Below are 50,977 nucleotides of genomic sequence, written 5' to 3'. Positions count from 1 at the left end.
GCGGCAGCGGCTCGCTGCTGGTGACCAGGTCCCGCAGCGGGTACCGGCCCAGCACCGCGTCCACCTCGGGCGTCAGCGCCGCCGCCAGCCGTGACGCCGGAGGCAGCGTGTCGTCGCGCAGGGTCCGTGCCGCGTCCAGCAGCACGGCGCGGCCGGCATCCTTCGGCACGCCGGCCGCCGCCCGCTCGTGGAGGTCGGCACCCTCCTCCAGGACCAGGCCCGGGTCGATGCCCGCCGGGACCTTTATGCCCGCCGCGTGGCGCCAGGTGGCCACCGGATCGCTCCATGCCTCCACTCGGTACGTCCAGCGGCCCTCGGTCCGCGCGGTGACCTCGGCGCCCCAGCGGTCGCTGCCGGGGGCGAGCTCCCGCATCCGGGTCCACGGGCCGGGGCGGCCCTCGGGGTCCTTCAGGACGACGTTGGCGGCGACGGCGTCGTGCCCCTCCCGGAACACGGTGGCGGTGACCTCGAACGTCTCGCCCACGACCGCCTTGGCCGGCCGGTTGCCGTTGTCCACCGCAGGCCGGACGTCCCGTACCGGGATACGGCCGATGGGCCGGGTCTTGCTCATGGTCCTCACCTCCACCGTGCTCGTGAGCCGGGCCGGGGGCCCGGTCGGGGGACAGTCGTGCGGGAAGGGCGTTACCTTCCCGCGGGGGATCGGCGTTCGGCCGCAGGCGCGCGGCGGTCGACGGCCGGTGCTCTTCGTCCGACGGCGGCCGGACGGGGCCGCTCGACGTCCGGTTCCTTCAGACGGGCGACCTGGTTCGCGCGCAGATACCGTTCGGCCGCGTCCGCCGCCTCGCGCGCACAGCGTTTGCCCATCAGCACGCAGAGGGTGTAGCCGGAGTCCTCGAAGGTGGCCCGCACGGTGCGGTCGTCCGGTGCCGCGAGCATCACGCGTTCCCAGGCCCGGTAACGCCGCAACTGCCGGGCGACTTCGGCTTTGGCGGGTAGCAGCATGGCGCCGATCACCTTTCGGGCTCGAGGGGCACGGTCTCCCGACGGTCGGACGGCGTGCCGTGCGCTCAGCGACACGGACCCGTAACGGCGATCGAGTTCTTCACACATGGTGCACGTGTGACGACACAGCGTCTTGTTGGACGTTCAACCAATGGCGGTTCGGCTGCGCCGTTCGGACCACCGCGACCCGCTCACATGTGTGCACTGCCGCCTCAAAGGTGCGCTCGTGTTGCACGAACGGGCTAGCACCCTCAGGCTGAGGGTGACTCAGAAGCGATACGTGCTCACGTTCCGTGTTCGGGGCTCGTCCCGCAGGACCGCGGGAACGAGGAGGAGCTGAGCTTCGCGGTGAGGAGCCGACCGATGAAGACCGCAGTGCCCTGCTACTACCACCTCGACGTGGAAGTCAGCCCGGACCGGGTGGGACAGGTCAGCCGCATTCTGGCCGCTCACCTGAGGTTCTGGGACCTGGACAACCTGGTCCAGCCCGTCTGCGGCGGTGTCGAGATGCTGCTCAAGGCCATCGACGAACACGCCAAGGACAAGAAGACGTCGATCGAGATGTGGTGGAACGGGCAGCACCTGATCACCGCCATCGGGGACAACGACCGGGCGGTGCGCCCGGACCAGGAGCTGCGCGGGTGCCTGGAGCACCTCGCGGCCGTGAGCGACGGCTGGGGCTGCTGCGCCACCGAGACCGGCAGCAAGGTCATCTGGTTCTCGCAGCGCGCCCGCGCCGGCGAGCGCGTCCCGCTGGTGCCGACCGCGCCCGCCCCGCAGGAGAGCGAAGGCCTCGAAGTGCCCCGAGAAGTGCGCGTGACACAGCTGGCCGGCCCGGCCGTCCTCCCGGACGAGCTCCTGGAGGAGGCCCGGTGACCCGGCGGCAGACACGGAAAGGGGTGTCCGCGTGGAGCGGGCGCCCCTACCCGCTGGGTGCGGCCTACGACGGGGAGGGCACCAACTTCGCGCTCTTCAGCGAGGTCGCCGAACGGGTGGAACTGGTCCTCGTCGACGACGACGGCACCCACACCCCGGTACCGCTGAACGAGGTCGACGGCTTCGTCTGGCACGGCTACCTCCCCGGCGTCGGCCCCGGCCAGCGCTACGGCTACCGCGTACACGGGCCGTGGGCCCCGGCCGCGGGTCACCGCTGCAACCCGGCCAAGCTGCTGCTGGACCCGTACGCCCGGGCGGTGGACGGGCAGATCGACAACCACCCCTCGCTCTACGAGCGGAACCCGGACGGGCCCGACCCGGCCGACAGCGCCGGGCACACCATGCTCGGCGTGGTGACCGACCCCGCCTTCGACTGGGGCGACGACACCCGGCCCTGCCGGGCGTACGCCGACACCGTGATCTACGAGGCACACGTCAAGGGCCTGACCCGCACCCACCCCGAGGTGCCCGAGGCCCTGCGCGGCACCTACGCCGGGCTGGCCCACCCCGCCGTGGTCGACCACCTCACCTCGCTGGGCGTCACGTCGGTGGAGCTGATGCCGGTCCACCAGTTCGTCCACGACGGCGTGCTGCACGACCGGGGCCTGTCGAACTACTGGGGCTACAACACCATCGGCTTCTTCGCGCCGCACAACGGCTACGCCGCCCACGGCACCCGCGGCCGGCAGGTCGCCGAGTTCAAGCAGATGGTGAAGACCCTGCACGAGGCCGGGCTCGAGGTGATCCTCGACGTGGTCTACAACCACACCGCCGAGGGCAACCACATGGGCCCCACCCTGTCCTTCCGCGGCATCGACAACTCCTCGTACTACCGCCTGGTCGACGGCGACTGGGAGCACTACTACGACACCACCGGCACCGGCAACAGCCTGCTGATGCGTCACCCCTACGTCCTGCAGCTGATCATGGACTCGCTGCGGTACTGGGTCACCGAGATGCACGTCGACGGCTTCCGCTTCGACCTCGCGGCGACCCTGGCCCGGCAGTTCCACGAGGTGGACCGGCTGTCGGCGTTCTTCGACCTCATCCAGCAGGACCCGGTGATCAGCCGCGTCAAGCTGATCGCCGAGCCGTGGGACGTCGGCGAGGGCGGCTACCAGGTGGGCAACTTCCCGCCGCTGTGGTCGGAGTGGAACGGCATGTACCGCGACGCGGTGCGGGACTTCTGGCGCGGCGAGGACCACACCCTCGGCGAGTTCGCCTCCCGGCTGACCGGCTCCTCCGACCTGTACCAGCACAGCCGCCGCCGCCCCCGGGCCAGCGTCAACTTCGTCACCGCGCACGACGGCTTCACGCTGCGTGACCTCGTCTCGTACAACGACAAGCACAACGAGGACAACGGCGAGGACAACCAGGACGGCGAGAGCACCAACCGGTCCTGGAACTGCGGCGCCGAGGGCCCCACCCGCGACCCGGCGGTCCTCGAACTGCGCGGCCGCCAGCAGCGCAACTTCCTCGCCACACTGCTGCTGTCCCAGGGCATCCCGATGCTCTGCCACGGCGACGAACTCGGGCGCACCCAGCGCGGCAACAACAACGCCTACTGCCAGGACAGCGAGATCTCCTGGATCGACTGGCGGCTCACCGAGGAGCAGCGCGCCCTGCTGGAGTTCACCCGGTACGTCATCCGGCTGCGCACCGGCCACCCCGTGCTGCGCCGGCGCCGCTTCTTCCTCGGCGAGACCCTGACCCGCGCCGACCAGCCGCTGCCCGACCTGGTGTGGCTGGCGCCCGACGCCTCCGAGATGACCGACGACGACTGGCAGCGCGGCGACGCGCACTCCGTCGGCGTCTTCCTCAACGGCGACGCCATCGCCGAACCCGACGCGCGCGGCCGCCCCGTGGTCGACGACTCCTTCCTGCTGCTGCTCAACAGCCACTGGGAGCCGGTCGACTTCCGCCTCCCGGACGCCGCCTACGGCGAACGCTGGACGGCCCTGATCGACACCGCCGACCCGGAGGGCATGCCCGACGAGGCGGAGCACAAGGCGGGCACGGGCCTGACCGTCGGGGCCCGCAGCCTGGTCCTGCTGTCCCGGCCGTCCCGCGCCACGGGCGGCACGGACCGCTGACCCGGCGGACGGAGGAAGGCCCCGCGGACCGGAGGGTCCGCGGGGCCTTCGTCCGTGCCGTCAGCGGTCGCGGCGTACCGTCACCGTGAACTGGGCGCCGTCGTGGTCGCGCAGCACCGCCTCGTCACGGCCCTTGGACAGCACGCTGCCGCCGTGCAGTTCCGCGGCCCGGGCGCAGGCCTCCACGTCGTCGACCGTGAAGTGGACCTGCCAGTGCGGCCGGATCGTGGGATCGGGGGCCGCCTCCAGCGCGCCCGACTCGATCCGCGCCACCACGTCACCGCGGCTGCGCAGCACGACCTCGCCGCCCTCGTAGTGGACCTCGCAGCAGCCGGGACGCCCCGAGGCCCAGTCGAGGACCTCGCCGTAGAAGATCGCCGCGTCGAAGGCGTCCCGGGTGTGCAGCGTGATGAAGGCCGGCTGCGCGTTGCGCCAGGTCTCCCAGTCGGTGAACAGGTCGCCCTCCCAGATCCCGAAGGTGGCCCCGTCCCGGTCGGCGAGCAGGGCCGCCCGCCCGGGCGGCAGCGAGATCGGGCCGACGGCGGTCGTGCCCATGCGCTCCTGCACCCGCGCCACCGCCTCGTCCGCGCTGCGCACGGCGAAGTAGGGCGTCCACGCCACCGCCATCTGCCACATCGTCGCCACCCCGGCGATCCCGGCCACCGGCGAGCCGTCCGCCAGCGCGATCCGGAACCGGTCGCCGAGCTTGGCGGGCCGCCACTGCCAGCCCAGGACGGCCCCGTAGAACTCCTCGGTCGCTTTGACGTCGCGGCTGGTCAGGCTCACCCAGCAGGGTGCCCCGAACACGGAGTGCGAGGAGAGCACGTCCTTCGTGCCGGAGGAGGTGGGCATGTCGTGGTTCATGGCAGTCGCGTCCTGATCTCGTCGGCCCGGCAGCCACCGGAGGGATGACACCAGTGTCCGACCGGAACCGTTGCGGGCGCCTGCCGAGTACCCCGGCGGCGCTGCCGAAACGGTGCCCGGAACCGGCTGCTCCGCCCCGGTGGCACCGGGCGGGCCGAGTGACGACCATGGAAGGGTCGGACACTGCGTCAAGGCACTCAAGCACTCTGTGAGGCCATCGGGACAGCGGCGCACCGGACCCGGAGGTGACCATGCCCACGGACGGGGGCTCGGAGCGGATCCTCGCACTGCAGGAGGAGGTCCAGCAGCTGAAGGAGGCCGTGGTCTCCCACGCCGTCGTGGACCAGGCGATAGGAATGGTCGTGGCGCTCGGCCGGGTCTCGCCCGACCAGGGGTGGGAGGTGCTGAAGGAGGTCTCCCAGCACACCAACATCAAGCTGCGCAACGTCGCCGAGCTGATCCTCGTGTGGGGCCGTACCGGCCTGATGCCCGAGGAGATACGGGCCGCGCTGGAGGACGCGCTGGACCGCGCCGGGCCGACCCAGATTCCCGGAGCGCCGCCGGAGGGGTGACCCGTCCGGCGGCACGGCAACGGCTGCGCGCCCCGCCGCTCACCGGTTCTCGGCGAGCAGCTCCTCACGCAGATGGGCGAAGCAACTGCTGAGCAGCCGGGAGACGTGCATCTGCGAGATCCCGAGCTGCTCGGCGATGCGGCTCTGCGTCATACCCTTGAAGAACCGCAGGTAGAGGATGACCCGCTCGCGCTCCGGCAGCGCCTGCAGGCAGGGCTTGACGGCCACGCGGTTGACGACGGTGTCGAAGGCCGGGTCGGGCCCGCCGATCGCGTCGCCGAGGGCGTAGCCGTCGGTGCCGGGCATCTCCGCCTCCAGCGACAGCGCGGAGAAGCACTCCAGCGCCTCCATGCCGGTGCGCACCTCGCCCTCGGTGAGCTGGGCGTACTCGGCGATCTCGGCGACGGTGGGGGAGCGGCCGGAAGTGGTCTGCGACAGTTCCTTGACGGCGTGCCGCACCCGGTTGCGCAGGTCCTGGACCCGGCGCGGGACGTGCAGCGTCCACATGTGGTCACGGAAGTGGCGTTTGATCTCGCCGGTGACCGTCGGCACGGCGTAGGCCTCGAAGGCGTTGCCGCGTGCCGGGTCGTAGTGGTCGACGGCCTTGACGAGCCCGAGGGCGGCCACCTGGTACAGGTCCTCCAGGGCCTCACCGCGGCCCCGGAAGCGGACGGCGATCCGTTCCGCCATCGGCAGCCAGGCCTCGACCAGTTCGTCGCGCAGTGCCTTGCGCTCGGGCCCCTCGGGCATCCGCACGAGGCGGGCGAACGCCTCGGCGGTGTCGGGGGCGTCGTCATGGGGGTGCGTTCGGGTGCCGCCGGCGATACGCATGGTGCGCACCTCCCTGAGCAGGTGCGGAAGGGACGGTCACCATGGGAGGCGCGGACCGGACCTCACGGGGCACCCGGGGCCAGGGGGCCGGCTCCCACGGACGTGCCTCCTGTCCGAAGCACTTCACTGCCCATGCCCGGGCAGCGACATAAAGAAACAATTCCGACAATACGGCATTCGGAGTTCTTTGGCGCCGTCGCGGCAGGCGCGACCATTCCGTGACCCGTCTTGACCGCTCGTCGGAGTCCAGCGGTGGTGCGGCGGGGCCTGCGGCGGGAGGGCCGGCGATCTCGGACTCGCGGCCGGCCCGGTGTCGACCCTGGCCCGCTCCAGGCGGTCGGCAGGCGGACGCCCCGGGGCCCGCTGGGCCGGCCGGCCCAGTGATCTTCACTCCTGGAAGTGATGTGCGGCACGCCCGGGCAAGCGCTTTCTCGACTTCTTCCCGGATAACCGCTGGGCACGGCTTGATCACCGATCAAATGGGATGAACTGCCTGGCCACAGCGCATTCTGCTCATTTGACAGTGCGCTGAGACCACAGATAGGAAGCAGCTTCCAGAGGTCGAGAGGTGCAGCGTGTACGAGCCGAACGTGGTCGGGGACTGGCAGGAGTACGACGAGCACGCCGGTCTGCGCGTCCGCGTCCACCGTCTGGAAGCGGCCGAGCCGCCCCGCGGCCGCGACGACGCCGCCGACGGCCTGACGTACTTCTGCCTGCGCGTGACCGTCGAGAACCGGGGCAGCCGGCACCTCGGCATCCACCTGGAGGACGGTCAGATCGACGTCCGCGTGGGTCCCGACGGCGAGAGCGCCTTCCTCGACTGGCGCAACTCCCAGTTCATCGAGGGCTTCGACGTCTATCCGCTGCGCCGGGTCACCGCCGTGCTGTACGCGGCGGGACCCGAGGCGTCGCTGGGGCTGGTGGACGTCCAGGTGCAGTTGCGGGTCGACGAGGAGTGGACGGACCGCCGGCTCTGGTCGGGGTCCATCGGCGCGCCCGGGGGGACCGCGGAGGCTCAGCAGGGCGCGGTGCGGGACAGCCTGGCGCACCAGGTGAGCGCGTTCCTGAGAGATCAGGCGGAGGAAGGCACCGCCTGATCCGGGCCGGCGTCCGGGTGCCGCGGGGGTCAGTGCGGGATGCCGTCGATGATCTCGCGGGCGCCCTGGCGCAGCAGGGCCACGGCGACCGAGGTGCCGAGCGTGGCCGGATCGAGCCGTCCCGCCCACTCGTGGGCGTTCAGCCGCGTCTTGCCGTCCGGGGTGAACACACAGGCCCGCAGGGACAGTTCACCGCTGCGGTCCACCCGTGCGAACCCGGCGATCGGGCTGTTGCAGTGCCCCTGCAGCACGTGCAGGAACATGCGCTCGGCCGTGGTCTCCCGGTAGGTGTCCGGATCGCCCAGGCCGCTGACCGCGTCGATCAGGTCGGCGTCGTCCTCACGGCACTGGAGCGCCAGGACGCCCGCGCCGATGGGCGGCATCATCGTCTCGGTCGAGAGGATCTCGCTGATCACGTCCGTCCGGCCGATGCGCTCCAGCCCGGAGACGGCGAGCAGCAGGGCGTCGGCCTCGCCGGCCGCCAGCTTCGCCAGGCGCCGGTTGGCGTTGCCCCGGAACGGCACGCACTGCAGATGCGGGTGCGTGGCGGCCAGTTGGGCGACCCGGCGCACCGAGGAGGTGCCGATCCGGGTTCCGGCCGGCAGCTCGTCCAGGGTGAGCCCGCCCGGGTGGATCAGGGCGTCGCGGATGTCGTCCCGCTTGAGGAACGCGGCGAACACCGTGCCCGCCGGGAGCGGCCGGTCGGCGGGCACGTCCTTCACGCAGTGCACGGCGAGATCCGCCTCGCCGGCCAGCAGTGCCGCGTCGACCTCCTTGGTGAACGCGCCCTTGCCCTCCACCTGGGACAGATCGCCCATCCACTTGTCGCCGGTGGTCTTCACCGGGACGACCTCGGTGCGCACCCCCGGGTGGGCGGTGGCCAGCTCGGTCCGGACGCGCTCCACCTGGGCGAGGGCCATGGGGGAGTCGCGGGAGACGATGCGGATCAGTTCGGGGACGGACATGCCGCCACGATAGACCCTCTGCGGGGCGCGCCTGTGCCGTACCGCCCCCCGATCGCCCGGCGGCGCACGTCAGTTCGGGTTGAGCGGCTCGCTCAGCTCGACCGCCCGCAGGGCCGCGGCCAGGGCCCGCTCGTCGCCGACGTCGAGGGCGGTGTCGGTGAGCTTGATGACGTGCTCGTCGCCGTGGGCGAGGGCCCGGTCCAGCACCTCCTGCGCCGTGCGGCCGGGCGCGGGAACGGGGGCGGCCTCCGCCGGGGTGTACATGGCGGTGACCGCCGCGGAGGCGGTCCACGCGGCGCGCAGACTCGGCGCCCACAGCGAACGCGGCAGGGAAGCAAGGGCGCGCAGCACGGCGTTGGGCGCCGTAGCCGCGTGCACGAGCATGGTCTCCTCGCCGTGGCCGTGGGTGGCGTACCGGTGGGTGGCGGCCCGGACCAGCTCGGTCGGGCGGGCCCGGGCCGTGTCCGGGTCGGTGAGTCGCCCGCCCACCGCGGCAGCCGCCGGACGGCCGTCAGCCGGTCGGGGAAGCCGCCCCGGAGGTCGCTGATCGGGGGGGCGTCCAGCGACCGCGCGGCGTCCGGCGGTGCGGGCAGGGGCGCGATGCGGGACACGGGGCGGTGCCGGGCCGCCCAGTAGCCCAGGCCGTGGGCGAGTTCGGCGAGCCGCGGCCCGTTCTCCCCGGCTTCCAGGGCCCGTACGGCGTGGCCGACGCGGATGGGTCAGGGCGGTGGCTACGGCTACCCGCAGCCCGGCACGACCCAGGCCCCGCCCGGACCCGGCGGCCGGGGTGCGTGGAGCCGCCGTAGAGGCCGGGCAGCAGGCGCGGCCACCAGACGGCGAGGACGTCCCGCCAGGGCTGTTCGGCCAGTGCGCGGCGGAAAAGGGCGATCCAGTCCGCGGCCCGGCGCGGATCGCCCAGTGCCTCGCGCCAGTCGGCGTCCGTGACGGGAGCGAAGGGCCGGGGGAGGTCCTCCAGTTTGGGCCGGTACTGGTCCAGCCAGCGGTGCACGGCGTCCACCCGGCCGTGCGCGGCGAGCGCCTCCACGACCATGGGGGCGTGGTTGGTGAGCCTGCCGAGCCGCTCCGGGCCCGAGGCGTGGAGGCGTTCGAGGGCCTCTTCGAGCGTCCCCGTCGTGTCGTACGTGTCCATGACGGGACGGTACGCGGCCGTACGGACGTGGGGGATCGGACGCGGGGCGGAGAACCGGTCCGGCCGGGGACCTGGGCCCCCGGCCGGGCCGGCCGGCGTCACGCGTACGGGTCGAAGGCGATGCCCGACGGCTTGGCCGAGGCCAGGTGGCCGGCGAAACTCGCGTCCTTCAGCCCGAAGTTGGCGCTGCCGAAGTTGTACGACGTGAGCTTGTCGCGCACCCCGGCCGGGTAGCCGTTCCAGCCGACCAGCGGCGGGTACTGCCAGGTGCCCTTGTGGTTCTCCGGCGGCTCGTCGTTGGAGTTGGCCAGCCGGAAGCAGTGCGTGCTGATGCCGTCCTTGTGGTAGACGATCTTCGGGTGCGTGCCGTCGAAGCGGACCGAGGACGCCGCGTGCACGGTGAACGAGCCGTGGTTGGACGTCGAGACGTACTTGACCTGGTTGTCCTGCACCCACACGGCGACGTGCTCGAAGTCGTGCCGGTGGCCGCCGATGCTGCTGCCCGCCAGCGCCTGGTCCTTCTCGAAGTACAGGGCGTACAGGATCGCGCACCAGCCGTTGTTGCACTTGTAGCGCGAGTAGCCGTTGGTGTTGTCGAGGTCGGAGGCGTCCCGGCAGTTGCCGTTCAGGGCGCCGGTCGGGTTCAGTCCGCCGTTGACGGCGCCGTCCGGACCGATCGCGGGCGAGGAGTAACAGCCGTCGGTGTCGTAGTCGTAGGCCGGCTGGTACGTCCGCTCCAGTGCCTCCGCGTGGGCGGGCAGGGCCGGCGGCGGGGCGGCGAAGGCCGTGGCGGGGAAGGCGAGGACCAGGACGGCGGCACCGGCTGCCCCGGTGAGCCAATTTCTGCGCGATGCGAACGGGCGTGACGACACTGCGTCCTCCTCTTGGGCGCAGCCCAACGGCTGTGGGGGAAAGGGAGGTTCAGCTTCCAGGCTGAACGCGTCCATGCCAAGAGGGGTGGGAGGTCCCAACGGTGAATCACAGCCCAATAGTTGGCGCTCCCAGGGCCGATTCAGGCCAGGTCGTCCGGGATGTCGGCCGCCGCCTCCTCGGGTGCGAGGTCCGGCCGCAGCCGCAACCAGGACGGCTGGCGCAGCAGACCCTCCCGGGTGCGGGTGCTGTAGCGGACCTCGCCGACCAGCCGGGGGACGACCCAGTGGGCGCCCGGAGCGCGCGGGGCCGGGTCGAAGGGGCAGACGTCCGTGGCGGCGGCCGCCAGCAGCCCGGCCAGTTCCGTGCGCTCGGCCTCGCTCCAGCCGGTGCCCACGCTTCCGACGTAGCGCAGCCTGCCCGCGGCGCGCTGCCCGACCAGGACCGCGCCCGGCAGTCCGGTGAGCCGCCCCTTCCCGGGCTGCCAGCCGCCGACCAGCACGTCCTCGGTGAGCATGTTGCGGATCTTGATCCAGGCGCGGGAGCGCACCCCCGGTTCGTACACCGAGTCCAGCCGCTTGCAGACCAGGCCCTCCAGGCCGTGCTCGCGGGTGGCGCGCAGCGCCTCGGCGCCGTGGCCGACGAGCGCGGCCGGGGTCGACCAGGAGGGGCCGGTCAGGCCGAGGTCCTCCAGCGCCGAGCGGCGTCGCGTGTAGGGCAGGCGCAGCAGTGACCGGCCCGCCAGGTGCATGACGTCGAACAGGACGAGATGGGCCGGCACCTCCGCCGCCCGCCGTGCGGCCCGCGCGGGGGAGTGGGCGAGGCCCATGCGGGACTGCAGCAACTGGAAGCTGGCGCGGCCCTGTGCGTCCAGGGCCAGGATCTCCCCGTCCAGCACGGCCGGGGTGGTACCGAGGGCGGTGCCCAGGGGCCGCAGCTCGGGGTAGGCGGCCGTGATCTCGTCACCCGACCGGGCCCGCAGCAGCACGCTGCCGTCGCCGGGGAGGTAGACCACCACGCGCTGGCCGTCCTGCTTGGTCTCGTAGGCCCAGCGGGTGTCCTGTGCGGCGGGCGGCAGGGAGCCGGACGTGGCGAGCATGGGCGGGATCAGCGGCAGGTCCACGGGTTGAGTTGTCGACGGGCCGGGGCGGGGTCACGCCCGGATGTCGTGTGTTTCCCCTGAACGGCGCTGACCTCGGTGGTCGTCCCGCCGCTCGTGGGATTTACTTGCGCTATGCAGCGATATGGTTGAGGTGGCGCGCATGGCCACACCATCGCTCCCCGGCGTCCCCCCGGCGGAAGTCGCCGAGATCGAGCGCGCGCTCACCCGGATCTCGTACCTGAGCACGCGCGCCCGTCAGCACGACCGGCTGACGGCCCTGGCGGGCGTGCCGCTCGACCGGGCCGCCGTCGCGCTGCTGCGGCCGACTCCGAGCCGTTGCGGCCGGGGGAGCTGGCGGCGCGGCTGGGCGTGGGGGCCTCGCACGTCACGCGCATGGTGCAGCAGTTGCAGAAGGCCGGGTACGTCACCCGCGTCCCCGACCCGGACGACCGCCGGGCCCAGCGCATCGAAACTGACCGACGCGGGCCGGCAGGCCATCACCAAGGTCCGCGAGGCGAGGCCGGGGTGCGCGGCATGCAGCTGGCTCTGTCGGACTGGTCGCCGGAGGAACTGCGGCAACTGGCCACGCTGTTCCACCGCATGGTGGACGACTTCCTGGCGCACGCGGTGGAGGAGGAACCGGAAGCGCGGTCCGCCGGAGCGGCCGGAAAGGGCTGAGGCGCGACTGTCCCGGCGGCCGGGGATCGGAGGTGTCCGGCTCGTGGTGGGCGGATATCCGTCACCGTGCCGCCGGGTCGCGAGGGTCCGTCCGCTCGGTCGCCGTCGCTCCCGGTGGGGCGGGGTCGCGCAGCCCGCACAGCAGCAGCCGTCCCAGGGCGGGCAGGGCGATCAACGGCAGCAGCGCCGTGCGCAGGGAGGTCGCGTCGGCCAGCGCCCCGATGGCGGGAGTCGCGAGACCGCCCACGCTCACCGCCAGCCCGAGCGTGACGCCGCCGGCGGTGCCCGTCCGCCGGGGCAGGAAGTCCTGGCCCAGGGTGAGGTGCAGCGAGAACGGCACGTACAGGCCCGCCGACGTCAGCGCGGCGAACAGGTACACCGCCGGCCCGGGCACCAGGACCAGCCCGGCCACGGCCAGGACCGTCAGGGTGTACGACCGGCGGACCACGGCCGTCCGACCGTACCGCTCGGCCAGCCGGCCCCCGGCCAGCGTCCCCACCGCGCCCCCGGCGTAGAGGACGAACAGCGCCGCCGTACCGGCCGCCTCCCCACCGCCGGTGCGCTGACGCGCGTACAGCGAGACGAAAGCGCCGAGGCCGACGAACACCACCGACCGGCAGACCACGGCACCCGACAGGCGAAGGAAGGACGGCCAGTCGTCCCGGCCGGCCGCGGGCCGCGCGTCCGCGCCGCCGCTGCCCGGGCCGGCCGAGCGCACGGCCACCGCGCACAGCACGGCGCCCAGCACGGCCGGGACGGCCAGCAGGGGAGAGGCGTCCAGACCGCCCACCCCCATGACGGCGAAGACCAGCAGCGGCGCCAGGGCGAAACCGGCGTTGCCGCCGAAGGAGAACCAGCTCATCCCGGTGTGACGGCCGCCCGCCACCGCCCGCGCCACCCGGGCGGCCTCCGGGTGGTAGGCGGCCACCCCCACGCCCGACACCGCGACCACCACCAGGGTTGGACCGTAGGAGCCGGTCACCCCGCTCAGCGCGACGCCCGCCCCCGCCGTCAGCGCGCTCAGCGGCAGCAGCCACGGCATCGCCCACCGGTCGGTGAGCACCCCGAACAGCGGCTGTACGAGCGACGACAGCAGGGACGCCGCCAGGACGACACCCGACGCGGCGGCGTAGGAGTAGGCGCGCTCGGCGACGAAGTACGGCACCAGGGCGGCCACGGTCCCCTGGTAGACGTCCACACAGGCGTGCCCCGTCGACATCCAGGCGACGGGTCGCCCCGGTCGCGGGCCGCGACGCCGGTTCCGGCCGTGGTTGTGCTGTGAAGTGGTCACCCGGCGATCGTCGTCCGCCGGTCCGGTGGCCCGCTTCCGATAATCTGCCGGACTGTGCCGAACATCCGCCACACCTCGACGGCGCCGACCCGGGCCCGGCGGCTCACCGCCGGCGACCGCATCGACGCGCACCGGCACGACGACCACCAGATCGTCTACGCGGGCTCCGGCGTCGTCGAGGTCACCACCGACGCGGGCACCTGGTTCGCTCCCGGCACCCGTGCCCTGTGGATCCCGGCCGGCACCGTGCACGCCCACCGCGCCCACGGCCGCCTCGACCTGCACCTGGTCGGCCTGCCCGCCGGCGACAACCCCCTCCGTCTGGACCACCCGGCCGTCCTCGCCGTCGGCCCGCTGCTGCGCGAGCTGATCCTCGCCTACACCCGCGACCCCGGCGACGACAGCCCCGAGCGGCGGCGGCTGTGTGCCGTGCTGCGCGACCAGTTGCGCCTCTCGCCCCAGCAACCGCTGCGTCTGCCCACTCCTACCGACCCCCGGCTGGCCGCCGTCTGCGCGCTCGTGCACGCCGACCCGGCCGACCCGCGCACCCTCGGCGCGCTGGGGGCCGCGACCGGGGTGGGGGAACGGACCCTCAGCCGGCTGTTCCGGACCGAGTTCGGCATGACCTTCCCGCAGTGGCGCACCCAGTCGCGGCTCTACCACGCCCTGCGGATGCTGGCCGACGGCCTGCCCGTCACCACCGTCGCCCACCGCTGTGGCTGGTCCTCCGCCAGCGCGTTCATCGACGTCTTCCGCCGCTCGTTCGGCTACACGCCCGGCACCCACCACCGGCGCTCGCGGGGCCGGGAGCACTGATCTGCCTACCGTCCAGTAATATCGCGCGGCAGGCCCCTGAGGAGGAACCGTGCCCCGGTCCGAACGCTCGCCCCTGCTGCTCGCCGGCCTGCTGGCCACCGCGGGCGTCGCCCACTTCGCCGCCCCCCGTCCCTTCGACGCGACCATCCCGAGCGGACTGCCGGGCAGGCCCCGGACCTGGACGTACGCCAGCGGGGTCGCCGAGCTGGCCCTGGCCGCCGGTCTCGCGGTGCCCCGGACCCGCAAGGCGGCCGCGCTGGCCACGGCCGCGTTCTTCGTCGGCGTGTTCCCCGCCAACGTGAAGATGGCCGCCGACTGGCGCCACCGCCCCACCCCGCAGAAGGCCGCGGCCTTCGGGCGGCTGCCCCTTCAGGTGCCCCTCGTGCTGTGGGCGCGCGGTGTCGCGCGGAACGCGCAGGGCCGGTCGTGACCGCCCGCGTGGAGACCGGGGACACGGTCGAGGACTTCGCCCTGCCCGACGAGACCGGCACCGAACGCAGCCTGTCCGGACTGCTCGCCGAGGGGCCGGTCGTGCTCTTCTTCTACCCTGCCGCCCTCACCCCCGGCTGCACCGCCCAGGCCTGTCACTTCCGTGACCTCGCCGCCGAGTTCGCCGCCGTCGGCGCGCGGCCCGTCGGCATCAGTGGCGACGCCGTCGAGCGGCAGCAGGAGTTCGCCGGGCGGCACGCCCTCGGCATGCCGCTGCTCTCCGACGCCGACGGCACGGTCCGCGAGCGGTTCGGCGTGAAGCGCGGCTTCTCCCTGGCCCCCACCAGGCGCACCACGTTCGTCATAGCGCGGGACTTCACCGTCCTGGACGTCGTCCGCAGCGAGCTGCGCATGAACGCGCACGCCGACCGGGCGCTCGCCGCGCTGCGGTCCCCGCGGGGCTGACCACGCGGGGCTGGCCCCGTCCCGCATGCGGCCACGCGGTTGATACCGGGCCGTAAAGGGATAATCCTGGACGATATGGAGGACGCCTCCGCCGCGGCGATCATCGATGCCCGCGGCATCGTGACGGGATGGAGCGACGGTGCCCGGCAGCTGACCGGCTATCCGTCGGCGGAAGCCGTGGGCCGGGCCGTACGGGAGCTGCTCGCCGAGGACGTGCCGCCCGAGGCACTGTCGGCGCGGTCGGGCACCGTCATGGTGCGCCACCGCGACGGCTACCTGGTCGGCATCCGTGTCAAGGCCTGCCCCGTGACGGGGCGGGACGGGGACCCCGGCGGCTATGTGATCACCGCGGCGCCGCCCGGCCGGGCGGAGACCTCGCTCGCGGGCCGCGCGTTCCAGCAGGCGTCCATCTCGATGTCCGTCTTCGACACCGACCAGCGCTACCTGCGGCTGAACGACGCCGCCTGTCATGTGATGGGCGTGTCCGAGGAGAACCTGCTCGGCCGGCACTTCCCGGAGACGGTGGAGGAGGCGGAGCACAGCCGCGGCTTCAACTGGCATCTGCGCCAGGTCGCCGAGACGGGCCGGCCGCTGCGCTACGAGAGCTACACCGGCGCACCGGCCCTGAACCGCGAGCACGCCTGGGTCACCGAGATGTGGCCGGTCCGGGACGCCGCCGGGGAACTCGTCGGCACCGCGCTGGCCGCGTTCGACAGCACCGAGCAGTACTGGGCGAGGCAGCGGCTGGCCCTGCTGAACGAGGCCGCGGCCGCCATCGGCACCACCCTGGACGTGGTGCGCACCGCCGAGGAACTGGTCGAGGTCGTCGTGCCCCGGTTCGCCGGCTTCGCGAGCGTCGACCTGTTCGACTGGGTCCTCGGCGCGGACGAGCCGCCGACAGTGGCCGCCGAGGAGATCTCGCTGCGCCGCGTCGCCCACGGCTCAGCCATCGACGGAACCCCGGAGGCCGCCGTCCACCTCGGAGACGTCGACGTCTACCCCTCCTTCTCGCCCATCGCCCGCGCCATGCGGGAGGGCCGGGCCGTCATCAGCCAGGCCGGGGAGCCGTCCTTCATGCGCTGGGTCGCCGAGCGCAACGCCCGCGCCCCCGGCGGACGCCCCTACCGGCTGGGCGCGCACTCGATGATGGCCGTGCCGCTGCGGGCCCGCGGCACCACCCTCGGAGTCGCCGTCGCCGTGCGCATCCACCAGCCGGACGACTACGGCGAGGACGACGCCGTCTTCGCCGAGGAGCTCGCCAGCCGGGCCGCCGTCTGCGTCGACAACGCCCGCCGCTTCGCCCGCGAACGCACCACCGCCCTGGCCCTGCAGCACAGCCTGCTCCCCAAGGGCCTGCCGGGCCAGGCCGCCGTCGAGATGGCCCACCGCTATCTGCCCTCCGGCTCGGCGGCCGGCATCGGCGGCGACTGGTTCGACGTGATCCCGCTGTCCGGCAGCCGCGTGGCGCTGGTCGTCGGCGACGTCGTCGGCCACGGCATCCCCTCCTCGGCGACCATGGGCCGGCTGGTCACGGCCGTCCGCACCCTCGCCGACGTGGACCTGCCGCCGGACGAACTCCTCACCCACCTCGACGACCTGGTCATCCATCTCGCCTCCGACGACGAGAGCGAAGAGGTGCCGGAGCTGGGCGCGACCTGCCTCTACGCCGTCTACGACCCCGTCACGCGCCGGCTGAACCTGGCCGCCGCGGGGCACCCCGCCCCCGCCCTGGTGCTGCCCGACGGCTCCGCCCGGCTGATCCCCATGAGCGCGGGGCCCCCGCTGGGCGTCGGAGGGCTGCCGTTCGAGGCGACGGAGCTCCAGCTGCCCGAGGGCTCCCTCGTCGCCCTCTACACCGACGGCCTCGTCGAGGACCGCGACCGCGACGTCGACCACGCCACCGACGAGCTGTGCCGCGCCCTGACCCTCCCCGCCGACTCGCTCGACGCCCTCTGCGACACCGTGCTGAAGTCCGTCCTGCCGGAGGTGCCAGGCGACGACGTGGCCCTGCTGCTGGCCCGCACCCGGGCGCTCGGCGCGGAACAGGTCGCCACCTGGGACGTGACACCGGATCCCGCGCAGGTGGCCGCCACCCGGCAGGCAGCGACCGAACAGCTCACCGCGTGGGGCCTGGACGAGACGGCCTTCGTCACCGAACTCGTCGTCAGCGAACTGGTCACCAACGCCATCCGCTACGGCGCCCCGCCCATCCAGCTGCGGCTGATCCGCGACCGGACCCTCATCTGCGAGGTCTCCGACGGCAGTTCGACCTCTCCGCACCTGCGGCGGGCCCACCAGGACGACGAGGGCGGACGGGGACTGCTGCTCGTCGCCCAGCTCACCCAGCGCTGGGGCAGCCGGCAGACCACGCGCGGCAAGACCATCTGGTGCGAGCAGCCCCTCACACCGCTGCTCTGACCGGGCCGCGGCCCGGCCGGGAACCTCACCGACGCGCCGCGTCCGAGGCGACCTGGCCGAGGGTGCGGCCGGACTTCGCGGAACGGGCCCGGCGCGGATCGGGGGCTCCGGGCCCGCCGGCGTCGCCGGCCCGCCTGACCAGCAGCCACGCCTCCTCGCCGTCGCCGCCCCGGCCGCCGCGGAACCGGGTCAGGGCGTACGCGCCGCGCAGCTTCGACCCGTGCAGCCGGAACGAGGCGTGCCCGTGCTCCAGCGACTCCGCGAAGTCCACGGGCCGCCCCCCGCGGTCGTGGCTGAGCGGCTCGTAGGTGCCGTGGTCCCAGACGATGACCGTGCCGCCGCCGTACTCACCGCGGGGGATCACGCCCTCGAACTGCTCGTACTCCAGCGGATGGTCCTCCGTGGGCACGGCCAGCCGTTTGTCCTTCGGGTCCGCCGGGGGGCCCTTGGGGATCGACCAGGATTTCAGCACGTCGCCGACCTGGAGCCGGAAGTCGAAGTGCGTCGTGCTCGCGTCGTGGATCTGCACCACGAACCGGGGCCGGTCCGCGCGGGAGGCCCCGCTGCCCCGGGGCTCCCCGGTCCGTTCGAAGTCACGCCTGCCGCGGTACTCCCGCAGCCGGTCCCGATCGGCCACGTGCGGCTCCCTCCTGCCCGGCCGGCCCCGGGTACCCGTCAGAACTCCTCGTGCACCTCGGGGTCACCGCCGAGTCGTCGCCGCGCCCGGTCCGCGATCGCGGTCATCTCGTCCTCGCTCAGCTCGAAGCCGAACACGTCGAGGTTGGCGCGCTGCCGTTCGGGGCTCGCCGACTTCGGGACGGGCACCGCGCCGAGCTGCGTGTGCCAGCGCAGCACCACCTGCCCGGCGCTCACCCCGTGGGCCTCGGCGATCCGCGCCACCGCCGGATCCTCCAGCAGGGGCGTGCCGCGGCCCAGCGGGCTCCAGCTCTCCGTGACGATGCCTTTGGCCACGTGGAAGGCGCGCAGTTCCTCCTGCGGCCAGAGCGGGTGCAGCTCGATCTGGTTGACCGAGGGCAGCACCCCGGTCTCCTTCTCCAGCCGTTCGATGTGCCCGGCCGTGAAGTTCGAGACGCCGATCGACCGCACCAGTCCGTCCTCGCGCAGCTTGATCATGGCCTTCCAGGAGTCGACGTACCGGTCCACGCGCGGCAGCGGCCAGTGGATCAGGTACAGGTCGACGTACTCCAGACCGAGGCGGGCCCGGGACTCCTCGAAGGACGCGAGGGTCTCCGCGTAGCCGTGGTGGCGGCCCGGGAGCTTCGTCGTCACGACGATCTCCTCGCGCGGCACCACACCGGCGGCCACGGCCCGGCCGACCCCCGTCTCGTTGCGGTAGTTCGTCGCCGTGTCGATCAGGCGGTAGCCCGCCTCCAGGGCCGAGACCACCGCCGCCTGCGCCTCGTCGTCGCCGAGCGGCCAGGTGCCCAGGCCCAGGGCGGGGAGCGCCGTGGCGTCGTTGAGCGTGTGCGTCGGGATGCTGATCACCGTCGGACCTTCCCGTTGACTGTGTCGTCCCTCCAGCGTCACGGACAGGGTGCGCAATGATCAACCGGACGGCTGGGGACGGGGGCGGCGGGACGGCATGGACGCCGCCTGGGCCGCCGACCTGGGTGGTCGTCGCCCGGTCGCCGGCGAACGGCTCGTACAGCGGGCCGTCGACGAGGACGCCCACGGTGAGCTCCTCGCCCGGAGGCACCCGGACGACGAGCGGGGCCCGGCTCACCGTCAGGTCGTACGCCGCGGGCAGGGCGGCCCGGCCCGGGGCCGTGACGAACGGCTCGGCGGCGCGCAGCCGGTCCGGTTCCGGCGCCGGGGTCACGCGCAGCGCCCCGTCGGGGTGGACACCGGGCTCGCGCTGTTCACCACGACAGGGCCGTGTTCCGGGACGTCGTGATCCGGGAGTTCACCGTGTGACGACGCGGTGCGGTGTCGCCACCGGAGGGGATCGCTGTCACGATCTCCGGGACGGACCACGCCCACGACCAGCGGAGCGCTCATGACGGACAGCCGGACGACGGACGAGGCGGTGCGGGAGGCCGGGCTGGAGGTGAAGCCGGCCGCCGGCCACATCGGGGCCGAGATCCACGGCGTCGACCTGGCCGGCGAACTCGACGACGCCGTGGTCGCCGCGATCAGGGCGGCGGTGCTGCGCTGGAAGGTCGTGTTCTTCCGGGGCCAGCGGCTGGACCACGCCGGGCACGTGGCGTTCGCGCGGCGGTTCGGGGAGCCGGTGGTGCTGCCACGGCGCGGCAAGGCGTCGCCGCCGGACTTCCCCGAGATCGAGACGACCGCCGACCGGCTGGAACTGGGCGGGCGGTACGGCATGGACCACGACGAGTGGCTGGCCCGGCGCCGCCACACCCTGCTGCGCGGCTGGCACTGCGACCACGGCGCCCGGGTCGACCCGCCCGCCGCGACGATCCTGCGCGCGGAGAACGTCCCGCCCTACGGCGGCGACACCACCTGGGCCAATCTGGCGGCGGCGTACGTCGGGCTGTCCGCGCCGCTCCGGCGGTTCGTCGACGGGCTGCGGGCCGAGCACCGGCTCGGCGTCGGCTACCAGCCCCGGCCCGGCGACGACGCCTACGTCCGCCACCTGCTGGACCGCCAGGTCGCCTCGCTGCACCCCCTGGTGCGCGTCCACCCCGAGACGGGCGAGCGGATCCTGTACGTCAACGGCTACTACGTCGAGCAGATCGCCGGCCTCTCCCGGCCCGAGAGCAGCGCGATCCTGGAGATGCTGCTGGAACAGGCGGTCCGGCCCGAGTACACGGTCCGGTTCCGCTGGGAGCCGGGCAGCGTGGCCTTCTGGGACAACCGCGCCACGATGCACCTGGCCCCCGGCGACACCGCCCACCTCGACCACCCGCGGATCATGCACCGGGTGATGCTCGCCGGGGACGTGCCGGCCGGAGTGGACGGCACGCCGTCGCAGGCGATCACCGGCAGTGAGCCCGGGCGCTGGTGACGCGTCAGGCGGCGGGCCGCCGGCCCAGGGCCGGGCCGGGCCTCGTCGCCGTTTCCGTGAGACTCTGCACGTTGTCCTCGTGCTCGAAGGTGAACGGCAGCGCGAACGCCACCTCGTCCACCTCCCGGAACGCGGCGTGCGCGTGCAGCCGCTCGGCGATCTCCGCCGAGGTGCCCGCCAGGTCCGGCGCGAACAGCAGCCGCGCCGGGCCCTGCGGCTCAGCCGTGCGCGGGGTGCGCAGGGCGGCGTACTCCTCGTACCGCTGTGCCAACCCGGCGGCAGCCCCCGCTGCTGCCGTACCCCGCCCGTCAGCGCAGCGGGATCGTCACCTCGTCCTCGACGGGCGGGTCGATCTCCTGGGCCCGGTTGCCGGTGGCCGCGTAGCAGCGCAGCCGGACCGACTCCGGTGAGACGTCCAGCCGCAGGAAGCACTTGAAGAACGGCGGGCTGTACGTCGCCGAGCTCGGCGAGAACAACGACGTGTGGATCTTCCGCACCGGCAGCCGGAACCGTCTGGCCTTGTCGGGACGGCTGCCGGTGCCCAGCAGCCCCGCGACCAGCCGGGCCCGCCGGGTGACGCGCGCCGGGGTGCCGGGTGTGCGCGCGGGCCGGACGCCGAGGCGCTCGGCGATCACGGCCGTCGCCTCCGCCTCGGTGAGCGTGAAGAAGCGGCGCAGCCGCAGCCGGCGGCCGTAGAGGCGGCTGTAGAAGGCCAGCGAGTCGCCGCGCAACGGGTAGCAGCGGAAGTCGTCCTCGGTGACGCCGGCCACGCCGACCCTGGGGATGGTGTGGGTGGCGTGCATGAACGCCCCGCCGCCGCCCGCGACGACGTACTGGAGCGTGCGCCCGTCGGCCAGCCGGACCGGGTAGCGCTGGTAGTTGTGGATGTCGCCGCCGATCGCCGCCACGTAGTGGTGGGCCGGGTCGCGGACGATGTCGTCGACGGTGCCGCCGCCCTCGATGGCGCACGGCTCGTGCCGGCCGTCCACGTACAGGGGCGAGCCGGTGACCAAAATCTTCGGACGGGGCCCTGCGGAGACCTCGCGCAGCCAGGCGCCCTGCTCGGCGTCGAGCGTGCCGAGCAGGCCGGTGTCGATGCCCACGATCCGGACCGGTCCGGCGTCGATCGCCCAGTACGGGCCCGGCTGGACGGCCTGCTGGACGGGAGCCGGCCGCAGCGCGCGGGCCTCGGCGAGGCGCCGTCCGTCGTCCGGTCGGGGCCGGTGCCACAGCAGCGACCGCAACCAGGCCCGGGTCAGCGGCCGGGGCCGGGGCTCGGGCGGCAGCGGCGGGGCGTCGCCGCAGAAGACGCGCATGAAGCCGCCGAGGTCCTCGTACCAGTCGTGGTTGCCGGGTATCGCGTAGATCGGCGCCGGGTAGTCCCGGTACGGGCGGAAGAACTTGGGGCCGTAGTCGTCCGCGCTGCCCACCGGGTAGATCACGTCACTGGCGAGGACCGCGAACCGCGTGTCCCCACCGGCCGTCAGCAGGCCGGGCACGACGGCGTACTGGGGGTCGTCACCCTCGCCGGTGTCGCCGATGACCAGGAAGGAGAACCGGTCCGGGTCGTCGCGGCGGATCACCTTGCCGGCCGGTGCCCCGGCGGCCTCGCGCTGTGCCACCCAGCGGCTCCGGGTCCGCCCGGTGGGGTCCCCGAACCAGGAGGCCAGTACGCCGTTGCGGGCCGCCCACAGCATCCGGGGATCGAGCCAGGAGATCTTCTCCGTCCTCGCCGGCAACAGTCGCTGATACGCGCCGCGTTCGGCGGGGCCCCAGCCGGCGCCTTCGGGTGTGTCACGTGAGGAGTCGGGCACCGGTGCACGGTAACAACCGGTCCTGCGGCCGCCGGTGGCGGGTGCTCACCGCCTGCGCGGAGGTGCGGCCGACCGGCGCCACGAAGGGCGCGACGGCGGTGCGGAGCCCGCTGGCGGAGCGCCCGGCCCGGGTGGGGCCGGCCGTTCGCCCAGGACCAGCAGCGGATCGAACATCACCACGACACCGGCCAGCAGCAGGAAGACGACCGGCCCCAGCAACATCGGCAGCAGCAGCGATATCGGCGACTCGCCGGCCCAGGTGCCGCCCGTGGTGTCGTGCACGCGGACGCTGACGGCGGCCATGCCCGTGTAGTGCATCCCGGACACCGCCACTCCCATCACCAGGCTCGCCCCGAGGCTCGTCCCCATGCCCCGGACCGTGACGGCCGACCAGAGCGCGGCGGTCGCGGCGGCGACGGCGATCAGCACGGACAGTACGACGCCCACCGGGTCGTAGCCGATGTCGCCGTCCAGGCGCATCGCCGCCATGCCCAGGTAGTGCATGCCCGCGATGCCCAGGCCGGTGACGGTTCCCGCCACCGCCAGAGTGCGGGCTCCCGGCCCGCGGTAGCCGACGGTGAACACGCCGGCGCCGACCACGACGACGGCCACCACGAGGCTGAGCACCGTCGTGGCCGGGTCGTACCGGACCCGGGTCTCCTCCACATGGAAACCGGTCATGGCGATGAAGTGCATCGTCCAGATGCCGCACCCGATGGAGGCGGCGCCCAACGCCAGCCAGCCCGGCCTCCACGAGCGCGCGTCGAGCAGCGAGCGCACGATGCACCGCAGCCCCAGCGCCCCGCCGAGACAGGCCATCAGATAGGCCGCGACCGGGGTCACCGCACCGTAGCGGAACCCCTCGACCGTGCCGTCCATGCGCCAACTCCCCCCAGAGTCATGGCTGGTGTCCCGGAAGGTCTACGCGCAGGGACCGCCGGGAGCAAGCCCTTACCGCAGGTAGGGCGACAACTCCCGTGCGCACAGGGGGCGAACGCGGTCAGAAGGTGCGCTTCAGCAGGTCCAGCAGCGCCGCCCAGTGCCGCCGGTCGCCCTCCTCGTGGTACGACGCCGTGTCGGCCTGGGTGAAGCCGTGGGGCGCGCCGGCGTACACCTCGCAGTGGTGGCGGACGCCCGCCGCGGTCAGGGCCTCCTCCAGGCGCTCGATCTGCTCCGGCGGCAGGGACGGGTCCTGGTCGGCGTGACCGAAGTACAGCTCGGCGGTGATGTCGCCGGCCACCAGGTGCGGGCTGCCGGGCGTGTCCGTGGCCAGCCGCCCGCCGTGGAAGCCGGCGGCGGCGGCGACCCGCTCCGGGTAGGTGCCGGCCGTGAGCAGCGACAGGCGGGCGCCCATGCAGTAGCCGGTCAGCGCCACCGGGCCGTCGGCCGCCACGGACGACTCGGCCAGCCAGCGCAGATACGCGCCGGCGTCCCGCATCGCCAGGTCGTCGGTCAAGGCCCGCATGACCGGCGTGATCCGTTCGAAGATCTCCGGACGCGCCCCCGGGTCGATGAACTCGGGCAGATCGAACAGCGGGGCGCGTCCGGCCCGGTGGAACACGTTGGGCACCGGCACCGTGTAACCCTCGCCTGCCAGCCGGTCCGCCATGGACCGCAGCTGCGGACGCAGACCGAAGGCGTCCATGAAGACCAGGACCGCCGGACGGGCGGCCCCGTCGGCCGGGTGGGCCAGATAGGCGTCGGCGGTGCCGTCCTCGGTGGGGACGTCGACGGCGGTTCCCTGTACGGCGGTCATGGCGGGGCCTTCCTACGGGGGGGTGGGGTCAGCAACCCGTCCGCGTGACCGGGCGGATCATGGTCATCGTGGCACGGCGTTCCCGGGGCATTTCGCCCACCCCCGGCCCGGCGGCCCAACCGTGAACGGCCCTTAGGGCGCCCTTTACTCGAACCGTGAGATGTCGCCCGCGCCCCGCCGCACGATCTCGGCCTCCCCGCCGGAGAAGTCGATGACCGTCGTCGGCTCGGTGCCGCACTCACCGGAGTCGACCACCGCGTCCAGGACGTGGTCGAGCTCGTCCTTGATCTCCCAGCCCTGCGTCATCGGCTCGTCCTCGCCGGGCAGCAGCAGGGTGCTGGACAGCAGCGGCTCACCGAGCTCGGCGAGCAGGGCCTGGGTGACCACGTGGTCGGGGATCCGCACCCCGACCGTCTTCTTCTTGGGGTGCTGCAGCATCCGCGGCACCTCCCGCGTCGCCGGCAGGATGAACGTGTAGCTGCCGGGCGTCGACGCCTTGATCGCGCGGAACACGTCGTTGTCGATGCGCACGAACTGGCCGAGCTGCGCGAAGTCCTGGCACACGAGAGTGAAGTGGTGCCGGTCGTCCAGCTTGCGGATCGCGCGGATCCGGTCGATGCCGTCCCGGCTGCCCAGACGGCAGCCGAGTGCGTAACAGGAGTCCGTGGGGTAGGCGACAAGGGCGTCCGCGCGGATGCTGTCGGCGATCTGGCCGATGGTGCGCGGCTGGGGGTTGTCGGGGTGCACGTCGTAGTACTTCGCCATCCGCCGAGCTTAAGCCGCCCGGGCGGGCCGGTGACGCAGGCAGGGGTGCCCGGGACCGCGGGCGGCTGGCCGGGGACGGCTGGGGTAACGTCCCCGACCGGTGCGCCGAAGACGGTGCGAGGAGGGAGGGGAAGGCGCGAGTGGCTGGCCGAGAGGACGGGAACCGGCAGCGGCGGACGCGGGCCGAGGCGAGTCCGGCGTGGGCGCGGGAACTGCTCGAACACCTGCGGCCGGCCGGGCGGGACGTCGGCAGGGTCGTCGCGTGGCTCGCCGGCGCCGTGGACGGGTCGGTGGCCCTGCAGGACGCCGCCGGGAACCTCCTCGCCGGAACCCGGCTCACCCTCGACGAGGACCTCGTCGCGGACATCACCGCCGGCCGGATCGCCTCCGCCGCCTGGGAGAGCCGCGAGCACCACCTGCGCCTGGTCCGGGTGGAGCACCCCTCCCAGGCCTGTGTCCTGGCCGTCTCCCGGTCCGCTCCCTTCGACCGGCGGGCCTCCGACATGGTCACGCACACCGCCCAGGTGATCGAGCTGCTGCTGACGGCCCGCGAGTCGACCGCCGCCGGGCACCGGCTCCGGCGCGCCACCTCCGACCTGCGCCTGGCCATCCTGCAGCTGCTGATGGTCGAGGACACCGTCGCCGCCCGCCGGGTCGCCGCCGGACTCTGGCCCGGCCTCCTCGACGCCGAGACCGCCTGCGTGTACGTCGTCGAGTCCGACCCCGCCGCCCGTGAGCGTGTCATCGAGGACTGCCTGGACCACACCAGGGAGAGCGCCCTGGTCGTGCGGTGCCCGGCCATGGACGGGCACGTGATCGTCGTCAGCCCGCGCGAGACCACCGGTGAAGCCCTGAAGTCCCTGGTCGGACGGCACCGGGACACCTACCTGGGCGGCAGCGTGCGGCAGAGCCTGGCCCGGACCGCCACCGCCTACGGGCAGGCCGTCAGCGCCCTTGCCGTGGCGCACTTCCGGCCCGACAAGACGGCCCTGTACGCCGAGCGCACCCATCCCGAACGCCTGATGGACCCGGTGGCGTTGCGCGCCTGGACGGCCCGGCTGCTGCGCCCGCTGGACACCCTGCCGCACCACACCCGTGCCGAGCTGCTGGCCACCAGCCGCCTCGGTCTGGAGTTCACCGCGGTCGCCGCCGCCAAGGTCCTCGGCGTCAGCCGCAACACCGTTCGGGCCCGCATGGAACGCGTCGAGGCCCTGCTCGGCACCGGCTTCACCGACCTCACCGTCCGCGCCGTGGTCCTCCTGGCGCTCAACACGCAGATCGGGCTGGCCGACGCCCCGGACGCGAGCGACACCCGCGCCCCCGGACCGCACCTCGCCGACCTGCTGTCCGGGCCCGCCCTGCACACCTGGGCCCGGGACCTGCTGGGACGCCTGGACTCGGACGCCAGGAACCCGCGCCGGACGCTGCGCGCCTGGATCGCCGCGGGCGGCAACGCCGAACGGGCCGCGCAGGCGCTGGGCGTGCACGCCCAGACCGTGCGCGAACACGTCCGCAGCGCCGAACCGCTGCTGGAGCGCCAGTTGCTGACCGCCGGGAGCGACCTGTACGAAGTCGTGCTGGCGCACCTCGCCCTGGGCGACCTCGACCTGCCGCCGCTGCATCCCCGCCCCCGCCCCTGAGCGGCCTGCCTCCCGGGTAACCGGTCGGCAGGGTCCGGCGGGACGAAACGGGGCCATCCGGACTCAGCTGTGCACGGGTGAGCCCTGTTGAGCGCGCAACGGGCATCGACGCGGTTCACAAGGCCTCGGACCGGGACGTAGGTTCGAGGCATCGCGGGGGCTCGACCGGAACGGGGGACCGGTCGCGCTCCTGCGCGCTGCCCGTGCGTCCGGCTGCCTCAGCCGTGGAGCCGGACCGGGATCTCCCGCCAGCCGAAGGCGATGAACGACGGCACCTGCCGCAGCCCTGCGTCGCCGGCGGCCAGACCCAGATCCGGGAAGCGGCCGAAGAGCGCGGGCAGCGCGGTGAGGGCCTCCAGGCGGGCCAGCGGCGCCCCGATGCAGCGGTGCACGCCGATCCCGAAGGAGAGGTGGTCGTCGGCGGCGCGCGTGGCGTCGAAGGCGTCGGCATCCGGACCGTAGTGCTCCGGATCGAGCCCCGCGGCGGCGTACGTGGTGATGATGGCGTCCCCGGCCGGGATCCGCACGTCGCCGACGGTGAGGTCGCCGACCGCGAATCGCAGCGGCAGCGAGGCGATGGACGGGTGGGCGCGCAGCGTCTCGTCGACGACGGCGTCCCAGCCGATCCGCCCGGCCCGTACGGCCGCCAGTTGCTCGGGGCGGCGCAGCAGGGCGACGACGGCGTTGCCGATCAGGTTCACGGTGGTCTCGAAACCGGCCCCGATCACCAGCAGCAGTGTGTAGAGCAGTTCCTCCTCGCTGAGCCGGTCGCCGTCCTCGTCGCGGACCCGGATCAGCTCGGTCGTCATGTCGTCGCCGGGGTGCGCGGTCTTGTGCCCGATCAGTGCGGGCAGCACCGTGCCGATCTGCCGCTGCACGGACGCCGCGTGCTCGGGGGTCGGGTCGGAGGTGTCCATGATGGCCGCGACGAGCCGGACCGTGTCCTCCCGTAACGTGGCGGGCACGCCGAACAGTTCGCAGACGATCCGCATCGGCAGCGGGTGGGCGAACCGCTCCCTGAGGTCCACGACCTCGTCGCCGGTCGCGTCGAGCGCGTCCAGCAGCTCCGCCGTGACGGCCTCGACCCGGGGCCGCATCGCCTCGGTGCGCCGGTGCGTGAAGCTCGGTGCCACGAGCCGGCGCAGCCGGGCGTGGTCGGCGCCGTACGTGGAGAGCATGTTGACCACGCCCACCCAGCCCAGGATCCACGCCCAGGAGGGATGCGCGTCGAGTTCGGGCCACAGCCGCCAGTGCAGCCTCGGGTCCTTGCTGACCCGCGGGTCGAGGATGAGTTCCTTGAGCGTGTCGTAGCGCGTGGGCGCCCAGGCGGGGATGCCGCCCGGCAGTTCCACGGGCACGATCGGGCCGAGGGCGCGCAGCCGGGCGCTCTCCGCGGCGATGTCGGCGCCCAAGGGGTCGAGAGCGATGCGGTCGGTCACGGGCGTCCTCCTGGCTGGTCGGGCGAGCGGGGGCCGAAGCGGACGGGCAGCGCCGTCAGCGAGCGGTGGAACGGCCCGGGCCGCCAGCTCAGCCGCTCACGGGGCAGCACCGGTTCGAGGTCGGGCAGCCACTGCGTGAGCCGTTCGATCGCCTCGGTGGCGATGAGCAGGGTGTGCTGCTTGACCGGGCAGGCGTGCGGTCCGGCCGACCAGGACAGGTGGGACGCGTCCAACGGGTGCCGGTCCGTGCCGTGTTCCTGCTCGGCGGCGTGCGCGAGCGCCCCGTAGGAGATCACCACCGGCACCGCCGCCCGGATCCACACGCCGTGGAAGGTGACCGGCCTGCGGGCGTAGTGGATGCCGTAGTTGGCGAGGGGCGTCTCGTGGCGCAGGACCTGGAGCACCGCGTCCGTCACCGGTCGGGCGCCGCTGGTGAGGGTCGAGTAGAACGCCGGGTTCCCGAGGATCCGCGACAGCGCGTTGGACACCAGGTTCGCCGTCGGCTCGTGGCCCGCGCCGAGGGTGAGGAACACCTGCCAGGTGACCTCCTCGGCGGTGAGCCCCGCCGGATGGTCCAGCAGCCAGCTCGTCAGGTCGTCGCCGCGCCGCTCGGTCTTGGCCGCGATCAGCTCCAGCACGTACCCGCCGAACTCGGCTTCGCCCTCGGCCGCCTGGGCGCCGCCCTCGATCAGTTTGCCGAGAGCGGCGTCGAGCCGGTCACCGGCGCTGTCCGGCAGCCCGAACAGGCTGTTGAAGACCAGCGCCATCAGCGGCCGCGTGAAGTCGCCGACCAGATCGGCCTCGCCGCGCGGCCCGAACCGGCTCACCAGCAGGTGTACGGCCCGGTGCACCCGGGCCCGCAGATCGTGCGGTTCCACCAGGTCGAAGGCGTCGATCAGCGCGGTGCGGTAGCGCAGGTGGGCGGCGCCGTCGGCGAACAGGGTGTTGGGCCGCCAGCGCATCATGCCGAGCACCGGCGAGTCGTCCGGGACGGTCGCCTCCCACGGCCGCGGGTCGTGCGAGAACGTCTCCGTGTCGTGCAGCAGGTCCAGCGCCGCCCGCCGGTCGGTGACGACGTACGCCGGCACCCCGGGCGCGAGTTCCGCCCAGCCGACCGGGCCCTGGGCGCGCAGGGCGGCGTAGGAGGAGTAGGGGTCGCGGGCGAAGGCGTCCTCCCAGAGGCGGACGGGTGCCGCGAGGGAGAAGGCCCGCTCGGCGGGGGAGGGGTGGCTCACCGGGGCTCCGCGGGGTGGTGGTCGAGCAGGTGCTGCACCAGCGCGAGCAGGGCGTCGACCGAGGAGTCCGCCTCCCGCGCGTCGCAGGTCACCATGGGGGTCGAGGGCTCCAGGTCCAGGGCCGCGCGCAGTTGCCCGGGCGTGTGGTGCCGGGGCCCGTCCGGGAAGGTGTTGAAGGCGACCACGTACGGCAGTCCCGACTCCTCCACCAGCCCGAGCACGTCGAAGGAGGCGTCGACGCGGCGGGCGTCGACCAGCACGAGCGCGCCGAGCGCCCCGTAGGCGATGTCGTCCCACAGGGGCCGGAAGCGCTCCTGGCCGGGCGTGCCGAACAGGTACAGCACGATGCCGCCGGGCAGGCTGATCCGGCCGAAGTCGATGGCGACGGTGGTGGTCGACTTCTCGCGTGCCCCGGCGAGATCGTCCACCTGAGCCGACGCCTCGGTGAGCAGCTCTTCCGTGTGCAGCGGGCGGATCTCGGACACGGAGCGGATCAGGGTGGTCTTGCCCACCCCGAAGGGCCCGGTGACCAGGATCTTCACCAGGTCCCGGGCGGTGTCCGGGAGATGGACGCGCGCCCCTGCGGGCCGGTCGTCAACGGTGCTTGAGGTCGCGGAGGCCATCGGCCACTCTCTTCAGCAGGTCGGGGTCGAAACGCCGCGCGGGCGGGATCGGCGCGCGGGCCAGTACCAGGTCGAGGTCGAGGAGGTCGGCGGCCAGCACCAGCACCGCCGAGACGGGCAGCCGCAGCAGGGCCGCGGCCTCCACGACCGTCAGGGACCCGGGGGTCAGCTCCTCCAGGAGGGCCGTCCGGGCGGCGGGCAGGTCGGCGGGGGCGGGCTCACCGCTGCGGGTGAGGACGGACAGCCGCTCCAGATGGGTACGGCTGGGCCGCGCCACACCGCCGGTCGACAGGTACGCGGGAACCAGGGGCCGACCGCCCCGGCGGCCGGTCATGCCGGAGCGTCGCCGTCGGCACCCCGTGGCCCGGCGGCCATCGCCTTCTCGCCCAGGCGCGCCACCTGCGAGTGCACCCGGTGCGCGAGCAGGTCCAGGCGCACCTCGGGATCACCGTACGCGGCCACGCAGGTGCCGTGGTCCGTCGGCACGATGAGCACATAGCCGTGGTCCGACTCGATGACGACCTGCCGGATGCCGGCCCGGTCGGTGTCCGCGAACGCCGCCGCCGCGGTACGGCAGGCGCCCTGCACCGTGCTGGTGATCGCCGCGACCCGCTCGGCCGACGGCTGCGAGAGCGCGTCGGTCCAGCCCGTCACGAGCCCGTCCCGGGTGAGCAGGACCGCGGCCACGACGTGCGGCACCTCCAGCACCGGTTCGAGCACCCATGCCGTGTCCCCCGTTGCGCGGCTGCTCATCGAGCCGTTCCCCCTTCGTGGTCGTTGCGGTCGTTGCGGTCGTGGTCGGTGGCGTCGGCCGAGGCCCCGGCCGTGGTCGCGACCGGGGCGTCCTCAGGTACGGCCGGAGCGGGCCCGTTGTTCGACCGTGCGGCCGCCGTGCCGGACTGGAGGGCGCCGAGGGCGGCCGCGGCCTCCTCGGGGCGGGGCGGCCTGCGCCGCGCGCCGGCGGGGGCCTTTGCGGCGGAGCCGGCCGGGGACGCCGCACCGCTGCGGCGGCGCCGCTGGGGCAGGCCTCCGCTGTCCTCGCGCGGGCCGTCGCGGTGGCCGTCGTGGTGGCCCGGGGCGGTGGTGTCGTGGCCGGTGCCGGTGCCGGTGCCGGTGCCGGTGCCGTGGGCGTGCTCCGCAGTGGGGGCCGCGGATGCCGGTGCTGCGGTCGGGTTTGGCGCCGCCGGGGTCCCGGGCCGCGCGGCGCCCGTCGTGTCCCGCCGTGCCGCGCGGGTCGGGCGGGGCGCGGCGGCCGCCGGCGGCTGTTCCTCGGGGTCGATCCGGGTCAGCAGGTGACTGTCGACGCGCAGCACCGCCCGCACACCGCCGTAGGGCGACGGGGAGGACAGGTCCACGCTCAGGTCGAACTGCCGGGTGAGCTGGCCGACGGCGGCGAGACCCATGCGCGGCGGGTCACCCAGCTCCGTCAGCAGGATCGGCTCGGAACCGGCCACCATCCGCTGGGCACGGGCCCGTTCGTCCTGCGACATGCCGAGACCGGCGTCGTCGACGGTGACGCAGACCCCGTGGTGGACGGCCTCCAGGTTGACCACGACCTCGGTGTCGGGCGCGGAGTGCCGCAGCGCGTTGTCGAGGAGTTCGGCGACGATGACGGCGACGGGCTCGACCGCGTGGGACACCAGGGCCGTCCCGGCCTCCAGATGGTTGTGGACCCGGACGCGCCGGTACCCCGCGAGCCGCGCCTGACCGCCCGTCACCGCGTCCACGAGGTGGGACTCCTCGCGGGCGAGGCCGACCCAGGCCCCGCACACCACGGCGGCGACCTGTGCGCGGCGCAGCGACTGCTCGTTCTCGTGGTCCAGTTCGAACAGGGTCTGCGCCAACTCGGGGTCGTCGTAGCGCTGCTGGAGTCCGCGCAGGGCGTCCTGCAGCCGGTACAGCGCCGCCTGGATCTCCCGGGTGGCGCCGCGCATCCCGGCCTGCGCGGCCGCGTCGATCCGGGTGCGCTGCGCGGCGAGTTCGCCCTGCACCCCCTTGAGCACCTGCTCCAGCGCCTGCCCCAGGGGCGAGCCGGTCAGTTGCGGGTTCAGCGGGCCGGGCACGGCGACGTGCGGATGGGCGGCCTGCCGGGCGACGGCCGGCACGCGCCGCGCCGCCAGATGCTCCACCTCCGCCGCGAACGCCCGGGAGGTGCCGTCGAGTTGCGCCCGCAGCGCGGCCGTCTTCGTCCGCTGCCGGGCCAGTTGCCGCCGTGTGCGCAACAGCCCGCCGCCGAGGGCGAACGCGGACAGTGTGCCGAGGGCGAGACCGCCCACGGCCAGGTCCGGTATGTCGATCATCGAGTCGATTCCAGTAGGGGGCCGGGCAGGGCGGCGCCCGTGGTGCTCTGGCGAACCACCCGCAGCACAGTACACACCGTCATCGACCGGTCTCGCACGGTGGAGCGCCACTTCTCTGTGAAAGTGATCGGTGACTGTTCGCATCTGTGGCAACTGTTGGGATTTGCCGTACGGGGGAGGGGAGTTGGCGGTGCGCCCGGGTCTGCCCGGCCGTTCGTGACCGGAAAATCACCCCACGTGGTGACTACGGGCCGTGTGTCCTGCCGGAGGCCGGGTACCCGTCCGGCGCCCGAAGAGGTCCGCTCCACAGAGAAGGAGGTCCGAATGACCAGCGAGACGGAGACCGGTGGCGCCACCGGTACGCAGGACAAGGACTACAACCTGATCTGGTACGTCGAGGCGTGCCTGAGCAACGCGCTGCGTCTGGAGGGCTACATCCAGGACGCGGAGCGCGCCAAGGACACCGAGGTCGCGGATCTGTTCCGCAAGGCGCAGGCGGACAGCCGCAAGGGCGCCGAGCTGGGCAAGAAGCTCCTGCGCGCGCGCCTCAGCGAGGGCTGAGTCCACCCTCGCGCGAACGGCCCGGACCCCGGTGGGGTCCGGGCCGCTCCGCGTGCCGGGGCGGTTCAGCCTGCGTACACCCTGCCTTCCCACACCGTGTAGCGCGCCGGGTCGGAGCAGCCCACGGACGGCGTGAGCAGCAGGCTCACCGTCACCGGGGCGGGTTCGGTGCTGGCGGTGGAGAACTCGCAGACGGCGCCCTTGCCGGTGACCGGGTACCAGAACCAGCCGTCGACGTCGCCCACTGTCACGCGGTCCGACTCCTTCCACGCGCCGCCGGACTGTGTGAAGACCTGAAGTCGCACGGAGGCGGCGTACTCGTCCTCCGCGGAACGCAGCGCGGTGAGCGTGATCTTGTAGTCGGACCCGAGGGTGGACGAGGCGATCTGCCGGGTCTGCGGCGCGGTGGTGCCGGCGCTCGACGCGCCGGCGCCGGCGGTGCCCAGCGCGGCCGCCATCGTGACGGTGAGGGCCGCGGTCGTACCGCGGCGGGTCGGCTTGCGGGTCAGGCTCATGTGTTCCCCCGTTGGAACGAGTTGAAGGGGTTTGTCCCCACGCAGGAGAAGACACCCCACCCCCGGCGGGGGTTGTACAGGATCACACCCCGAACACGCCGGCGACCCGCTCGGTGAGCCCGTCCTCCGTGAGCGTGCCGTCAACGGTGAGGGAGGGCAGCCCCAGCCGCGCCGTCTCCTCGCGCAGCCGCAGCGTGAACAGATCGTCCCGCGCGGCGACGTTGTCCTCCGCCCGCCGCGGATCGCCGGTCCGCTGCGTGAAGCTCCCGCCGGCCGCCGCCCGGCTCCGGAACACGGCCCGGCGGAAGTCTGGTGTCGGAAGCAGCCAGACCGCGTGCCCCGGCGCCGGAAGCAGCGGTTCCACGAGATGCGGCAGCAGCCGGAACCCCTCGACGACGACCCACGGCTCCGGACGATCCCGCGCCGAGTCCCCAGGGGGCGGAAGCGGTCGTGGTCGGGCCGGCCCGCGCCTTCGCCCTTCCACCGGCCGATCCGCCGGCCCACGGGCCGGACCAGGAGCCCGTCCCGGTGCCGAGCCGTCCGCCGGTCCCGGGCGCCGCCCCGGACGCCCTGACCGTCGCCCTCGGTCCACCGGACCCGTCCCTGCGCATGTCCCAGCCGCACCTGGCGCTGCCCGCGGTGTCGGCGGCCGGCGAGCCCAACCCGCTGCGCGCGGCCGTCGACGCGGTGTACGCGGCGGTGGCGGCTTACGGGGAGCACCATCGTGTCCTCCTGGACGAGATCAGGTCCTTCGTGGAGGAAGGGCACCCATGAGGGGCCGCGGCGGCGCGTCCGTCGGCGGTGAGTCCGGCGGGGGTGGTGCGGCCGGGCCCACCGCTCCGGCGCCGAGCGCGGGTGGCCCGGGAGAGCCGGCGGCAAGGGCGGCGTCTGTTTCTGCGCCGGTGGGTGCCGTTCTCCCCGGAACAGACAGCCCTCGTCGCATGCCGTGCGAGCGCGTGGCCCTCGGCGCGCCGGGCTTCCGGCCCGCCGTGACAGGGGCGCGCGGTTCGGTCATGGATCCCGCTCGCGGGTTCGCGCGTCCGCTTCCGGCCCCCGAACGAGGTCTCGGGCCGGCTCGCGTGAGTGATCCCCTCCCACCGGGTACCCGAGCGTTCCGCCATGACCGGCCGGGCGGTCGCTCGCGGCGCCGACCCGGTCGGCCGCCGGCCCCGAGCCGAAGGAGCCCCTGCTTATGACGGACGTATCCGGTACCGGTCCCGCCCCGGGCGACGACCGCAAGGTCCTCACCAATCGCCAGGGCCATCCGGTCCACGACAACCAGAACCAGCGCACGGTCGGCGCCCGTGGCCCGGCCACGCTGGAGAACTACCAGTTCCTGGAGAAGATCAGCCACTTCGACCGGGAACGCATCCCCGAGCGCGTCGTGCACGCCCGCGGCGTCACGGCCTACGGCCACTTCGAGGCCTACGGCACCTGGGGTGACGAGCCGATCAGCCGCTTCACCCGGGCCAAGCTGTTCCAGGAGCGCGGCAAACGCACCGACGTGGCGGTCCGCTTCTCCACGGTCATCGGCGGCCGGGACTCCTCCGAGGCCGCCCGCGACCCGCGTGGTTTCGCCGTGAAGTTCTACACCGAGGACGGCAACTGGGACCTGGTCGGCAACAACCTCGGCGTCTTCTTCATCCGTGACGCCATCAAGTTCCCGGACGTCATCCACGCCCTCAAGCCGGACCCGGTGACCTTCGAGCAGCAGCCGAACCGGATCTTCGACTTCATGTCGCAGACGCCGGAGTCCATGCACATGCTGGTCAACCTGTTCAGCCCGCGCGGTATCCCCGCCGACTACCGCCACATGCAGGGCTTCGGCGTCAACACCTACAAGTGGGTCAACGCCGAGGGCGAGACCAAGCTGGTCAAGTACCACTGGATGCCCAAGCAGGGCGTGCGCAGCATGACCGAGGAGGACGCGGCCAACGTCCAGGCCGACACCCTGGGCCACGCCACGAAGGACCTGTACGAGGCGGTCGCCCGCGGTGATTACCCCGAGTGGGAGCTGCTCGTCCAGATGATGGACGACCACGACCACCCCGAGCTGGACTTCGACCCGCTGGACGACACCAAGACCTGGCCCGAGCAGGAGTTCCCGCCGAAGCCGGTCGGCCGGATGGTGCTCGACCGCATGCCGGAGAACTTCTTCGCCGAGAACGAGCAGATCTCCTTCGGCACCGGCGTCCTCGTCGACGGCCTGGACTTCTCCGACGACAAGATGCTCGTCGGCCGGACCTTCTCCTACAGCGACACCCAGCGCTACCGGGTCGGCCCGAACTACCTCCAGCTCCCCGTCAACCAGGCCAAGAACGCCGAGGTGCGCACCAACCAGCGCGACGGCCAGATGGCGTACCACCAGGACGGCGGCGGGGAGAACCCCCAGGTCAACTACGAGCCGTCGATCCGGGGTGGCCTGCGCGAGGCCCAGTACCCGACCCACGACGAGCAGGGCCCGGAGATCACCGGCCGGCTCACCCGCAAGCGCATCCCGCGCACCAACGACTACCTCCAGGCCGGTCAGCGCTACCTGCTGATGGAGGACTGGGAGCGCGACGACCTGGTGAAGAACTTCACCGGTCAGCTGTCCCAGTGCGACCGGGCCATCCAGGAGCGCATGGTCTGGCACCTCCTGCTCGTCGAGAACGACCTCGGCCTCAGGGTCGGCGAAGGGCTCGGCATCGGCCCCGACGACGTGACCGGCCTGGAGCCGCTGGCGAGCCAGGACCTGACGGACGAGGACCGGGAGCGCCTGTCCAAGCTGGGCAAGAACCCGCCGCGCGACGTGGAGGGCCTCACCATGACCCACTGCGTCCCCGACGAGCGGCACGTGGTGACGCGCTGACCGGTCAGCCTGTCGCGGCCGAGCGGGCCACGGAGAGGGCCTGTTCGGCGTAGCTCCGGCCGAACAGCACGGCGTGCACCAGCAGCGGGAACAGCTGGTGCACGCCGACGCGCTGTGTCCAGCCGTCGGTGAGCGGCGCCACCTCCTGGTAGCCGTCCAGCACCGCCTCCAGATGGGGGCAGCCGAACAGGCGCAGCATCGCCAGGTCGGTCTCGCGGTGCCCGCCGTGCGCGGCCGGGTCGATGAGCCGCACGTCCCCGTCCGCCGCCCACAGCACGTTGCCGCTCCACAGGTCGCCGTGCAGCCGGGCGGGCGGCTCGGGAGGCCCGGCCAGTTCCGGCAGGCGCTCGCACAGCCGTTCCACGACGGCCGCCTCTCCCGGCCGCACGGTGCCCAGGTCGACCGACCGCCGCAGATACGGCAGGACGCGCTGCCCGGCGTACCAGCCCGGCCAGTCGGTGCCGGGCTCGTTGCGCATCGGGGCGAGCCCGATGTACGCGTCCGCCGGCCCGCCCGGCGGCGGCGCCCCGAAGGCGGGCGCCCCGGCGGCGTGCAGTCCGGCCAGGTCCCGCCCGAACCGCACCGCCGCCTCCCGGCTCGGCCGCCCCTGCGGAACCCGGTCGATGACCAGCCAGGTCCCCTCGTCGCCGTGGACGACCGGCACCCGCACGGTTCCGGCCGCGGCCAGCCACCGCAGCCCGGCCGCCTCGGCCCGCGCCGCCCCCGGCCCTTCGGACCGCTTGACCACCACGACCCGCCCGTCGTCAAGCGTGACCTCGGTGAGCGCTCCGGACAAGGGCTTCTCCCCGCGGACCGACCGCCCGGTGAGACGGGCCACGACATCCCGACGGGTGGTCATACGGTCTCCCTTCCCACGCCGCGCATGATCGCCCCTCAGGCTACGGCCACGTGCCCGGCGCCCGGCCCCGGCGTCACGCGGGACGGTGAAATCCCGTCCCGCGTCGACAGAACCGGCCGCCGCGGGGGGAGCAGTCGGGTCATGACGACATCACCGTTCCAGCGCACCATCGCCCTGCCCGCCCCGGTGTGCGAGGAGGCGGCGGAGCACCTGGAGAAGGCCGCGCACCGGGCGGTCGACGGGGCCGCCGTGCCCCTGAAGGCGTTCCGCGCCGCCGCCGAGAGCGACTTCACCCTGCCGCTGTCCGTGGTGGAGCAGGCGGCGGCCTGCCTGCTCGTCCTGGCCACCGAGACGGCCCAGACCGTACGTCCCTCCGCGCTGCGCGCGACCATCAGCGTCGCCCTGCGGCTGCGCGACGCCGTGGAGCTGGCGCACCAGCCCGCCCTCAGCAGCCGCTTCTGGTGATCAGCCGCCGCGTCCCGTGCTGCGTCCGAACGGCAACGGCCGTCCGCCGGTGGTGCGGCCCCCCGCTAGGGCCACGTGGGTGGTGACGCGGACGAGGCAGGGGCGGCGGGGGGTCGAGCCGGACCCGAACCGCACGGGGGGATCGACCGGGGCGAGGGGGCCGAGGCCGCGGCCCTCGCGCGTGACCGTGGCCGAGATGACCGGGTGCAGGTCGCGGGCGCCGTACCACTGGTGCCGGCCGGACCGGACACTGCCGTGCGTGCCGGCGCCGAGCAGCAGGCGGGCGGGACGGTCCCACAGCGCGAGCCACCCCGGGCTGGTGGCGAGCCGGCCGGGCACGGCCCGCAGCGCGAGACCGGGCAGAGCCCTCGGTCCGGTGCTGAACCGCAGGTCGAGCGGTGGGGCGGAGACCGCCCAGTGGCGGCCGGTGATCCGCACCCGGACCGGTACGACCCGTACCTCGTCGAAGACGTAGATGCCGGAGACGAAGTCCGCCGTCTCCCGCGATGGCGCCAGGAGCAGGCGGTGCCCGTCTGCCTCCTCGACCATCAGGTCGCTGAACGGGCCGAACGGCGATGCGGGCCAGTGCCCGAGCACGGCACGGGTGCCGGACGCCGTGCCGATCCCCGCGATCCAGCCGTCGAAGCGCAGGGTCCGCACCGGCGACCGGGCCGACCCGGCCCGTCCGGATCGTGGACGCGGCACGCGGCTCGGGTGCCCGCCCGGCCCGCCGGCGAAACGGCTCCGGCGGTCGGCGCGAGAAGGGACCGGAGCGGGGGAGGCGCGCGCCTCGCTGCCGGCCGGGGCGTCGACGCCCGGGGTCATGCCGACCGGGGGGTGCCGTGCCTGGAGGTGACGTCGGGCCAGGCGCCCGCGCCCGGGCTTCATCGAGGTGCCGCGCGGAGGTGAGGCCGGTCGGCGTGCCCGCGCCCGTGGGTGATGCCGCCCGGGGTGCCCGCGCCCGGAGGTGCCCGTGCCCGTGGGTGATGCCGCCCGGAGGCGCCCGCGCCCGGAGGTGACGTCGGCGAGGCGTCGGCGCCCAGGGGCATGCCCGCCCGGGGTGCTCACGCCCGGGCTCATGCCCGCCCGGGGTGCACGCCCCCGGGCTCATGCCGGCCAGGGTGCCCGCACCCGGAGGTGACGCCGCCCGGGGTGACCGCGTGGAGGGCGCGTCCGCGGGCGTCCGGGCGTCTCGGTCCGGGTGACGGTGTGGCCGAGACCACGTCACCGACGAGGTCCCGATCACGTCCGGGCCCGGAAAAGGGCGGTTACCGTCTACGACCAGACCCCGCCCCCTCCCCCCGGACGGCCCGGCAGTGCAAGCAGATCTCTCCCCTGTCATAGCGGCGACCGCCCACTGGCTCACCCGCGCCTTCCCCGCCACCGGCGGCGCACTGGCCGCCGCCCTGTGCGAGGTGCAGGCCCGGCAGGCCGTGACGGTCGCGGCGTGGCTGCGCTACCCGACCGCGATGGACGCCGCCCTGCTCGGCCTGGCGGGACCCGGCGGATCCGCACGGCTCGACTGGGTCACCGGCGCCGACGCGGCCCTGGGCGACGACGAGGAGGCGCACGCCTGGCGCACCTGGGTGGACGAGGTCGTGGCGAGCTGGGCGGCCGTCCTGCTCACCGACCCGGAACTGGCAGCCCGGGCCGTGGCGGCGCTCGCCGGGAGCGGTCACGGCACCGGCTCGCCGGCCGAGTTCCGCCGGCTCGTCGCGCCCGACGCCGGCGACCGCAACGCCGCGGCGCTGCTGCGCCACCCGGACCTGCTCGCCCCCGTCGCGGAACTGCACCACCACCAGCTCCTCGACCGCCTGAATCCGGGCCGCACCCTCATCGCCTGACCTGCGGGCATCCCTCTCGCGGACCTCCTCCGCCTTGCCGCTCACCCTGCGTGACTCACCGGTTTGCCGTAAGCGACCGTGCCCCGCCTCCGTCGTCGGCGGACGCTGAGTGTGGGCTCGACGGCCTCCGGCCACCTTCGGCGGCCCGGGGTTCTCCACCACCGTCGTGCCGTGCCGTGACGCCGCTGACGGAGGAGAGACCGACATGACCACCGACTTCTCACGGAGCTGGGAACACGCCGTCGTCACCGGCGGCGCCGGGTTCGTCGGCTCCCATCTGTGCGCCGCCCTGCTGGACGCGGGCGCGGCCGTCACCTGCGTGGACGACTTCAGCACCGGACGTCCGGAGAACATCGCGCCGCTGCTGGAACGGCCCGGCTTCACACTCGTGCAGGCCAACGTCGCCGAGGGGCTGCGGATCAAGCGCCCCCCGGACCTCGTCCTGCACTTCGCCTCCCCGGCCTCCCCGGCGGACTACCTGCGCCTGCCGCTGCACACCATGGAGACGGGCAGCCTCGGCACCCGCAACGCCCTGGAACTCGCGCACTCCGCCCGGGCCCGCTTCGTCCTGGCCTCCACCTCGGAGGTCTACGGCGACCCGCAGCAGAACCCCCAGGACGAGCGCTACTGGGGCAACGTCAACCCGGTCGGGCCGCGCAGCGTCTACGACGAGGCCAAACGCTTCGGCGAGGCGCTGACCACCGCCCACGCCGAGACCCACGGCACCGACACCTGCATCGTGCGGCTGTTCAACACCTACGGCCCCCGGATGCGCGGCCACGACGGGCGCGCGGTGCCCACGTTCGTACGGCAGGCCCTGGACGGCGAACCCCTCACCGTCACCGGCGACGGCCGCCAGACCCGTTCGCTGTGCTACGTCGACGACACCGTCCGCGGCATCCTCGCCGCGGCCGCCCACGGCATGCGCGGCCCGGTCAACATCGGCAACCCGGCCGAGATCACCATGCTCGACCTGGCCCGCCTGGTCGTTGAACTCGCCGGTTCCGCCTCGGACATCCGCTTCATCGAACGCCCGGTGGACGACCCGGCCGTGCGCTGCCCGGACATCACCCTGGCCCGCGACAAGCTCGGCTGGGAACCGCAGGTGCGCGCCGAGGAAGGGCTGCGGCGCACGATCGCCTGGTTCCGCGAGGACGGCACCGGCGACTGACCCGCCACGGCCCTCCGCGCGCAGCGCCTCGCCCGGTCCCGCCCCCACCGCCGAAAGGCCCGCCACCCCCATGCGCATCCTCGGAATCAACGCCCTCTTCCACGACCCGGCCGCCGCCCTCGTCGTCGACGGACGGACCGTCGCCGCCGCCGAGGAGGAGCGGTTCTCACGGCGCAAGCACGGGAAGCGGCCGCTGCCCTTCTCCGCCTGGGAACTGCCCGAGAAGGCCGCCGCCTGGTGCCTGAAGCGGGCCGGGCTGCGACCGCAGGACCTCGACGCGGTCACCTACTCCTTCGACCCGGCGCTCGCCCGGCCCGCCGACGCCATGGGCCTGGACGACCCCTGGGACCACCTGCGCCTCACCTACGCCCGGGAGGCGCCCGGCTTCCTGGCGGCGGCCCTGCCCGGCCTCGACCCCTCCATCGTCCGGTTCGTGCCGCACCACATGGCCCACGCCGCCTCCGGCGCCTTCGCCGCACCGGACGCCGGCGACTCCTCCGTCCTCGTCCTCGACGGCCGCGGCGAACGCGCCTCCCACCTGGCCGCACGCCGCGTCGGGGACCGGCTGGAGGCGCTGCACACCCAGGACCTGCCGCACTCGCTCGGCCTCGTCTACGAGGAACTCACCGCGCACCTGGGCTTCCTGCGCTCCTCCGACGAGTTCAAGGTGATGGCCCTCGCCTCCCACGGCACCCCGCGCATGCTCGCCGAACTGCGCCGCCACGTGTACCCCACCGGCGACGGCGGCTTCCACGCCACCGCGGTCCCCTGGCACGAGCTGTGCGCGCCGCGCGGGGCCGACGAGCCCTGGACACAGGACCACGCCGACGTCGCCGCCAGCGCCCAGGCCGTGCTGGAGGAGACCCTGCTCGACCTGGTGCGCTGGCTGCACGGCCGCACCCACGACAGCGTGCTCACCCTCGCCGGCGGCGTCGCCCTGAACTGCGTCGCCAACTCCCGCATCGCCCGTGAGGGCCCCTTCTCCCGGGTGTGGGTGCAGCCCGCCGCCGGTGACGCCGGCACCGCCCTGGGCGGCGCCCTGCTGCTGTCCGCGGGCGAGGGCGACCAGCCGGAGCCCATGACCGGCGCCGACCTCGGCCGTGACTGGTCCGACGCGGAGCTCGGCGCCTGGCTGAAGACAGCGGCCGTCCCCTTCGAACGGCCCCCGGACATCGCCGGGACCGTCGCCCGGGCCCTCGCGGACAACGCGATCGTCGCCTGGTTCCAGGGCCGCTCCGAGTACGGCCCGCGCGCCCTCGGCCACCGCTCCCTGCTGGCCCACCCCGGGCACGCGGGCAACCTGGAACGGCTCAACGACGTCAAGGGACGCGAGCAGTTCCGGCCCGTCGCGCCCATGGTCCTCGCCGACCGCGCCGCCGAGATCTTCGACGGCCCGCTGCCCAGCCCGTACATGCTGTTCGTGCACGACGTGGCCCCCGCATGGCGCGAGCGCATCCCCGCCGTCGTGCACGTCGACGGAACAGCCCGCATCCAGACCGTCGACCCCGACCGCGAACCCCTGGTGGCCCGCATGCTCGGCGCGTTCGAACGGCTCACGGGGCTGCCCGTGGTGGTCAACACCAGCCTCAACACGGCCGGGCGGCCCATGGTCGACGACCCGCGCGACGCCCTGGAGTGCTTCGGCTCCTCACCCGTCGACCTGCTGGCCATCGGCCCGTACGCCATCCGCCGCAGCGACCTGTTCCGCACCGGCGGGGACGACGGCCTGCGCTCCGACGCCGCGGGAGGCCCCCGATGACCGCCTCGGGCAGCCCGGCGCGCGACGCCGAGTACGCCGTCGTGATCCCGACCCTCGGCCGGCCCAGCCTGCGCGCCTGCCTGCACGCCCTGGCCGAGGCCGCCGGACCCGGGCCGGTCCGCGTGGTGCTCGTCGACGACCGGCCGGAGACCGCCAGGGCCGCCCTCACCGCCGACGTGCCGCCGTCGCTGCGCGCCCGCACCGTCGTCGTGCCCGGCGGGGCGCGTGGACCGGCCGCCGCACGCAACCTCGGCTGGCGCGCCGCGGGTGACGTCCCCTGGATCGTGTTCCTCGACGACGACGTGGTGCCCGGGCCCACCTGGGGCGACGACCTCACCCTCGACCTGACCGCGGCGTCGGACCGGACGGCCGGGATCACCGCCCGCGTCGAGGTGCCCCTGCCGCGCGACCGCCGCCCGACCGACTGGGAGCGCAACACGGCCGGACTCGCCGGTGCCCACTGGATCACCGCCGACATGGCCTACCGCCGGGCGGCGCTCCTGGCCGTCGGCGGCTTCGACGAACGCTTCCGGCGGGCCTTCCGGGAGGACGCGGACCTCGCCCTGCGCATGCTCGACGCCGGCTGGACGCTCACCGGGGGCAGGCGCACCACCACCCATCCCGTCCGGCCCGCCGGGCGCTGGATCTCCGTCCGGCTCCAGGCCGGCAACGCCGACGACGTCCTGATGACCCGGCTGCACGGCCGCCACTGGTGGCGCCGGGCGGGCGCGCGGCGCGGGCGCCTGCCCGCCCACCTCGCCGTCACCGGGGCCGGGGTGACGGCCGTCGGCTGCGCCCTGCTCGGCCGGCACCGCCTCGCCGGGGCCTGCGCGGCCGCCTGGCTGGCCGGCACCGCCGAGTTCGCCCTGGCCCGGATCCTGCCGGGGCCACGCACCCGCGACGAGGTGCTCACCATGGCCGTCACCAGCGCGCTCGTCCCGCCCGCCGCGACCTGGCACTGGCTCCGCGGCCGTCTGGCGCACCGCACGGCCCGTCCGCACACCCCGCCGGGCACCACGGGCCCGACAACGGAGCCCCGGCCGGCGGTCATGGAACGGCTGCGCACATGACCGGCCCCACCGGCCCCCGGCGGCCGGCCGGGGCGTGCGGAACCGGCGGCACACCGCCGTCCCCGCCCGCCCCGCTCCCGGCAGCCAACGTCTCCGACCCCGCGGCGCCCGCCGCGCGGGGCCGACGCCGCCCGTTGCCGCCGACCGGTCCTGGCCCGGACGGACGGGCCGGGGCCGGGTACCGGCTGCCGCCGTCGCCGGGGTCCTCTCCGGACGCGCGTGTCCGGTGGGGGACCCCGCCCACGGGAGGCCCGCGATGAATCCGTTCCGCGCCCGCCGCCGGCCGCCCCGCACCCTCGTCGTGCGCCTCGACAGCGCCGGGGACGTCCTGCTGGCCGGCCCCGCCGTGCGAGCCGTCGCGGCCGGGTCCTCGTACACCGCGCTGCTGTGCGGCCCGCAGGGCGCGGCGGCAGGGCGGATGCTGCCCGGCGTGGACGACGTGCTGACGTACGACGCGCCCTGGGTCGGTGTGGAGCCCGCGCCGGTGACACGGGCGGCCACCCGGCGGCTGATGGCGGCACTCGCCGCGGGCCGCTTCGACCGGGCACTGGTGCTGGTGTCGTACCACCAGAGCCCGCTGCCGGTCGCCCTGCTGCTCAAGCTGGCCGGCGTCGCCCGCGTCGCCGCCGACAGCGAGGACTACCCGGGCGCGCTGCTGGACCTGCGGCACAGCAGGCGCCCGCACCGCCACGAGGCACTGGCGGCCCTCGACCTGGCCCGTGCCGCGGGCTTCGCCCTGCCGCCCGGCGACGACGGCCGGCTGCGCGTCACCCCACCGCCCCGCACGGCCCACCTCACCGGCCACGGCCCGTACGTCGTCGTCCACCCGGGCGCCGCCGTGCCCGCCCGGGCCTGGAGCCCCGCCCGGGCGGCACGGGCGGTGGCCGCGCTGTCCGCCGAGGGCTACCGGGTCGTCGTCACCGGCGGGCGCGCCGAACGCAAGCTGACCGCCCACGTGGCCGGCCGCCACGCCCTCGACCTCGGCGGCGCCACCGACCTGCCCCACCTGGCCGGAGTCCTCGCCGGGGCCCGGGCGGTGGTGGCCGGGAACACCGGCCCGGCCCATCTCGCCGCCGCCGTCGGCACCCCCGTCGTCAGCCTCTTCGCACCGGTCGTACCGGCCGGGCGATGGGCCCCCTACGGCGTCCCGCACCTCCTGCTCGGCGACCCGCACGCCGCGTGCGCGGGCACCAGGGCACGGCACTGCCCGGTACCGGGCCACCCCTGCCTGGACGGCATCGGCGACGCCGAGGTGCTCGCCGCCGTGGCGGCCCTCACCGGAGACCCGTCGGACCAGGGCGAACAGGGAGACCAGGGAGACCAGGGAGACCAAGGCGAACAGGGAGAACAGACGGAACGAGGAGCGACCGTATGAACATCCTGCTGTGGCACGTGCACGGCTCCTGGACGACCGCGTTCGTCCAGGGACCCCACACCTACCTCGTCCCCGTCACCCCGGGCCGCGACCCGGACGGCCTCGGCCGGGCCCGCACCTTCTCCTGGCCGGCCTCGGTGCGCGAGATCACGCCCGAAGAGCTCCGCGACACGCCCGTCGACCTGGTGCTGCTGCAGCGTCCGCACGAGCTGGAGCTGGCCGAGCGGTGGCTCGGCGGGCGCCGCCCCGGCCGGGACGTGCCCGCCGTGTACCTGGAGCACAACGCGCCCGACGGCGACGTACCGGACACCCGGCACCCGTGCGCCGACCGCGCCGATCTGACCCTCGTGCACGTCACGCACTTCAACCGGCTGTTCTGGGACTGCGGCACCACCCGGACCGCGGTGATCGAACACGGCATCGTCGACCCGGGCCACCGCTACACCGGACGCCTCGCCCGGGCCGCCGTCGTCGTCAACGAACCCGTGCGCCGCGCCCGGTACACCGGCACCGACCTGCTGCCCGTCCTGGCCGACGCGGTGCCGCTCGACGTGTTCGGCATGGGCACCGAGGGACTGGCCGGGCACCTGGGCCTGCCGCCCGACCGGTGCCACACGGCCGACCTGCCGCAGAGCGAGCTGCACCCGGCCATGGCCGAACGCCGCGTCTACCTGCACCCGGTGCGCTGGACCTCCCTCGGCCTGTCCCTGCTGGAGGCCATGCACCTGGGGATGCCCGTGCTGGCGCTCGCCACCACCGAGGCGGTCGAGGCCGTCCCGCGGGGCGCGGGCACCCTCTCCACCCGCCCCGACGTCCTGGCCCGAGCGGCCCGCCACTACCTGCACGAACCCGAGGCCGCGGCCGCGGACGGCGCGCGGGCCCGGCAGGCGGCCCTCGAACGCTACGGGCTCAAGCGCTTCCTGGCCGACTGGGAGCGCCTGATCACGGAGGTGTGCTCATGACCCCGTCCCTCAGCCCCTTCCCGGCCGGGCCGCTCGGCGGCGACCCGCGCCAACCCGGCGTCCTCGGCATCGCGCTCGTCTCCGAGCACGCCAGTCCTCTCGCCACCCTCGGCGGGGTCGACGCCGGCGGGCAGAACGTGCACGTGGCCTGCCTCGCCGGCGCTCTCGCCGACCGCGGCCACCGCGTCACCGTGTACACCCGGCGTGACGCGCCCGACCTGCCCGCCCGGGTCGCGCTGCGCGACGGCGTCGAGGTGCACCACGTGCCCGCCGGGCCGGCCGAGCCGCTCCCCAAGGACGCCCTGCTGCCGCACATGGGCGACTTCGGCCGCTACCTCGCCCGCGCCTGGCGCACCCGGGCCCCCGACCTCGTCCACTCGCACTACTGGATGTCGGGCCTGGCCGCGCTGCACGCGACCCGCGCGCGGGGGCTGCCCCTGCTGCACACGTACCACGCCCTCGGCACGGTGAAGAAACGGCACCAGCGGCTCGCCGACACCAGCCCGCCCGAACGCATACCCGGCGAGGTCGAGGTCGGCCTGGGGTGTGACCGGGTCGTCGCCACCTGCCGGGACGAGGCCGTCGAGCTGGCCCGCATGGGCATCCCCGCGCACAAGGTTGCCATCGTGCCTTGCGGCGTCGATCCCGACCGGTTCACCCCCAAGGGCCCGGCGGCGCCCCGCGGACCGTACCCGCACCGGCTGCTCCAGCTGGGCCGGCTCGTGCCGCGCAAGGGCGCGGCGGTCACCATCGCGGCCCTGGCCGGACTGCCCGGCACCGAACTCGTCGTGGTGGGCGGCCCGCCCGCGGACCGGCTCGACGACGACCCGGAGGTGCGCCGGCTGCGCGGCATCGCCCGGGACGCGGGCGTCGCCGACCGGGTCCGCTTCCTGGGCGCCGTGCCCAGCGAGGACGTCCCGTCGCTGCTGCGCTCCGCCGACGTGGTGGCGTGCCCCGCCGACTACGAGCCCTTCGGCATCGTCCCGCTGGAGGCCATGGCCTGCGGCGTGCCGGTCGTGGCCAGCGCCGTCGGCGGGCAGCTCGACACGGTCGCCGACCCCGGCACCGGACGGCTGGTGCCGCCCCGCGACCCGCAGGCGCTGGCCCGTGCCGTGGCCGGGCTGCTCGCCGACCCGGCGGCCCGGGCGGCGTGCGGCGCGGCCGGCCGCCGCCGGGTGCTGAGCCGTTACGGCTGGGACCGGGTCGCCGCGGCCACCGAAGCGGCCTACTGCGAGGTCCTGGACGCCGAGCCCGCCGCGACCGGCGCCGGCTGACCCCGTCCCCCGCCCGCCCCGACTCCGAAGGAGGTGTGGGCCCGCCGCCCCCACGGCGGCACGCCCGATCCGCATGAGCGAACTCCCCGCGCACCCCGCCCTCGACGCCGCGCGTCTGCACTGCGAAGCACTGGAGGAGGCCCTCGGCCGGTTCCGCCGGCACCACCTCGACCGGATCGCGCAGTGGGGCGACCGGCTCGCCGACGTTCTCACCGACGGCGGCCGGCTGCTCGCCGCGGGCAACGGCGGCAGCGCCGCCCAGGCCCAGCACCTCACCGCCGAACTCGTCGGCCGCTACCGCCAAGAACGCCGCGCCTACTCCGCGCTCGCCCTGCACGCCGAGACCTCCAGCGTGACCGCCATCGGCAACGACTACGGCTTCGACCACGTCTACGCCCGGCAGGTCACCGCCCACGGCCGGCCCGGCGACGTCCTCATGCTGCTGTCCACCTCCGGCCGCAGCGCCAACCTCGTCGCGGCCGCCGTCACCGCCCGGCAGGCCGGACTGCGCGTGTGGGCCCTCACCGGGCGCGGCCCCAACCCCCTGGCCGAGGCCGCCCACGAAGCCCTCTGCGTGGACGCGGACAGCACCGCCACCGTCCAGGAGACCCATCTCGTCGCCGTCCACCTGCTGTGCGAGTGCTTCGACACGGCCGTGGCCACGCCCCTCGCACGGCGTGCCGTCCTCACCCGGGGGAGCACCTCATGACCGGCCCGCGACCGATCGCCGTCGTCGGGGACGTCCTCCTCGACGAGGACATCGAAGGCGTCTCCACCCGGCTGGCGCCGGACGCCCCCGCCCCCGTCGTCGACGTCACCGCCGACCGGCGCCACCCCGGAGGAGCCGGACTGGCCGCCGCCCTCGCGGCCCGGGGCGGCCGGGACGTGGTCCTGGTGACCGCGCTCGGCGAGGACGACGCCAGCCAGGCCGTACGGCGCGACCTGCGCGGCCGGGTCCGGCTGCTGGAGATCCCGCTGAACGGCACCCTGCCGGTGAAGACCCGCGTCCTGGCCGGCGGCCGGCCCGTCGTCCGCATCGACCGGGGCGGCGGCACCCCCGGCGAACCCGACGACGAGGTCCGCCGGGCCCTCGCCGGTGCGCACGCGATCCTCGTGGCCGACTACGGGCGGCACACCGCGGGCGTCCTGCGGCCGTACCTGGAGGACGCCGCCCGGCGCACCCCGCTGGTGTGGGACCCGCACCCCAAGGGCGATCCCCCGGTGCCCGGGGCGCGGCTGGTCACGCCCAACGCGGCCGAGGCCCGGGCCCTGCACCCGGGCGACGGGGACACGTCCCTGGGCGCGTACGCCGAGCGGGCCGCGCGGCTCGCGGAGCGCTGGCGCGCGGCGGGCGTCGCCGTCACGCTCGGCGAGCGCGGTGTGCTGCTGGCCCGGCCCGGGTCCGGCACGCCGATGCTGGTTCCGGTGCCCTACCGGGCCGCCGGGGACCCGTGCGGCGCGGGGGACTGCTTCGCCGCGACGACGACGGCCGCCCTCGCCGACGGTCTGCTGCCCGAGGAGGCGCTGCAGCGGGCCGTGGCCGAGGCGGCCGCGTTCGTCGCGGCGGGCGGCGCGGGCAACCCGGACCTGTGGCGCACCGAGCCGCCGCCCGGGCCGGCGGACGACCCCGCGACCGACGCGTTCGCCCTCGCGGAGAGCGTCCGGGCCCGGGGCGGCACGGTGGTCGCCACCGGCGGCTGCTTCGACCTGGTGCACGCCGGTCACGTCGGGCTGCTGGAGAGCGCCCGGCGCATCGGCGACTGCCTCATCGTGTGCCTGAACTCCGACGCCTCGGTCACCCGCCGCAAGGGCCCGGGCCGCCCGCTCAACCCGGCGGCGGACCGCGCCCGGGTCCTCGCCGCGCTGGGCAGCGTGGACGCCGTGGTGGTCTTCGAGGAGGACACCCCCGAGGCGGTGCTGGCCCGCCTGCGGCCGGATGTCTGGGTCAAGGGCGGCGACTACTCCGTCCAGGACCTCCCGGAGGCGCAGACCCTGCGCACCTGGGGCGGCCAGGCCGTGGTCCTGCCCTATCTGGACGGCCGCTCCACGACCCTGCTGACCCGCAGGGCGGCGAAGGCAGCGGTAGGAGCCCTGCGCCGCTCCGGCTCCTGACGGAGGTGGGGGCGGGCCCTGGGTGCGGTTCGGCCCGTGCCGGACCTGCCCGGCCGGGGCGCACGGCGGCGACCGGAACCGGAGCCGGCGCGTGCCGGTGGGCCGGGGCAGCGTGGCCGTTGTCGTGCCGGTGGGCGCGGTGCGGGGTTCGTTCGGCCCGTCGTGGACGTCCCCGCCGGGCGGGGCGGGACGGCATTGGTCGAGGCTCAGAACGGGGACGCGCGCCGGTGGGGCGGCGGCGCTGCGGACGGCGTGGCCCCGTCCGGACCTGCGACGGCCGCCGGTGGCTGCCCTGGTTGCCCTGGCGTCGGCCTGTCCCGGGTGCGCCGCGGCCGGGACCCCCTGCACCAGCCGTCCGCCCGACAGCCGGGGACCTGCACCACCCGTACCCCCGACTGCCGGGGACGGCCCCGAGCCCGGTTCGCTCAGGCCGCCGCGGGTTCGATCAAGCCGCCGTGCTCAGGGCCGGCCGGGTCGGTAGTTCGCCCTCGCCCGTGCGGAGCAGGACCGGCGCCGGGACACGGCGATGGTGCAGCAGGTGGCCCGTTCCGATCGCGCCCGCGATCAGCAGGCCGCCGGTGACGAGGGCGCCACGCGCGCCGGCCACCTCCATCAGGAGGCCGAGCGCGGGCGGGCCGCCCAGGCCCCACACCGTGCCGACGCTGCCCCACACCCCCAGCACCCGGCCCCGCAGGTGGGCGGGCGGGTCGGTCTGCAGGACGGCCGTACCGGCGGTGTCCGAGACGGACTCCACCACGGCCATCGGCAGCACCAGCGCGATCAGCACCACCAGCGACGGCGACAGGCCCGCCACCGCCTGCAGCAGCCCACCGACCGCCGCCAGCGCGCCCACGAGCCGCACCGACGGGCGGCGCAGCCGGGCACCGAGCACCGCGCCGAGGATGCCGCCGACCGCCAGCACGGCCGACACCGTGCCGAAGGAACCGGCACCGCCCGCGAGCGGCCCGGTGACGAGGACGGCGAGGGTGAGCCCGTAGTTGCGCCCGAACACCGCGCTGATCCCGGTCACCCCGGCGAGCGCCATCAGCCGCGGCCGGCGGGCGAAGAAGGCGAGCCCCTCACGGACGGTCGACTCCGAGCCGCCGTGCTCGTGCTTCACGACCTCGTGTCGCACCGCTCCGGGCGCGGGCCGCAGGAACGGGATGACCGAGGCCACGAACAGGAAGGACAGCCCGTTCGCGAAGTACGCGGCGGCCGTGCCGAGCAATCCGACGGCCACCCCGGCGAGGGCCGCCCCCACGAGCCGTCCCGCCTGGTGCACGAGCGCCCCGACCCCGATGGCCGAGGGCACGTCCTGGGCCGGGACGAGGTCGTTGCCCAGCAGCGCGCACGCCGGGTTGTCGACGGTCGCGACGACACCCGTGACGGCGGCCAGCACCAGCAGTGAGGTCATGTCGAGCCGGTCCAGCGCCACCAGGACGGCCGTCGTGAAGGCGATCGCACCGAGCAGTCCCTGGCTCACGGCGGCTGTCAGCCTGCGGGGCCAGCGGTCGACGGCGGCCCCGCCCAGCACGCTCATCAGCAGGGCGGGCGCCGCCTGCACGGACATGGAAAGACCCGTCGCCGCTGCGGACCCGGTGATCTGCAGGACCAGCAGGTTCTGCACGGTGAGCTGCATCCACGTGCCGGCGTTCGACACGAAATTGGCGACGGACCACCAGCGCATGCTGCGGTACCTCAGCGCACGCCAGGGCGAGCGAGAGGCGGGCTGGGCAGGGGAGGGCGCGGAAGACACAGTGCGGTACTCACAAGACGACGAACGAGTCGGCGGACTCAGCAGGAGGGACGAGGAGAGCGAGAAGCACCGGCTGCGCTGCGCGGTGGCTCCCCTCGCCGGGTCACGGCGCCGACCATCGTGGCAGAGGGTTTCCGTGAGCCGGTTCCATCCGCGCCTGCCGCACCGCCCTGACCTGTGCCAATGCTCCGCGTGCGGCGGGGATTTGGACCTGCGAGTGTGGTTGATCACAGCTGCCGATCACGGGCTCGCGCGGCCCCGCCGCAGGTGACGGCGGCCACAGAAGCCGTCGCCCCGGCGAC

The 50,977-nt window shown here is 74.4% G+C and carries 49 protein-coding genes and 3 pseudogenes; 25 read left to right on the top strand and 27 right to left on the bottom strand.

What is annotated here, in order from left to right; translation table 11 throughout:
- A partial coding sequence (locus ABTZ58_RS33990; protein WP_351365387.1) for a maltotransferase domain-containing protein occupies positions 1-571 on the bottom strand: 571 nt, incomplete at its 3' end.
- A 71-nt stretch (positions 572-642) separates the two neighbouring features.
- Positions 643-963, bottom strand: a complete 321-nt coding sequence (locus tag ABTZ58_RS33985; protein WP_351365384.1) for a DUF5133 domain-containing protein — start codon at positions 961-963, stop codon at positions 643-645.
- 363 nt (positions 964-1,326) lie between these two features.
- Here ABTZ58_RS33985 and ABTZ58_RS33980 point away from each other — a divergent pair, with 363 nt between their 5' ends.
- Together ABTZ58_RS33980 and glgX are read left to right on the top strand one after the other, a co-directional pair.
- The gene (locus tag ABTZ58_RS33980) at positions 1,327-1,839 is read left to right on the top strand and encodes a pep a2 (protein WP_351365381.1); all 513 of its coding nucleotides are present in this window, start codon (positions 1,327-1,329) and stop codon (positions 1,837-1,839) included.
- Positions 1,836-3,992: a glycogen debranching protein GlgX gene (gene glgX, locus ABTZ58_RS33975; RefSeq protein WP_351365378.1), complete on the top strand. Its 2,157-nt coding sequence runs from the start codon at positions 1,836-1,838 to the stop codon at positions 3,990-3,992. Before ABTZ58_RS33980 ends, glgX begins: the two co-directional genes overlap by 4 nt.
- 60 nt (positions 3,993-4,052) lie before the next feature.
- On the opposite strand, the gene ABTZ58_RS33970 is transcribed toward glgX, so the two are convergent.
- A complete protein-coding gene (locus ABTZ58_RS33970; protein WP_351365375.1) occupies positions 4,053-4,856 on the bottom strand; it encodes a VOC family protein in 804 nt (267 codons plus the stop codon).
- Positions 4,857-5,107: 251 nt separating this feature from the next.
- Here ABTZ58_RS33970 and ABTZ58_RS33965 point away from each other — a divergent pair, with 251 nt between their 5' ends.
- Entirely contained in the window at positions 5,108-5,428 is a 321-nt protein-coding gene (locus tag ABTZ58_RS33965) for an ANTAR domain-containing protein (RefSeq protein WP_351365371.1), read from the top strand.
- 39 nt (positions 5,429-5,467) lie between these two features.
- Here the strand turns inward: ABTZ58_RS33965 and ABTZ58_RS33960 are convergent, their stop codons facing one another.
- Positions 5,468-6,259, bottom strand: coding sequence for an RNA polymerase sigma factor SigF (locus ABTZ58_RS33960; protein WP_351365368.1), 792 nt, complete (start codon positions 6,257-6,259; stop codon positions 5,468-5,470).
- Between the two features lie 575 nt (positions 6,260-6,834).
- Between ABTZ58_RS33960 and ABTZ58_RS33955 the strand changes: the two genes are divergently transcribed.
- A complete protein-coding gene (locus ABTZ58_RS33955; RefSeq protein ID WP_351365365.1) occupies positions 6,835-7,356 on the top strand; it encodes a hypothetical protein in 522 nt (173 codons plus the stop codon).
- Positions 7,357-7,385: 29 nt separating this feature from the next.
- Here the strand turns inward: ABTZ58_RS33955 and hemC are convergent, their stop codons facing one another.
- From hemC to ligD, 4 genes and pseudogenes are all read right to left on the bottom strand, one after another.
- On the bottom strand, positions 7,386-8,321 hold the full coding sequence (gene hemC, locus ABTZ58_RS33950; RefSeq protein ID WP_351365362.1) for a hydroxymethylbilane synthase: 936 nt from the start codon (positions 8,319-8,321) through the stop codon (positions 7,386-7,388).
- A 69-nt stretch (positions 8,322-8,390) separates the two neighbouring features.
- Positions 8,391-9,471, bottom strand: a pseudogene (locus ABTZ58_RS33945) (questin oxidase family protein).
- Between the two features lie 98 nt (positions 9,472-9,569).
- On the bottom strand, positions 9,570-10,343 hold the full coding sequence (locus ABTZ58_RS33940) for an NPP1 family protein (RefSeq protein ID WP_351365359.1): 774 nt from the start codon (positions 10,341-10,343) through the stop codon (positions 9,570-9,572).
- A gap of 140 nt (positions 10,344-10,483) precedes the next feature.
- Positions 10,484-11,464 (bottom strand): non-homologous end-joining DNA ligase, encoded by a 981-nt coding sequence (ligD, locus tag ABTZ58_RS33935; RefSeq protein WP_351365356.1) that lies wholly within the window; start codon positions 11,462-11,464, stop codon positions 10,484-10,486.
- Positions 11,465-11,603: 139 nt separating this feature from the next.
- Here ligD and ABTZ58_RS33930 point away from each other — a divergent pair.
- A pseudogene (locus ABTZ58_RS33930) lies at positions 11,604-12,121 on the top strand (MarR family winged helix-turn-helix transcriptional regulator).
- 61 nt (positions 12,122-12,182) lie between these two features.
- Here ABTZ58_RS33930 and ABTZ58_RS33925 read toward each other — a convergent pair.
- Entirely contained in the window at positions 12,183-13,340 is a 1,158-nt protein-coding gene (locus tag ABTZ58_RS33925) for an MFS transporter (RefSeq protein WP_351365353.1), read from the bottom strand.
- Positions 13,341-13,466: 126 nt separating this feature from the next.
- Here ABTZ58_RS33925 and ABTZ58_RS33920 point away from each other — a divergent pair, with 126 nt between their 5' ends.
- From ABTZ58_RS33920 to ABTZ58_RS33905, 4 genes are all read left to right on the top strand, one after another.
- On the top strand, positions 13,467-14,228 hold the full coding sequence (locus ABTZ58_RS33920; protein ID WP_351365350.1) for an AraC family transcriptional regulator: 762 nt from the start codon (positions 13,467-13,469) through the stop codon (positions 14,226-14,228).
- A 49-nt stretch (positions 14,229-14,277) separates the two neighbouring features.
- Positions 14,278-14,658: a DoxX family protein gene (locus ABTZ58_RS33915; RefSeq protein ID WP_351365347.1), complete on the top strand. Its 381-nt coding sequence runs from the start codon at positions 14,278-14,280 to the stop codon at positions 14,656-14,658.
- The gene (locus tag ABTZ58_RS33910; RefSeq protein WP_351365344.1) at positions 14,655-15,122 is read left to right on the top strand and encodes a peroxiredoxin; all 468 of its coding nucleotides are present in this window, start codon (positions 14,655-14,657) and stop codon (positions 15,120-15,122) included. The genes ABTZ58_RS33915 and ABTZ58_RS33910 overlap by 4 nt, the downstream gene beginning before the upstream one ends.
- A 75-nt stretch (positions 15,123-15,197) precedes the next feature.
- A complete protein-coding gene (locus tag ABTZ58_RS33905; protein ID WP_351365341.1) occupies positions 15,198-17,540 on the top strand; it encodes a SpoIIE family protein phosphatase in 2,343 nt (780 codons plus the stop codon).
- A 25-nt stretch (positions 17,541-17,565) separates the two neighbouring features.
- On the opposite strand, the gene ABTZ58_RS33900 is transcribed toward ABTZ58_RS33905, so the two are convergent.
- Both ABTZ58_RS33900 and ABTZ58_RS33895 read right to left on the bottom strand, forming a co-directional pair.
- Entirely contained in the window at positions 17,566-18,177 is a 612-nt protein-coding gene (locus tag ABTZ58_RS33900; protein WP_351365338.1) for a DNA polymerase ligase N-terminal domain-containing protein, read from the bottom strand.
- A 38-nt stretch (positions 18,178-18,215) separates the two neighbouring features.
- Positions 18,216-19,046: an aldo/keto reductase gene (locus ABTZ58_RS33895; protein WP_351365335.1), complete on the bottom strand. Its 831-nt coding sequence runs from the start codon at positions 19,044-19,046 to the stop codon at positions 18,216-18,218.
- Positions 19,047-19,095: 49 nt separating this feature from the next.
- Here ABTZ58_RS33895 and ABTZ58_RS33890 point away from each other — a divergent pair, with 49 nt between their 5' ends.
- Positions 19,096-19,455: a hypothetical protein gene (locus tag ABTZ58_RS33890; protein WP_351365332.1), complete on the top strand. Its 360-nt coding sequence runs from the start codon at positions 19,096-19,098 to the stop codon at positions 19,453-19,455.
- A 102-nt stretch (positions 19,456-19,557) separates the two neighbouring features.
- The gene (locus ABTZ58_RS33885; protein WP_351365329.1) at positions 19,558-20,529 is read left to right on the top strand and encodes a TauD/TfdA dioxygenase family protein; all 972 of its coding nucleotides are present in this window, start codon (positions 19,558-19,560) and stop codon (positions 20,527-20,529) included.
- Positions 20,530-20,533: 4 nt separating this feature from the next.
- On the opposite strand, the pseudogene ABTZ58_RS33880 reads toward ABTZ58_RS33885, so the two are convergent.
- The 5 genes and pseudogenes from ABTZ58_RS33880 to ABTZ58_RS33860 form a co-directional block, all read right to left on the bottom strand.
- Positions 20,534-20,791: pseudogene (locus ABTZ58_RS33880) on the bottom strand (LLM class flavin-dependent oxidoreductase); the annotation flags it as partial.
- Between the two features lie 46 nt (positions 20,792-20,837).
- Positions 20,838-22,343 (bottom strand): metallophosphoesterase family protein, encoded by a 1,506-nt coding sequence (locus ABTZ58_RS33875; protein ID WP_351365326.1) that lies wholly within the window; start codon positions 22,341-22,343, stop codon positions 20,838-20,840.
- Positions 22,344-22,388: 45 nt separating this feature from the next.
- Positions 22,389-23,222, bottom strand: a complete 834-nt coding sequence (locus tag ABTZ58_RS33870; RefSeq protein WP_351365323.1) for an MHYT domain-containing protein — start codon at positions 23,220-23,222, stop codon at positions 22,389-22,391.
- 121 nt (positions 23,223-23,343) lie between these two features.
- A complete protein-coding gene (locus ABTZ58_RS33865; RefSeq protein ID WP_351365320.1) occupies positions 23,344-24,099 on the bottom strand; it encodes a dienelactone hydrolase family protein in 756 nt (251 codons plus the stop codon).
- A 144-nt stretch (positions 24,100-24,243) separates the two neighbouring features.
- Positions 24,244-24,864, bottom strand: a complete 621-nt coding sequence (locus ABTZ58_RS33860; protein WP_351365317.1) for an L-threonylcarbamoyladenylate synthase — start codon at positions 24,862-24,864, stop codon at positions 24,244-24,246.
- Positions 24,865-25,004: 140 nt separating this feature from the next.
- Here ABTZ58_RS33860 and ABTZ58_RS33855 point away from each other — a divergent pair, with 140 nt between their 5' ends.
- Positions 25,005-26,504, top strand: a complete 1,500-nt coding sequence (locus tag ABTZ58_RS33855; RefSeq protein WP_351365314.1) for a helix-turn-helix domain-containing protein — start codon at positions 25,005-25,007, stop codon at positions 26,502-26,504.
- Between the two features lie 218 nt (positions 26,505-26,722).
- Here the strand turns inward: ABTZ58_RS33855 and ABTZ58_RS33850 are convergent, their stop codons facing one another.
- The 6 genes from ABTZ58_RS33850 to ABTZ58_RS33825 are packed head-to-tail and all read right to left on the bottom strand — an operon-like array spanning position 26,723 to position 32,101.
- Positions 26,723-27,943, bottom strand: coding sequence for a cytochrome P450 family protein (locus ABTZ58_RS33850; RefSeq protein WP_351365311.1), 1,221 nt, complete (start codon positions 27,941-27,943; stop codon positions 26,723-26,725).
- Complete coding sequence (locus ABTZ58_RS33845) at positions 27,940-29,178, bottom strand: cytochrome P450 (RefSeq protein WP_351365308.1); 1,239 nt, start codon at positions 29,176-29,178, stop codon at positions 27,940-27,942. The genes ABTZ58_RS33850 and ABTZ58_RS33845 overlap by 4 nt, the downstream gene beginning before the upstream one ends.
- On the bottom strand, positions 29,175-29,801 hold the full coding sequence (locus tag ABTZ58_RS33840; protein ID WP_351365305.1) for a GTP-binding protein: 627 nt from the start codon (positions 29,799-29,801) through the stop codon (positions 29,175-29,177). Before ABTZ58_RS33840 ends, ABTZ58_RS33845 begins: the two co-directional genes overlap by 4 nt.
- Positions 29,773-30,135, bottom strand: coding sequence for a DUF742 domain-containing protein (locus ABTZ58_RS33835; RefSeq protein ID WP_351365303.1), 363 nt, complete (start codon positions 30,133-30,135; stop codon positions 29,773-29,775). Before ABTZ58_RS33835 ends, ABTZ58_RS33840 begins: the two co-directional genes overlap by 29 nt.
- Positions 30,132-30,554 carry a roadblock/LC7 domain-containing protein gene (locus tag ABTZ58_RS33830; protein ID WP_351365300.1) on the bottom strand — a complete coding sequence of 141 codons (423 nt, stop codon included), beginning with the start codon at positions 30,552-30,554 and terminating at the stop codon, positions 30,132-30,134. Before ABTZ58_RS33830 ends, ABTZ58_RS33835 begins: the two co-directional genes overlap by 4 nt.
- Positions 30,551-32,101, bottom strand: coding sequence for an ATP-binding protein (locus tag ABTZ58_RS33825; protein WP_351365297.1), 1,551 nt, complete (start codon positions 32,099-32,101; stop codon positions 30,551-30,553). Before ABTZ58_RS33825 ends, ABTZ58_RS33830 begins: the two co-directional genes overlap by 4 nt.
- A gap of 324 nt (positions 32,102-32,425) precedes the next feature.
- Here ABTZ58_RS33825 and ABTZ58_RS33820 point away from each other — a divergent pair, with 324 nt between their 5' ends.
- A complete protein-coding gene (locus tag ABTZ58_RS33820) occupies positions 32,426-32,662 on the top strand; it encodes a hypothetical protein (RefSeq protein ID WP_309096646.1) in 237 nt (78 codons plus the stop codon).
- Positions 32,663-32,727: 65 nt separating this feature from the next.
- On the opposite strand, the gene ABTZ58_RS33815 is transcribed toward ABTZ58_RS33820, so the two are convergent.
- Both ABTZ58_RS33815 and ABTZ58_RS33810 read right to left on the bottom strand, forming a co-directional pair.
- Entirely contained in the window at positions 32,728-33,177 is a 450-nt protein-coding gene (locus ABTZ58_RS33815; RefSeq protein ID WP_351365294.1) for a hypothetical protein, read from the bottom strand.
- A gap of 82 nt (positions 33,178-33,259) precedes the next feature.
- A complete protein-coding gene (locus ABTZ58_RS33810) occupies positions 33,260-33,472 on the bottom strand; it encodes a hypothetical protein (protein ID WP_351365291.1) in 213 nt (70 codons plus the stop codon).
- 233 nt (positions 33,473-33,705) lie between these two features.
- On the opposite strand from ABTZ58_RS33810, the gene ABTZ58_RS33805 reads away from it, so the two are divergent.
- Together ABTZ58_RS33805 and ABTZ58_RS33800 are read left to right on the top strand one after the other, a co-directional pair.
- Positions 33,706-33,951, top strand: coding sequence for a hypothetical protein (locus tag ABTZ58_RS33805; RefSeq protein ID WP_351365289.1), 246 nt, complete (start codon positions 33,706-33,708; stop codon positions 33,949-33,951).
- Between the two features lie 418 nt (positions 33,952-34,369).
- Positions 34,370-36,028, top strand: a complete 1,659-nt coding sequence (locus tag ABTZ58_RS33800; protein ID WP_351365286.1) for a catalase — start codon at positions 34,370-34,372, stop codon at positions 36,026-36,028.
- A 4-nt stretch (positions 36,029-36,032) separates the two neighbouring features.
- On the opposite strand, the gene ABTZ58_RS33795 is transcribed toward ABTZ58_RS33800, so the two are convergent.
- Entirely contained in the window at positions 36,033-36,887 is an 855-nt protein-coding gene (locus tag ABTZ58_RS33795) for a fructosamine kinase family protein (RefSeq protein WP_351365283.1), read from the bottom strand.
- A 141-nt stretch (positions 36,888-37,028) separates the two neighbouring features.
- Here ABTZ58_RS33795 and ABTZ58_RS33790 point away from each other — a divergent pair, with 141 nt between their 5' ends.
- Positions 37,029-37,352 (top strand): hypothetical protein, encoded by a 324-nt coding sequence (locus tag ABTZ58_RS33790; RefSeq protein WP_351365280.1) that lies wholly within the window; start codon positions 37,029-37,031, stop codon positions 37,350-37,352.
- Here the strand turns inward: ABTZ58_RS33790 and ABTZ58_RS33785 are convergent, their stop codons facing one another.
- Positions 37,353-38,057, bottom strand: coding sequence for a hypothetical protein (locus tag ABTZ58_RS33785; RefSeq protein WP_351365277.1), 705 nt, complete (start codon positions 38,055-38,057; stop codon positions 37,353-37,355).
- 611 nt (positions 38,058-38,668) lie between these two features.
- Between ABTZ58_RS33785 and ABTZ58_RS33780 the strand changes: the two genes are divergently transcribed.
- The 9 genes from ABTZ58_RS33780 to rfaE2 all read left to right on the top strand — a co-directional run bounded on the left by ABTZ58_RS33780 (position 38,669) and on the right by rfaE2 (position 48,919).
- On the top strand, positions 38,669-39,196 hold the full coding sequence (locus ABTZ58_RS33780) for a hypothetical protein (RefSeq protein ID WP_351365274.1): 528 nt from the start codon (positions 38,669-38,671) through the stop codon (positions 39,194-39,196).
- 205 nt (positions 39,197-39,401) lie between these two features.
- The gene (locus ABTZ58_RS33775; RefSeq protein ID WP_351365271.1) at positions 39,402-40,367 is read left to right on the top strand and encodes an NAD-dependent epimerase/dehydratase family protein; all 966 of its coding nucleotides are present in this window, start codon (positions 39,402-39,404) and stop codon (positions 40,365-40,367) included.
- Positions 40,368-40,437: 70 nt separating this feature from the next.
- The gene (locus ABTZ58_RS33770) at positions 40,438-42,126 is read left to right on the top strand and encodes a carbamoyltransferase family protein (RefSeq protein ID WP_351365268.1); all 1,689 of its coding nucleotides are present in this window, start codon (positions 40,438-40,440) and stop codon (positions 42,124-42,126) included.
- Positions 42,123-43,196 (top strand): glycosyltransferase family 2 protein, encoded by a 1,074-nt coding sequence (locus ABTZ58_RS33765; protein ID WP_351365265.1) that lies wholly within the window; start codon positions 42,123-42,125, stop codon positions 43,194-43,196. Before ABTZ58_RS33770 ends, ABTZ58_RS33765 begins: the two co-directional genes overlap by 4 nt.
- 256 nt (positions 43,197-43,452) lie before the next feature.
- Entirely contained in the window at positions 43,453-44,571 is a 1,119-nt protein-coding gene (locus tag ABTZ58_RS33760) for a glycosyltransferase family 9 protein (RefSeq protein WP_351365262.1), read from the top strand.
- Positions 44,568-45,533 carry a glycosyltransferase gene (locus ABTZ58_RS33755; protein WP_351365259.1) on the top strand — a complete coding sequence of 322 codons (966 nt, stop codon included), beginning with the start codon at positions 44,568-44,570 and terminating at the stop codon, positions 45,531-45,533. The genes ABTZ58_RS33760 and ABTZ58_RS33755 overlap by 4 nt, the downstream gene beginning before the upstream one ends.
- On the top strand, positions 45,530-46,807 hold the full coding sequence (locus tag ABTZ58_RS33750) for a glycosyltransferase (protein WP_351365256.1): 1,278 nt from the start codon (positions 45,530-45,532) through the stop codon (positions 46,805-46,807). The genes ABTZ58_RS33755 and ABTZ58_RS33750 overlap by 4 nt, the downstream gene beginning before the upstream one ends.
- A gap of 73 nt (positions 46,808-46,880) precedes the next feature.
- Entirely contained in the window at positions 46,881-47,516 is a 636-nt protein-coding gene (locus ABTZ58_RS33745; protein WP_351365253.1) for a D-sedoheptulose-7-phosphate isomerase, read from the top strand.
- Positions 47,513-48,919: a D-glycero-beta-D-manno-heptose 1-phosphate adenylyltransferase gene (gene rfaE2, locus ABTZ58_RS33740; protein ID WP_351365250.1), complete on the top strand. Its 1,407-nt coding sequence runs from the start codon at positions 47,513-47,515 to the stop codon at positions 48,917-48,919. Before ABTZ58_RS33745 ends, rfaE2 begins: the two co-directional genes overlap by 4 nt.
- A gap of 445 nt (positions 48,920-49,364) precedes the next feature.
- Here rfaE2 and ABTZ58_RS33735 read toward each other — a convergent pair whose 3' ends face one another.
- Positions 49,365-50,606: an MFS transporter gene (locus ABTZ58_RS33735; protein WP_502996175.1), complete on the bottom strand. Its 1,242-nt coding sequence runs from the start codon at positions 50,604-50,606 to the stop codon at positions 49,365-49,367.
- Positions 50,607-50,977 lie beyond the last annotated feature (371 nt).

This window comes from Streptomyces sp. NPDC094143, from assembly GCF_040303825.1.
Classification (GTDB): Bacteria; Actinomycetota; Actinomycetes; order Streptomycetales; family Streptomycetaceae; genus Streptomyces.
This window is presented reverse-complemented; position numbering and strand designations above follow the sequence as displayed.

What these genes read in the sequence shown, in the direction of transcription:
- ABTZ58_RS33985 (WP_351365384.1), bottom strand. Translation starts at nt 963, where the DNA reads ATGCTGCTACCCGCCAAAGCCGAAGTCGCCCGGCAGTTGCGGCGTTAC.
- ABTZ58_RS33980 (WP_351365381.1), top strand. Translation starts at nt 1,327, where the DNA reads ATGAAGACCGCAGTGCCCTGCTACTACCACCTCGACGTGGAAGTCAGC.
- ABTZ58_RS33970 (WP_351365375.1), bottom strand. Translation starts at nt 4,856, where the DNA reads ATGAACCACGACATGCCCACCTCCTCCGGCACGAAGGACGTGCTCTCC.
- ABTZ58_RS33965 (WP_351365371.1), top strand. Translation starts at nt 5,108, where the DNA reads ATGCCCACGGACGGGGGCTCGGAGCGGATCCTCGCACTGCAGGAGGAG.
- ABTZ58_RS33960 (WP_351365368.1), bottom strand. Translation starts at nt 6,259, where the DNA reads ATGCGTATCGCCGGCGGCACCCGAACGCACCCCCATGACGACGCCCCC.
- hemC (WP_351365362.1), bottom strand. Translation starts at nt 8,321, where the DNA reads ATGTCCGTCCCCGAACTGATCCGCATCGTCTCCCGCGACTCCCCCATG.
- ABTZ58_RS33925 (WP_351365353.1), bottom strand. Translation starts at nt 13,340, where the DNA reads ATGTCGACGGGGCACGCCTGTGTGGACGTCTACCAGGGGACCGTGGCC.
- ABTZ58_RS33905 (WP_351365341.1), top strand. Translation starts at nt 15,198, where the DNA reads ATGGAGGACGCCTCCGCCGCGGCGATCATCGATGCCCGCGGCATCGTG.
- ABTZ58_RS33885 (WP_351365329.1), top strand. Translation starts at nt 19,558, where the DNA reads ATGACGGACAGCCGGACGACGGACGAGGCGGTGCGGGAGGCCGGGCTG.
- ABTZ58_RS33870 (WP_351365323.1), bottom strand. Translation starts at nt 23,222, where the DNA reads ATGGACGGCACGGTCGAGGGGTTCCGCTACGGTGCGGTGACCCCGGTC.
- ABTZ58_RS33865 (WP_351365320.1), bottom strand. Translation starts at nt 24,099, where the DNA reads ATGACCGCCGTACAGGGAACCGCCGTCGACGTCCCCACCGAGGACGGC.
- ABTZ58_RS33860 (WP_351365317.1), bottom strand. Translation starts at nt 24,864, where the DNA reads ATGGCGAAGTACTACGACGTGCACCCCGACAACCCCCAGCCGCGCACC.
- ABTZ58_RS33840 (WP_351365305.1), bottom strand. Translation starts at nt 29,801, where the DNA reads ATGGCCTCCGCGACCTCAAGCACCGTTGACGACCGGCCCGCAGGGGCG.
- ABTZ58_RS33835 (WP_351365303.1), bottom strand. Translation starts at nt 30,135, where the DNA reads ATGACCGGCCGCCGGGGCGGTCGGCCCCTGGTTCCCGCGTACCTGTCG.
- ABTZ58_RS33830 (WP_351365300.1), bottom strand. Translation starts at nt 30,554, where the DNA reads ATGAGCAGCCGCGCAACGGGGGACACGGCATGGGTGCTCGAACCGGTG.
- ABTZ58_RS33825 (WP_351365297.1), bottom strand. Translation starts at nt 32,101, where the DNA reads ATGATCGACATACCGGACCTGGCCGTGGGCGGTCTCGCCCTCGGCACA.
- ABTZ58_RS33820 (WP_309096646.1), top strand. Translation starts at nt 32,426, where the DNA reads ATGACCAGCGAGACGGAGACCGGTGGCGCCACCGGTACGCAGGACAAG.
- ABTZ58_RS33815 (WP_351365294.1), bottom strand. Translation starts at nt 33,177, where the DNA reads ATGAGCCTGACCCGCAAGCCGACCCGCCGCGGTACGACCGCGGCCCTC.
- ABTZ58_RS33800 (WP_351365286.1), top strand. Translation starts at nt 34,370, where the DNA reads ATGACGGACGTATCCGGTACCGGTCCCGCCCCGGGCGACGACCGCAAG.
- ABTZ58_RS33795 (WP_351365283.1), bottom strand. Translation starts at nt 36,887, where the DNA reads ATGACCACCCGTCGGGATGTCGTGGCCCGTCTCACCGGGCGGTCGGTC.
- ABTZ58_RS33790 (WP_351365280.1), top strand. Translation starts at nt 37,029, where the DNA reads ATGACGACATCACCGTTCCAGCGCACCATCGCCCTGCCCGCCCCGGTG.
- ABTZ58_RS33775 (WP_351365271.1), top strand. Translation starts at nt 39,402, where the DNA reads ATGACCACCGACTTCTCACGGAGCTGGGAACACGCCGTCGTCACCGGC.
- ABTZ58_RS33770 (WP_351365268.1), top strand. Translation starts at nt 40,438, where the DNA reads ATGCGCATCCTCGGAATCAACGCCCTCTTCCACGACCCGGCCGCCGCC.
- ABTZ58_RS33765 (WP_351365265.1), top strand. Translation starts at nt 42,123, where the DNA reads ATGACCGCCTCGGGCAGCCCGGCGCGCGACGCCGAGTACGCCGTCGTG.
- ABTZ58_RS33760 (WP_351365262.1), top strand. Translation starts at nt 43,453, where the DNA reads ATGAATCCGTTCCGCGCCCGCCGCCGGCCGCCCCGCACCCTCGTCGTG.
- ABTZ58_RS33755 (WP_351365259.1), top strand. Translation starts at nt 44,568, where the DNA reads ATGAACATCCTGCTGTGGCACGTGCACGGCTCCTGGACGACCGCGTTC.
- ABTZ58_RS33750 (WP_351365256.1), top strand. Translation starts at nt 45,530, where the DNA reads ATGACCCCGTCCCTCAGCCCCTTCCCGGCCGGGCCGCTCGGCGGCGAC.
- ABTZ58_RS33745 (WP_351365253.1), top strand. Translation starts at nt 46,881, where the DNA reads ATGAGCGAACTCCCCGCGCACCCCGCCCTCGACGCCGCGCGTCTGCAC.
- rfaE2 (WP_351365250.1), top strand. Translation starts at nt 47,513, where the DNA reads ATGACCGGCCCGCGACCGATCGCCGTCGTCGGGGACGTCCTCCTCGAC.
- ABTZ58_RS33735 (WP_502996175.1), bottom strand. Translation starts at nt 50,606, where the DNA reads ATGCGCTGGTGGTCCGTCGCCAATTTCGTGTCGAACGCCGGCACGTGG.